40 protein-coding genes, 2 tRNA genes and 1 pseudogene are annotated in these 44,250 nt (G+C 59.1%); 27 read left to right on the top strand and 16 right to left on the bottom strand.

The window, feature by feature from the left end; genetic code table 11:
• The coding region (locus tag NW842_RS06545) for an RNA-guided endonuclease InsQ/TnpB family protein (protein WP_414417707.1) at positions 1-665 on the bottom strand (665 nt) is incomplete at its 3' end.
• Positions 666-824: 159 nt separating this feature from the next.
• Positions 825-2,510, bottom strand: a complete 1,686-nt coding sequence (locus NW842_RS06540; protein WP_414417706.1) for an S-layer homology domain-containing protein — start codon at positions 2,508-2,510, stop codon at positions 825-827.
• Positions 2,511-2,825: 315 nt separating this feature from the next.
• Here NW842_RS06540 and psbE point away from each other — a divergent pair, with 315 nt between their 5' ends.
• The 8 genes from psbE (at position 2,826) to NW842_RS06500 (ending at position 5,368) form a co-directional block, all read left to right on the top strand.
• A complete protein-coding gene (gene psbE / locus NW842_RS06535) occupies positions 2,826-3,071 on the top strand; it encodes a cytochrome b559 subunit alpha (RefSeq protein WP_011433109.1) in 246 nt (81 codons plus the stop codon).
• A 76-nt stretch (positions 3,072-3,147) separates the two neighbouring features.
• Entirely contained in the window at positions 3,148-3,279 is a 132-nt protein-coding gene (psbF, locus tag NW842_RS06530) for a cytochrome b559 subunit beta (protein ID WP_011433110.1), read from the top strand.
• A gap of 5 nt (positions 3,280-3,284) precedes the next feature.
• Complete coding sequence (locus NW842_RS06525) at positions 3,285-3,410, top strand: photosystem II reaction center protein L (protein ID WP_011433111.1); 126 nt, start codon at positions 3,285-3,287, stop codon at positions 3,408-3,410.
• 141 nt (positions 3,411-3,551) lie between these two features.
• Complete coding sequence (locus NW842_RS06520) at positions 3,552-3,671, top strand: photosystem II reaction center protein J (RefSeq protein WP_414356643.1); 120 nt, start codon at positions 3,552-3,554, stop codon at positions 3,669-3,671.
• Between the two features lie 102 nt (positions 3,672-3,773).
• On the top strand, positions 3,774-4,040 hold the full coding sequence (locus tag NW842_RS06515; protein ID WP_414356642.1) for a transposase: 267 nt from the start codon (positions 3,774-3,776) through the stop codon (positions 4,038-4,040).
• 137 nt (positions 4,041-4,177) lie between these two features.
• Positions 4,178-4,648: a photosystem I reaction center protein subunit XI gene (locus NW842_RS06510; RefSeq protein ID WP_011433113.1), complete on the top strand. Its 471-nt coding sequence runs from the start codon at positions 4,178-4,180 to the stop codon at positions 4,646-4,648.
• 38 nt (positions 4,649-4,686) lie between these two features.
• Positions 4,687-4,800 (top strand): photosystem I reaction center subunit VIII, encoded by a 114-nt coding sequence (locus tag NW842_RS06505; protein WP_011433114.1) that lies wholly within the window; start codon positions 4,687-4,689, stop codon positions 4,798-4,800.
• A 301-nt stretch (positions 4,801-5,101) separates the two neighbouring features.
• Positions 5,102-5,368 carry an ARPP-1 family domain-containing protein gene (locus NW842_RS06500; protein WP_414351045.1) on the top strand — a complete coding sequence of 89 codons (267 nt, stop codon included), beginning with the start codon at positions 5,102-5,104 and terminating at the stop codon, positions 5,366-5,368.
• 55 nt (positions 5,369-5,423) lie between these two features.
• On the opposite strand, the gene NW842_RS06495 is transcribed toward NW842_RS06500, so the two are convergent.
• The 5 genes from NW842_RS06495 to NW842_RS06475 all read right to left on the bottom strand — a co-directional run bounded on the left by NW842_RS06495 (position 5,424) and on the right by NW842_RS06475 (position 10,566).
• Entirely contained in the window at positions 5,424-6,878 is a 1,455-nt protein-coding gene (locus tag NW842_RS06495) for a 1-acyl-sn-glycerol-3-phosphate acyltransferase (RefSeq protein WP_414417705.1), read from the bottom strand.
• A 334-nt stretch (positions 6,879-7,212) separates the two neighbouring features.
• Positions 7,213-8,817, bottom strand: a complete 1,605-nt coding sequence (locus tag NW842_RS06490) for an Hsp70 family protein (RefSeq protein WP_414417704.1) — start codon at positions 8,815-8,817, stop codon at positions 7,213-7,215.
• Complete coding sequence (locus NW842_RS06485; RefSeq protein ID WP_414330992.1) at positions 8,817-9,380, bottom strand: helix-turn-helix domain-containing protein; 564 nt, start codon at positions 9,378-9,380, stop codon at positions 8,817-8,819. Before NW842_RS06485 ends, NW842_RS06490 begins: the two co-directional genes overlap by 1 nt.
• A gap of 48 nt (positions 9,381-9,428) precedes the next feature.
• Positions 9,429-9,947 (bottom strand): hypothetical protein, encoded by a 519-nt coding sequence (locus NW842_RS06480; RefSeq protein WP_414344373.1) that lies wholly within the window; start codon positions 9,945-9,947, stop codon positions 9,429-9,431.
• A gap of 259 nt (positions 9,948-10,206) precedes the next feature.
• Positions 10,207-10,566 (bottom strand): hypothetical protein, encoded by a 360-nt coding sequence (locus NW842_RS06475; protein ID WP_011433121.1) that lies wholly within the window; start codon positions 10,564-10,566, stop codon positions 10,207-10,209.
• 180 nt (positions 10,567-10,746) lie between these two features.
• Between NW842_RS06475 and trpB the strand changes: the two genes are divergently transcribed.
• From trpB to lysS, 7 genes are all read left to right on the top strand, one after another.
• On the top strand, positions 10,747-12,000 hold the full coding sequence (gene trpB, locus NW842_RS06470) for a tryptophan synthase subunit beta (protein ID WP_414356648.1): 1,254 nt from the start codon (positions 10,747-10,749) through the stop codon (positions 11,998-12,000).
• A 37-nt stretch (positions 12,001-12,037) separates the two neighbouring features.
• Positions 12,038-12,796 (top strand): AMMECR1 domain-containing protein, encoded by a 759-nt coding sequence (locus tag NW842_RS06465; RefSeq protein ID WP_414356636.1) that lies wholly within the window; start codon positions 12,038-12,040, stop codon positions 12,794-12,796.
• On the top strand, positions 12,786-13,655 hold the full coding sequence (locus NW842_RS06460; protein WP_414356634.1) for a pantothenate kinase: 870 nt from the start codon (positions 12,786-12,788) through the stop codon (positions 13,653-13,655). The genes NW842_RS06465 and NW842_RS06460 overlap by 11 nt, the downstream gene beginning before the upstream one ends.
• A 39-nt stretch (positions 13,656-13,694) precedes the next feature.
• Positions 13,695-14,831, top strand: a complete 1,137-nt coding sequence (gene aroC / locus NW842_RS06455) for a chorismate synthase (RefSeq protein WP_414356631.1) — start codon at positions 13,695-13,697, stop codon at positions 14,829-14,831.
• Between the two features lie 166 nt (positions 14,832-14,997).
• Positions 14,998-16,392, top strand: a complete 1,395-nt coding sequence (radA, locus tag NW842_RS06450; protein WP_414356629.1) for a DNA repair protein RadA — start codon at positions 14,998-15,000, stop codon at positions 16,390-16,392.
• 218 nt (positions 16,393-16,610) lie between these two features.
• Positions 16,611-17,399, top strand: a complete 789-nt coding sequence (locus NW842_RS06445) for a Uma2 family endonuclease (protein ID WP_414417703.1) — start codon at positions 16,611-16,613, stop codon at positions 17,397-17,399.
• 50 nt (positions 17,400-17,449) lie between these two features.
• A complete protein-coding gene (gene lysS / locus NW842_RS06440; protein WP_414356625.1) occupies positions 17,450-18,985 on the top strand; it encodes a lysine--tRNA ligase in 1,536 nt (511 codons plus the stop codon).
• A 93-nt stretch (positions 18,986-19,078) separates the two neighbouring features.
• Here lysS and NW842_RS06435 read toward each other — a convergent pair whose 3' ends face one another.
• The 5 genes from NW842_RS06435 to NW842_RS06415 all read right to left on the bottom strand — a co-directional run bounded on the left by NW842_RS06435 (position 19,079) and on the right by NW842_RS06415 (position 26,012).
• Positions 19,079-22,846, bottom strand: a complete 3,768-nt coding sequence (locus tag NW842_RS06435; protein ID WP_414417702.1) for a tetratricopeptide repeat protein — start codon at positions 22,844-22,846, stop codon at positions 19,079-19,081.
• Between the two features lie 166 nt (positions 22,847-23,012).
• A complete protein-coding gene (locus NW842_RS06430; RefSeq protein ID WP_414417701.1) occupies positions 23,013-24,638 on the bottom strand; it encodes a copper resistance CopC/CopD family protein in 1,626 nt (541 codons plus the stop codon).
• A 17-nt stretch (positions 24,639-24,655) separates the two neighbouring features.
• Positions 24,656-25,249 (bottom strand): YcnI family protein, encoded by a 594-nt coding sequence (locus tag NW842_RS06425; RefSeq protein ID WP_414356620.1) that lies wholly within the window; start codon positions 25,247-25,249, stop codon positions 24,656-24,658.
• A 62-nt stretch (positions 25,250-25,311) separates the two neighbouring features.
• Entirely contained in the window at positions 25,312-25,659 is a 348-nt protein-coding gene (locus NW842_RS06420) for a hypothetical protein (protein ID WP_414417700.1), read from the bottom strand.
• Positions 25,659-26,012 (bottom strand): c-type cytochrome, encoded by a 354-nt coding sequence (locus NW842_RS06415; RefSeq protein WP_041436466.1) that lies wholly within the window; start codon positions 26,010-26,012, stop codon positions 25,659-25,661. Before NW842_RS06415 ends, NW842_RS06420 begins: the two co-directional genes overlap by 1 nt.
• A gap of 123 nt (positions 26,013-26,135) precedes the next feature.
• On the opposite strand from NW842_RS06415, the gene dnaG reads away from it, so the two are divergent.
• On the top strand, positions 26,136-28,076 hold the full coding sequence (dnaG, locus tag NW842_RS06410) for a DNA primase (protein WP_414342270.1): 1,941 nt from the start codon (positions 26,136-26,138) through the stop codon (positions 28,074-28,076).
• A 156-nt stretch (positions 28,077-28,232) separates the two neighbouring features.
• Here the strand turns inward: dnaG and alaS are convergent, their stop codons facing one another.
• Positions 28,233-30,887 carry an alanine--tRNA ligase gene (alaS, locus tag NW842_RS06405; protein WP_414417699.1) on the bottom strand — a complete coding sequence of 885 codons (2,655 nt, stop codon included), beginning with the start codon at positions 30,885-30,887 and terminating at the stop codon, positions 28,233-28,235.
• A 284-nt stretch (positions 30,888-31,171) separates the two neighbouring features.
• On the opposite strand from alaS, the gene NW842_RS06400 reads away from it, so the two are divergent.
• Entirely contained in the window at positions 31,172-32,815 is a 1,644-nt protein-coding gene (locus NW842_RS06400) for a protein kinase domain-containing protein (protein WP_414417698.1), read from the top strand.
• A 274-nt stretch (positions 32,816-33,089) separates the two neighbouring features.
• Here NW842_RS06400 and NW842_RS06395 read toward each other — a convergent pair whose 3' ends face one another.
• Positions 33,090-33,593 carry a hypothetical protein gene (locus NW842_RS06395; RefSeq protein WP_414342275.1) on the bottom strand — a complete coding sequence of 168 codons (504 nt, stop codon included), beginning with the start codon at positions 33,591-33,593 and terminating at the stop codon, positions 33,090-33,092.
• Positions 33,594-33,642: 49 nt separating this feature from the next.
• On the opposite strand from NW842_RS06395, the gene NW842_RS06390 reads away from it, so the two are divergent.
• The 4 genes from NW842_RS06390 (at position 33,643) to NW842_RS06375 (ending at position 35,730) form a co-directional block, all read left to right on the top strand.
• Positions 33,643-33,716, top strand: a tRNA-Asp gene (locus NW842_RS06390).
• A 177-nt stretch (positions 33,717-33,893) separates the two neighbouring features.
• Positions 33,894-35,075: an aldo/keto reductase gene (locus NW842_RS06385; RefSeq protein ID WP_414342276.1), complete on the top strand. Its 1,182-nt coding sequence runs from the start codon at positions 33,894-33,896 to the stop codon at positions 35,073-35,075.
• Between the two features lie 134 nt (positions 35,076-35,209).
• Positions 35,210-35,479, top strand: coding sequence for a DUF4258 domain-containing protein (locus tag NW842_RS06380; protein WP_011433139.1), 270 nt, complete (start codon positions 35,210-35,212; stop codon positions 35,477-35,479).
• Entirely contained in the window at positions 35,476-35,730 is a 255-nt protein-coding gene (locus tag NW842_RS06375) for a DUF2283 domain-containing protein (protein ID WP_011433140.1), read from the top strand. The genes NW842_RS06380 and NW842_RS06375 overlap by 4 nt, the downstream gene beginning before the upstream one ends.
• A gap of 298 nt (positions 35,731-36,028) precedes the next feature.
• On the opposite strand, the gene NW842_RS06370 is transcribed toward NW842_RS06375, so the two are convergent.
• On the bottom strand, positions 36,029-36,487 hold the full coding sequence (locus NW842_RS06370; RefSeq protein WP_414417697.1) for a gamma-glutamylcyclotransferase family protein: 459 nt from the start codon (positions 36,485-36,487) through the stop codon (positions 36,029-36,031).
• An 89-nt stretch (positions 36,488-36,576) separates the two neighbouring features.
• Here NW842_RS06370 and NW842_RS06365 point away from each other — a divergent pair, with 89 nt between their 5' ends.
• A complete protein-coding gene (locus NW842_RS06365) occupies positions 36,577-38,928 on the top strand; it encodes an AAA family ATPase (RefSeq protein ID WP_414417696.1) in 2,352 nt (783 codons plus the stop codon).
• 227 nt (positions 38,929-39,155) lie between these two features.
• Here the strand turns inward: NW842_RS06365 and NW842_RS06360 are convergent.
• Positions 39,156-39,229, bottom strand: a tRNA-Pro gene (locus tag NW842_RS06360).
• A gap of 290 nt (positions 39,230-39,519) precedes the next feature.
• Between NW842_RS06360 and rpsB the strand changes: the two genes are divergently transcribed.
• The 5 genes and pseudogenes from rpsB to NW842_RS06335 all read left to right on the top strand — a co-directional run bounded on the left by rpsB (position 39,520) and on the right by NW842_RS06335 (position 44,110).
• A complete protein-coding gene (rpsB, locus tag NW842_RS06355) occupies positions 39,520-40,314 on the top strand; it encodes a 30S ribosomal protein S2 (RefSeq protein WP_414328871.1) in 795 nt (264 codons plus the stop codon).
• Positions 40,315-40,473: 159 nt separating this feature from the next.
• Positions 40,474-41,118 (top strand): annotated as a pseudogene (gene tsf / locus NW842_RS06350) (translation elongation factor Ts); the annotation flags it as partial.
• Between the two features lie 354 nt (positions 41,119-41,472).
• On the top strand, positions 41,473-42,888 hold the full coding sequence (locus tag NW842_RS06345) for an amidohydrolase (RefSeq protein WP_414417695.1): 1,416 nt from the start codon (positions 41,473-41,475) through the stop codon (positions 42,886-42,888).
• 2 nt (positions 42,889-42,890) lie between these two features.
• Entirely contained in the window at positions 42,891-43,892 is a 1,002-nt protein-coding gene (queG, locus tag NW842_RS06340; protein ID WP_414417694.1) for a tRNA epoxyqueuosine(34) reductase QueG, read from the top strand.
• Between the two features lie 26 nt (positions 43,893-43,918).
• On the top strand, positions 43,919-44,110 hold the full coding sequence (locus tag NW842_RS06335; RefSeq protein WP_414380595.1) for a hypothetical protein: 192 nt from the start codon (positions 43,919-43,921) through the stop codon (positions 44,108-44,110).
• Positions 44,111-44,250 lie beyond the last annotated feature (140 nt).

Genomic DNA, 44,250 nt, shown 5'->3' with positions numbered 1-44,250 from the left:
TCCTCACTCCGCTGGGTAAAGCGGGGATTAGTAATCTCCCGAAACTCCGCCCCGTCAAACAACGTCAGGGCGGTCTCCGTCCCCAAGTCATAGGCAACTATAGATTCGTACTGCAAATCCGACTGTGAACCAAACTTAGGTTCAGGTATCGCCACCTCGACCGTGAACGAGGCAAACCACTGCCGCCGGGACGGCTTGTAGACGATAGTCAGCGTTGTTGGCACGCCCCAATGCTTGGCTTGACCGCGCATTTTCAGCGTAATACCCAAGTCATTGAGTGTGACCGTGCCATGCTTTCCCGTGCTGTTGACCTTCCACCCCGACCGGGCAGGATACGTCCAGCCCGAATACCGGCGAATGGACTTGAATCTTGGCTTCCTATTCAGTCCTTGGAAGAACCGTTGGTAAGCCCAATCCACCCGCTTGACGGTAGCTTGCAGGGCTTGGGAGTTCAGTTGGGCAAACTCCCCCCACACCTGCTTGAATTCGGGGAGTAGGTTCTGCTGTTCCAGGTAGGTCACCGTTCGGCGGTGGAGGTGGTACTCGGTTTCCCGATGGGCAATGCAAGCATTGTAAAGATAACAATGCAGACGACGAGCCTCGAACAAAGCCTTTTCCTGGGCTTTGCTGGGATACAGTCGAAAGGTCTGCCTTCTGGTTGCCATGGGTAGACACACTCTATCCCAGTTCTGAGTGCTTTATCCCCCGAACAACCGATCCGGTGGTGCTATCCATCCCCACTCTACAGAGGGTGGGGAACTCCGCACGTTTTGTTAACAAATCTACAATACCCTGATTTTAGTTGACCCTTTGCAGGGATCCCGCTAGGGGGCAATGGTAATGGGCGAGGGGCTGGTTTGGGTGGTCTTTTGGCCCCCTCTTTGCAAGATCACCTCGATGATGCCGTTGTTGACCGGCTGCATGTTGAAGGGCAGTTGCTGCTGGGTTTCGTATAGGCCCGGCGCCACCTCCCGCATTTCGACTTCCGGCGTTACCCCAACAATCCGAAAAGCAGCCCGCCCCCCCGGATCCCCTCGCATGGTGACTTTGAGAATTTCTCCCATGCGCAGATTGGTGCTGTTGGTGGTGACACTGAAAATCTGGGGCGGCCCCACGGCAACAGGCGCGGAGACCGGCTGAATGGTGGAGCGGGTTCCTCTGGAGCCATCGATAGAAAAAGGAAAAATCTCCCGATGTTCCTGGCTGAGGCCGTCCTTGGTGAGCACAATCCTCAAGGTGGGATTGTTGGCCTGGTGGGTGGGGGCTACCACGTAGGTGCCTTCGTAGTGGTTGGGTCGTACCTCCCGCATCGGCTGGTTCAGGGCCAGATTCCCCAGATCAAACTGGGCGATCCCTCCAGATTCCCCCCAAATGGCAATGGTGAGAATGTCCCCTTCCACCAAGTCGCGCTGGGGATCCAAGCGAATGGCCTCAATGCGCGGATAGCGATTGCTGGCTGCAGTCAGAGGGGCTGGCTGCGGCAGAGGAGCTGGGGGCGGAAATACTGATTCCACTGGCGGAGGAGCAACATTGCCCAAGGCCAGTTGAGGTAGCCGCCGTTGAACGCGGGTACTGACGCCATTGAGGGTCAACTGAATACTGATGTCGGGGCCAAAGACGGCATCCTGAGGACCAAGGCTATAAACTGCGCGGTAGTAGCCGGGCTGCACCTCCTGCATCGGCAGACCCTGAACCACGCCGCCGATATCAACCGTAGCCCTGCCGTTGGGAGTGGCCTGCGCTTCAATGGTCAAGGTTCCCCCTGCAGGAACACTTCCTCCCTCGGGAGTGATCCGCGTTTGGAAGATTTCGGGTTGGACAGTCTCGGCCACCCGGGCTGGGGAGGGACGCAACTGGGCCACAGGGGGTGGCAAGGGCGGAAGCTGACCGCGATACACCAGGGCCTGATGCAACAACACCGCCCCTTCTGCTCGCCTCAGCACGCGATTGGGCTGAAGACGAGCTGGATCCGGCACATTCACCAGCAGCCCCGCTTCGCCTGCCATGGCCACAAAAGCCCGCCCTACCTCCGGCACATCAGCCGCATCGGTGTACAGAGCCATCCAGCGCTCAATGTCGGCCTGGGTGGGAGCAGGCAATTGCAGAGCCCGCACCAAAATGGCCAGGGCTTCCAGGTGGGTGATATCCCCTTGCGGGCGAAACTCGTTGCCCTCGTATAGGCGCATGGCCCCCGCCTGCAGCACGGCTTGGGCAGTCCAATAGTCGGGGGTGTTGGGCTCCAGGTCGCGAATCTCCTGCACCTGGTTGGGATTGGGAATGTAGCCGAAAAACTCCGTCAGCCACTGGGCCAATTCCAGACGGGTCAGGGTGGCCGACAGAGGTTCTCGGGTGATCACCACATCCGTCTGACGCTCCAGAGCCGCCACATAGGCATCGGCCCAGGCCAGCGAGGCTTGCTGCTCCACCCCTTGGGCCCAAGCCGGCAAGCTGACACCCGACCAGCCCAGCGTCCAACACAAGCTCAGAGCCAGGGGCCACGAGCACCGCATAGCTGTCACTCCTGTTCCAACAACATCCCCTCAGGGCCAGCTTATCTCAAACTTCCGCCGTGTCCCCAAGCCCTCGATACCCGTTGGGATTGCGCCCTTTGGCAGTGAGATTCTGAAAACTCGGGTGAGGAGGTTGGTCACAGGAACCCCATAGGAGATTTTACTTATCCAAGACAAGATTGGGATCCGGCTTGGCAGCAAAGGGGCTAAGCGAATGTCTTGCAACTTGTAGTTGTGCATCCAAATCCTTATCATTGTGTTATAGACTCAGAAAGTTCAGAAAGCACTTTTGCCCCTACCCTAGGGAGGAGTTTCATGGCTGGCAGCACCGGAGAGCGACCTTTTGTCGATATCATCACCAGTGTCCGCTACTGGGTTATTCACGCCCTGACCATTCCCGCTTTGTTTTTGGCAGGCTGGCTTTTTGTGAGCACTGGCCTGGCCTATGATATTTTTGGCACCCCGCGCCCCAATGAGTATTTCACGGCAGAGCGCCAGGAGTTGCCGATCGTTAGCGATCGCTTCAATGCTCTGGAGGAGCTGGAGAGGCTGACTCGCTAGGAGTGCCCGTGGGTAAGTGGACTATTCGTTGTTGCAATTTGTAAGTTGATTGAGCTTTTTGCGTAGGGTGATATCTATGGCCACTAAATCTGATGAACCCGTTTTTTACCCTGTTTTTACCGTCCGTTGGCTGGCGGTGCATACCTTGGCGATCCCAACGGTTTTCTTCTTGGGAGCTATTGCTGCAATGCAGTTTATTCAACGGTGAACCCAATGGCTGATCAACCCGAAAGGAATCCCAACTCCCAACCTGTCGAGCTAAACCGCACTTCCCTTTACTTGGGTTTGCTGCTGGTGTTTGTGGTTGGGCTGTTGTTCTCCAGCTATTTTCTCAACTGAGGCCAGGATCACACTCTGCTCTTGGAGTTGGGAAAGAGCGCAGGGGACAATGCTGGCTTTTGGCTAGCCCTTGCTCCCCTTTGCTAAGTTTACTGAGAATGTAATTGCTGCTAGTTCTGTCTTTTTTGGAGACCAGTTGCTATGACCAGTCAAGCAAGGATCCCTTTGTGGATAGTGGCCGTGGTTGCCGGTTTGGGTGTGCTCACGGTAGTTGGGCTTTTCTTCTATGGCTCCTATGTGGGCTTGGGCTCGAGCCTGTAAGTTTGAGGTTTTTAGTCTGTTAGTCTGGTAGTAGCCCGCAATAGGTAGGGGTACAAAGCCGCATGGTTTTTATGGCCTAGCTGAATTCAGTTAGGCTTTTCGATGCTGTTGTATCTACCACTTTTTCCGGGGCTACCCATCACGTTGAAATCCTTTTTGGTGACCAATGCAGGGGAGTCTGTTCCAGTTCCCCAGTATTATCGCCAAGCACAAAAGCGGTTACAGAGATTACAGCGGTCATTATCCCGCAAGAAGCAAGGGTCAAACCGCCGTAAGAAAGCCTTAAGGCGAGTGGCGAAGGCCCATCTCAAAGTAGCCAATCAGCGCAAGGATTTCCACTACAAGACAGCCAACTGGTTGTTAGGGTGAGTGTTGAGAGGATGTCACAAGAGCTATCTCTGTGTTAAGCGAGCATGAACTTTTTTAACGATCCGGGTGGTGGTTGCCGAGAGGGTAACTTAGGCCCCGTAGAATGAATCGCAAAATTCCAGGCAGGACATTCGGACATGGATTACATTCGCACCTTTAACGACGATCCCTGCGAGGGGCATCTTTCGACGCCCATCAGCGATTCTCCTGTCACCCGTCTGTTTATCAACAATCTTCCCATCAACCGTCCTGGCCTGTCGCCGCTATTGCGGGGGCTGGAAATTGGGCTGGCCCATGGATATTTCTTGGTGGGGCCGGAAATTGTGCTGGGGCCGCTGCGGGATTATCCTGAGGCAGCTAACTTGGGCGGGCTGGTCACGGCGATGGCGATTGTGCTGCTGGGAACCGCCTGTATGTCGGCCTATGGCAGCGTTACCTTCGGAAACAAGCCGGAGACGCCGGGGGCCGCTCCTCTGGCTACAGCTCGGGGTTGGGGGGATCTGACGGCAGGATTTTTCTTGGGAGGTATGGGTGGCGTGTTCGCTGCCTATTTCCTGCTGGAGAACTTTGCCGGGATCGACGCCATCTTTCGAGGGCTGGTGAATTAGTTGTCAAGTTTGTCAAGTCACTTGAGAGGAGCAAAATCATGACCGGTTCTTACGCTGCTGCTTATCTTCCTTGGATTTTTATCCCCATTGTTGGTTGGCTGCTTCCTGCAGTGGGCATGGCAGTGCTTTTTTTGTACATTGAGCGGGACTAGTCCCGGAGTGCTTTGATACTCACTAGTGCTGATTAATTTCAATTATTTCAGGCTAGAGATCAACCCCAGATATTGAGGCAGGGATCCCAAAAAAGGGATCCCTGCCTTTTTGGCAGGATGAAAAGCCTTTGTCCGCGCTGCCAGAATCTCGCAGGGCAAGGGCCGTCCCTCATCTCTTTTTAGGAAGGAGGAGCTTCCAAAAGATTTTAGAGTGGAGCAGGATTCAGCAAGCTGATCCCATGCTAACGAGGAAAAGGGCAGCTTCTGCAACACCCTTTTAAGTTTTAAGAAGGAGGAGTCGATGGCCAGCCTTAACTTTCCAACCCTGCGTATAGGCGATCCCATTCAAGAGGGCAGTTTCCAGGTTTTCCCTCTCTTTTCTCAGGGGGAGCAGGAAGTTGCCTATCGCCTTCCAGATCTGCAAACCAAGGAAGCAACCATCACCGAGGTGAGCGAGGCCGGAGCAGTACCTCACCTGGTTGTGGAAAACCACAGTGAGTTCCTATTGCTGCTGGGAGTACCGAGCAGAGTCCCAGCGGGGCGACCAAGGCTCAGCTCTGTTCCATGACGGGAAGGTGGTTTATCTCTCGGCAGTCTCTCGGCGGTAGTACCGAACTCCTCGCCTAAACCCGTTCCTCCTGCAGGGGATCCCTAGAAATTGGAAAAAGAAATTGGAAAGAAAAAACATCCTGAGTTAGCTCGGTCACCGCCTGTTTGGCTTCCTGGCGGCCTCGGCAATACCGCTCTAACCGCTCGCTAACGGAGATGGGATCCCCAACGGTTACATGAACCCCCCGCCAACCTAGGCGGGGGCGGGCCGGGTAGGATTCCCCTCGGAGGCGGGCCAGCACATCAAATAGGATGAGGGCGGTTTCCGCCAGCCGCTCAAAGGAGGGTTTGCTCAGCAGATACTCTTCCTCCACCGCCACGCAGCTTTCCACCAAGCGCATGTGCTGTAGGTAGAGCATTGCCTGGTGGGCCTTCCAGTCCAACAAACCCCGCTGCAGGGGAGACAGGGATCCAGGATGCCGCAATTCTTCTCGGTAAATCTGGATCCAGGCGACTTCTTCAATGCGGCGGCAGCGGCTGTTCCAATCCCCCTGGGGAGATAGGCCAAAGTAGGTCTCTGCGGTTTCCAGGGCTCTGTGGAGCAGCCGCTCCAGGCGAGCGTTAAAGTGGCCAGGGGCTAGCCTCTGCTCTATCCGTGGTTCTTCTTCATCTCTCCCAGAGATGAAGGGAGGTAGGTCGTAGAAAGCTTCTAGTTGTCCCAGGAGATGCTGGGCTAGGCGGCAGATCCGCTGGGTGTAGCGAAGGTTGGGGCTCCTGGAGGATCTTGGCTCTGGCTTCGGAGGCGTCAACCCACTCAGGTGCTCAAGGCGCGCCAGCAGGCGCTCCAGCTTCGTCCAGGAGGGATCCGTGTAGTAGTACCGAATGCCAATGGGCAGCAAAATGACGGTCTCTGAGCGACCAGCTTTGGCCAGGTCCTCGGCGCACCAAAAGCACAGCTGAGCCATTCCCGGTTCCAGGGGATTGATCCGTTCGCTGTGGCCGTTGGTGGCTCCTTCTGGGGCGATTGCAAAGGGAAATTGCCCATCCAGGAGCAGTTGCCGGGCCGCCTTTAGCGCCACCCGATCCACCCTCCGACCGCGGCGTATAGGGATCCCGCCCAGGCGAGACAACAGCCACCCCAGCCATTCCCCTCCCCAGAGGGGCATGCCCCGGTCGTAGAGAAAATGGGCGTGAAGGGGTTCTCGAAGGCGGATCCCTTGTCGACGGGCGGCTTCGGGCACCAGGCGAGATAGAACGTACAGGCCCACCAGCGGGTCATCCACCTCCACATGTCGGAAAGCCAGGACTAGGCGAATTTGACCCTCCTGGAACTGGTGGTAGAGCCGCGCCAAGATCTCCGCCCCTGTGGCCTCGATTTTGGCAATGCCGGAAGGAAGCCAGCGCCGCACCCTCACCCGCAAGAGCAGGGGCAGGATCCCGTGGACGAGCCGTAGCACCCAGGCGCTATAGGCGGGCGGAATAAAGTCGAGGGGAGGACGGGCAAAATGGGGCGGTGGTGACAAGAGCAAGATTTGTTCCCAAGGTAGCTCAAGAGAAGAAGTGTAGTTAAACGCAAATCAGATTCATATCCCATCGCTCAGATTATTCATCAAGTCGCTACAGAGATCACTGGATATGCAGCCATTCTCAATCAATAATCAATATCAACAATATCAATGATTGAGATCCTTCCCCTGAGACCCCACGCCGTCGGCGCAACCGCTCTCTACTCTCCTCAAGCCCCCGACCCCTCTCTCACAAGGGGAGATGAGAGTTGGGAATCGTGGCCATGTCGTGCCCTTTACATTGCTTTCTTTGTCTTCCGTTGCAGTGAAGACGCTCTCTTCTCTCTACTTTCGTCTCTTAACTCAAGGTGGCTACAGGCTGGGCCTCTGCCAAGAGCGCCTGAGTTTGCAGGTCGGTGATGGTGACCAACAAGCGCCGCGAGCTATCAATGGCAAATTCGACGCGAAGGCGATCCTCTCCCACGCGGCCAGGGGGCTGCAAACGGGCCAGACAAACCGGTAAGGACTCCGTCTCGCTGAGGCGAATGGGCAGGGATCCAAGAGGAGCTAGGGATCGGAAATCGGTTTGCCGGGTGAGCTGCCGGCTGCTCATCCGCCCCAGCTCGTCGTAAACCACTTCCGACTGGACTACCTGGGCCACTTCTCCCACCTCTAGGCGAATCTCCGTTTGTCCGTCGTTGGCCACTTGCAGGATCAAGGGCTCAGCCCGTCGGCAGGGATAGGGGCTGCCCTGTTCGAAGAGGGGGTAGTAGATGTAGCTTTTCTGCAAGGGATCCCAGAGGCGGAGGGCATAGCTGTGGTGCAGGCGATCCTCCAGCTTCACCTGGCGGCCCACCTGCAGGGCGCCCAGGGCCACAGCATCGAAGGGGCGTTCGCAGCGCACTTTCTTTTTGCCGAAGTAGGAGCGCAGCAGCTCTTGAACTGCTGGCAGTTGGGAGCTGCCTCCTACCAAGAGCACCTGCTCAATTTGGTTCTTGCCCAATCCCCTCGCCTGGGCGGTGAGAAGAACGTCGTCTAGGCACTGGCGGATTTGATCCAAAAGCTGACGAGCTTCCAGGATCTCTTCCAGCTCCTGCCGGCTTAACTTCAACTCATGGGCAGTGAGGGCTTCGTCGTCAAACCAACTGCCCACCGCTTCCATCTGAGTGGAAAGGGCGATCTTGAGCTGTTCCGCCTGCTCCAGGAGGTTGAGCCAGCCCAGAGCTCCAATTTGCTGTCGGCTTAGCCCCAGTTGCTGCAGTAGGTAGTCGGCAATCCAAATGTCGATGTCCACCCCGCCCACATAGGCATCGGCCTTGGCGATCACCTCCGCTTTGAGGACAGGGCTACCCGCTTGGGGAGCGAGGGTGCGCACCAAGCTGAGATCCAAGGTACCGCCGCCGAAATCCACCACCAGCACTAGGGATCCCGGCTGGCCAACCGCATAGCCCAGGGCTGCTGCCGTGGCTTCATCGACAATTTGAACGGGATCCCAGCCACAGGCACTGGCCACTCCCCGCAGCCAATTGAGGTAGCGCTCAAAAGAGCCGACAGGGGCGGTGAACACCAGCTGTTGCGGCTGCAGGTGTTCTTTCGGGACAGCTTCCATCACCGTCTGCAAAAAAGCTTGGGCCACCCTCTCGGCGTCGTAGCGCTCTCCATCTAGAACTCGCGGCGGAGGGACAAACTCCGCCACCAAGTCCCGCTTAAACCCCTGAAACAGCCGTTGCGGATCCACTGCCCCCCACCGACCGGCGCGCACGGTTTCCCCCACCAGGAGCTGGCCTTTTCCCTTCACGTAGACCAAGCTGGGAATAGCCGAGTGGTCTGGGCGAGAGAGGCCGGGAAGAGTGAGGAGACGGGGCACTGCTTGGGCGGGATCCCAAACTGCCACCACCGTGTTGCTGGTGCCAAAATCAATGGCCAGCGTTGTAACCAGGAGCTTTGGAGGTGGGGATGCCATCAGCTCAATCCTCCAGGCAGGGAACGGCTGACTTTGGCTGGGCAGAGGATGTGGTCACCGCGGCGGTAGCCGACAAAGCGAATGTAAACGGGATCCCCCTTTTGAATATCCGGCTGATCCGGTTGATGCAGTTGCGGATCAAAGGGGACGGACTCCAGGGGGTTGCCGATGGGCTCATACCCCCAGCGCTGCAGCAGAGCGTCTAAGGAGCGAAACAGAGCTGTCACGTTTTGGGCCGGCCAATCGGGCTTGCGCTGGGCAATCTGGCGGACAGTGGGGTAGCTGGTCAGCAGCGGCTGCAGCAGAGAGAAGAGGACTTCTGAGGAATCGGTGGCTCCCATTTTGTCATTCCCGTTGAGGCGCAGTAGGGATCCCAAATCCCACTGCAGAGCGGCAGCCAACTTTTGCAGTTGCTCCAGGCGCAGGGATCCCCACTTCCCCTGGCGCACCTGATCAAGGGCGCGGCGGCTGATCCCGGCCTGGGCCTGTAAAGCCCGCCAAGAAGACAGGCCAACAACCCGCATGCGTTCCTGCAGCCAACTATCCAGCGGTCTCTCGGCCATTGGGTTTTGCCAGGGATCCCTACGATCATGCCCCAACTTGGGTCTAGCTCAGGGATCGGCAAGGCGCAGGGAACGGGCTATAGCTTCCACATCTCGGTCATAGCGCTCGCGCCGGCTGGCCGGGTACACGAATTCAAAGCCAGCCTGCAGGGAAGGACGGACGATTTTTTTGAGATAGAAAATCCGCTGGCCAAAGTCCTCGTAGCCGGAGACCACGAAGAAATCCCGGCCAACGGTTTGGTAAGTAACCTGGCGCTGGTTTTCCCGGCTGCGGCGAAGTTCTTCCTGCAGGGCGCTGGCGGGCGTTGCTTGAAAAATGTTGTACCCACCCCAAACGCGCAGCTCAGCCCCGTCTTGACCGAGAAACACTTGGCCATCGCCGTTGTCCGATTCCCCTTGCGGAATGAAGTCTGCCGGGTAGTCGATGCGGTAGCCGAAACGGGCATTGAGATAGGGCCGGAAACCGGCTTGGGCAACGGGAAGGGCAGGGGCGGGAGCAATGACGGGGATCCCCGCTCCTAGGATCAGTCCGGCAAGCAGACAAGCTAGGCGAGCAGCAGACTTCATGGTTTTGATTGCTCTAATCTGTAGCTATCCTAAGCTCTCTCACCTCCAGCCCCTCTCCTAGGGGGACAGAATTTGGTTTGTCCAAGCTCTTTCCCAAAAGACAAAGGGAATAGGAATCCAAGTTTCACTGCCGTTGAGAATGGGTCGGTTGCGCCGCTTGTATCTGGGTGCCACTTGAAATAGTAGGTATAGCATCTTTTTCGAGAGTTTGAAATAAAATACCGATTTTTGGGCCACTATTTTGTTTTGTCGACCAAGTTTAAGTTTGCCGATCAACATCAGGGTTTTGGCCGGAGCGCAGCCGTTCAATTTCTTCTCTTGCCCGCTGGATAGCGCTGCAATTGTCTACCGCTGCCCAGGTGGAGGCCAGAAACAGTCCGGGTAGGGAAACCTCTCCCTCGTCGTCGCTAAACAACACGCCAAGGAAGAAACACCAGCCCAGAAAAACCATCAAAGCTTTCCACCGCCGCGTGTAGAGGTAGGCTCCGAAGGCAAGCAGAATAGACAGAAGGATCACCATCCCCTCGGACTTTTGAGAAAGGGCATAGGTGCGCCGCACCTCTTCATCTCTGCGCTTTTGATCTTCTTGCTGGAGCAACTCTTGCAGATGCTTGTCCATAAGGCCGCCTCAAAATCGGACGGCCTTATCTTAAAAATCCTGGGAAGACCCTTGTTCAAAACAACTTTTCGGGATCCCACGGCAGAAGAAGAGAGGCGAGACTGGTCATCGCCCCTTCCTTCTGTAGAATGGGAAAGCCTCTCTCTAGTTGCAGGCTACAAGGCCCGGACGGACTCTGCCATGACCTCAGCTTCTTTTGCTTTTTCCCCTCGTGTTTTGGATCCCCTTGACCCGCAGGTGCGTCCGGATCCCCAGGGGCGGTTTGGGCCGTTTGGGGGCAGGTTTGTGCCGGAAACCCTGATGAGCGCCCTAACGGAGCTGGAGGAAGCCTTTGAGCATCACTGGCGGGATCCCGATTTTCGCGCTGAGTTTCACAGCCTGCTGCGGGATTTTGTCGGGCGGCCCAGCCCTCTCTACTTTGCCCAGCGGCTCACAGAACACTACGGTGGCCCGCAGATCTACCTGAAGCGGGAAGATCTCAACCACACCGGCGCCCACAAAATTAACAACGCCCTTGGCCAGGCCCTGCTGGCAGTGCGTATGGGCAAGCGACGGGTGATCGCCGAGACCGGCGCCGGGCAACATGGGGTGGCCACGGCAACCGTGTGTGCTCGTTTTGGGCTGGAATGCGTTATCTACATGGGGGCACTGGATATGGAGCGGCAGGCCCCCAACGTGCAGCGAATGCGCCTGCTGGGTGCTGAGGTGCGGGGGGTGGAGGCGGGCACGCGTACCCTCAAAGATGCTCTGTCGGAGGCGATCCGCGACTGGGTGACGAATGTGGAGACCACCCACTATGTGATCGGTACGGTGGCAGGGCCCCACCCTTACCCGAAGCTGGTGCGGGCCTTTCACGATGTCATCGGCCAGGAGACGCGGCAGCAATGCCAGGAGAAGTGGGGAGGGCTGCCGGATGTGCTGCTGGCCTGTGTGGGAGGCGGATCCAATGCCCTGGGCCTGTTTAACGAGTTTGTCCGGGATCCAGGGGTGCGACTGATCGGCATCGAAGCCGCCGGAGAAGGGCTGCACACGCCCCGCCACGCTGCCACCCTCAACCGCGGTCGGATTGGAGTCCTGCATGGAGCCATGAGCTACCTACTGCAGGATGAAGAAGGGCAGGTGCAGGAGGCCCACTCCATCAGCGCCGGCTTGGATTACCCCGGTGTAGGGCCCGAGCACAGCTATCTGAAAGAAATTGGACGAGCCGAGTACTACGCTGCCACCGATGATGAGGCCGTAGAGGCGTTGCTGCTGCTGTCGCGGCTGGAAGGGATCATCCCCGCGCTGGAGACGGCCCATGCGCTGGCCTACCTGAAAACTTTGGCCCCACAGCTTGGATCCCAGCAACGGGTAGTGGTCAACTGTTCTGGGCGCGGCGACAAGGATTTGAACACCGTTTTCAAGTATTTGCAGCAGAGAGGGCGTAGCTTTTAGAGTACGGTTGTTGTGACCACCAACGGGATTCTCTTGGGTGTTCACCTGCCGAGTTCACTTCACGGTTCGATTGCTGGGTCTTCTCGGCCTGCTCCTGGCTGCGGGGCTGGGCTTGTGGACGGGATCCCTGCCGCAGCCTTCTGAGACAACTGCCCCTGTTCCTCCGCCGGAGTCCATGGGTGCCTCGCACCGCTTACGGGATCGCACTGGCGGGACGGAGTCCGATTCAGAAGGGATCCCCTCCCCCACCCGGCGACCACCTCTCCCTGACACCCTGCCGGCACTGGCGCGTCAGGCCATTGCCCACTACTTCGCCACCGGCCAGGTGCTGCCACCTCCAGACGAGATCCCACCGCACTGGCAGCGCTCAGCGGGGGTTTTTGTAACAGTGAGTACAGAAGGTCGGCCCCGCGGCTGCTGGGGCAGCTTGGATCCCAGCGGTGAGGATCTGGCCAGGGCCACCATCCGGGCGGCGGTGGGGGCTGTGACCCGCGACTGGCGCTACGTGCCTCTGCGACCTGGGGAGCTGGAGTCAGCAGCCATTCAGGTGGCCATTGTGCGGCGGGTGGTGCCCATCGCGCTACTCGGACGGAGTCCTTTCGCCGCCGTGGAGCAGGTGGATCCAACCCGCACGGGCTTGTTTATCCGCTCCGGAACACGGGGGGCGGTGTTGCTGCCGGGAGAAGCTTTGACGACGGAATGGCAGCTCGCCACTGCCAAGAGGTTGGCCGGGATCCCTGTCGACCAGCCGGTGGAGCTGTTTCGCGTGGAGGCAGAGCTGCTGCATGAGTTTTGAGGAGGGGGCAGATCTCAGCGCTTCGCACCGCTGTCGTGAATGGCTGGCAGCCGTGCTGGGCAACACTCACGTGCGCTGGGGCTGGTTTGTGGGGGAGACCCTGGTGAAGGTGGAGCAGTTTCCTGCCCACCAGCCCTTGTCCTGGCCGCAGCAGACAGAGCTGTGGCTGGCTCCTGTGGGCTCTGCTCCCCTGCCGCCGGAATCCCCTTGGGTGCATCGATTGGAGCTATCGCAGGTGCCGCTGCGGGATCCCTACCCAGGGCTGGGGCTGGATCGGGCCTTGGCCTTGTGGGCTGCCGGGATCCACTACGGCTGGCCTTGTTTGGTGATCGACGCGGGTACTGCCCTGACCTTGACGGGAGCAGATTGCGACGGATCCCTGGTGGGGGGGGCGATCTTGCCCGGCCTAGGGCTGCAGGCGCAAGCGTTGGCCGACTACACTGCTCGGCTGCCCAAAATCCACTGGGATCCCTGCTCTCCCTTACCCCCCCGCTGGGCCACTGACACCGTGGCTGCCATCCGCAGCGGCATTCTCCACACTCTGCTGGCGGGGTTGCGGGAGTTTATTGCCGACTGGCGTCGCCGCTTTCCCCAAGGCCCTTTGCTGCTGACCGGCGGGGATGGGGAGTGGCTCTACTCCCACCTGCAAAGTTACCGGCAAAACCCCGTTAGCGACAGCGGGACGGAGTCCTTGAGCAGAGAGCAGAGAGGAAAGAGCGGAGAGAAGAGAGCCTCACTCCTCACTCCTCACTCCTCACTTCTCACTCCACTACATTGGGATCCTCACCTGGTGTTGCGGGGGATCGCCTGCTGCCGTCAGTGGCACCGCGCCGCCGGGCAGCCCCCTGTTGCAGAATAGTTGCAAGACAAAGTTGCAAACCCAAAAGTTCGGGATCCCATGGCCAACGGCAACTCCTTCGGCGTCCTGTTTTCGGTTACTACCTACGGCGAGTCCCACGGTGGGGCAGTGGGGGTGGTGGTAGATGGCTGTCCGCCCCGCCTGCCGTTGACCGAGGCCGACATTCAAGCGGAGCTGGATCGGCGTCGCCCTGGCCAGAGCTCCATCACCACGCCGCGCCAGGAAGCCGATCGCTGCGAGATCACTTCGGGAGTCTTCCAGGGCCTCACCCTTGGCACCCCCATCCACATCCTGGTACGCAACCAGGATGCCCGCCCCCAGGATTACAGCGAAATGGCCACCACCTTCCGCCCCTCCCATGCCGATGCCACCTATCAAGCCAAGTACGGCATCCGCAACTGGCAGGGGGGAGGACGGGCCTCAGCGCGAGAGACCATTGGCCGGGTGGCGGCAGGGGCCATTGCCAAGAAGATCCTGCGCCTAGCGGCAGGGGTGGAGATCCTGGCCTACGTGCAGCGGGTAAAAGACGTGGAAGCCCAGGTGGATCCCAGCTCGGTAACTGCAGAGCAGGTGGAGGCCAACATCGTCCGTTGCCCCGATCCAGAAGCGGCAGCAGCGATGATCCAAAAAATCGAAGAGGCGGCGCGGGAGGGGGATTCCCTAGGGGGTGTGGTGGAATGTGTGGCCCGCAACGTGCCCCGCGGACTGGGATCCCCGGTGTTCGACAAGCTGGAGGCCGATTTGGCCAAGGCGGTGATGTCCCTGCCGGCCAGCAGAGGGTTTGAGATCGGCTCTGGGTTTGCCGGCACCTACTTGACGGGTAAGCAGCACAACGACGAGTTTTACATGACCCCTGCCGGCTGGCGTACCCGCAGCAACCGCTCCGGCGGCATCCAGGGGGGCATCAGCAACGGAGAAGATATCCTCCTAAGGGTGGCCTTTAAACCCACCGCCACCATTCGCCAGGCCCAAAACACCGTCACCCTCGATGGGCAAGAGACGGTTTTGGCGGCGCGGGGACGCCACGATCCCTGTGTGCTGCCGCGGGCGGTGCCGATGGTGGAGGCGATGGTGGCCCTGGTGCTCTGCGACCACCTGCTGCGCCACCACGCCCAGTGTGGATCCCTGGCCTTGCCGGAGCTGCCCATTCCTGCTGTTCCTGTGTCCCACACCTAGCAGCAGCCGGTCGCGATACTCGGACGGAGTCCTTGGCGGATATCCTGAGTAGGAAGAGGAGAGAGCAGAGAGAAGAGAGCAAAGAGAGTGGATCCTCACTCCTCACTTCTCACTCCTTCCTTCTCACTTCTCCCTTCTCACTCCTCAAAGAGCGGGATCCCCATTCATGGCCAAGGCCAAAACCGTCTGGGAGTGCAGCCAGTGCGGCGAGCGCTATGCCAAGTTTTTGGGCCGCTGCGACCATTGCGGCGCCTGGAACACCCTGACGGAAGTGGTCGTCGCCCCAGCGGCCAAGTCCCCACGGGCCCAAGCCCTCGCTCCTAGGTCCAACCGCGCCAATGGGATCCCCCGGTCGGCCCTCCCCCTCTCCCAGGTCTCCTCAGATCGCCACCCTCGCCTCTCCTCCGGCTATGGCGAGTTTGACCGGGTGTTGGGAGGTGGCATTGTGCCGGGATCCCTGGTGTTGATTGGCGGGGATCCGGGCATTGGCAAGAGCACCCTGCTGCTGCAGAGCGCTGCCCACCTGGCCAAGAGCGGGCCCATCTTATACGTGTCGGGGGAGGAATCGGCTCAACAGATCAAGCTGCGCGCCGAACGGCTAGGGGTAGAAAGCGAGCAGCTCTACCTGTTGGCAGAAACCGATCTGGAGGCCATTGTGGCGGAGATTCAAGCTCTGCAACCGCGGGTGGCAGTGATCGACAGCATCCAAGCCATCTTCTGGGGGCAACTCACCTCGGCGCCGGGATCCGTTTCCCAGGTGCGGGAATGCACCGGCCTGTTAATGCGGCTGGCCAAAAAACTGGGGGTGGCTCTGCTGATTGTAGGCCATGTTACCAAAGACGGATCCCTGGCCGGGCCGAAGGTGCTGGAGCATTTGGTGGACACGGTCTTGTACTTTGAGGGGGATCGCTTCCAAAGCCACCGCCTATTGCGCGCCGTCAAAAACCGCTTTGGGGCAGCCCAGGAAATGGGTGTTTTTGAGATGACCGCCTCTGGCTTGGTGGAGGTGGAGAACCCCTCGCAGCTTTTTTTGAGTAGCCGGGATCAGGCCATGCCCGGAACAGCCACCATCGTTGCCTGCGAGGGCACCCGCCCCTTGGTGGTGGAAGTGCAGGCCCTAGTCAGCCCCACCAGCTACAGCTCCCCCCGCCGCACCTCCACCGGCATTGAAATCAACCGCTTTTTGCAGATCTTGGCTGTGCTGGAAAAACGGGTGGGGATCCCGCTTTCCAAATACGATGCTTACATCGCCTCTGCCGGCGGCATTCAGGTAGCCGAGCCAGCTGCCGACTTGGGGGTAGCAGTGGCCGTGGCCGCCAGCTTCCGGGATCGCCAAGTGGATCCTTTTACAGTCCTGATTGGCGAGGTGGGACTGGGGGGGCAGGTGCGCCCGGTGGCCCAGTTGGAGCAGCGCTTGAAAGAAGCCAGCAAACTGGGGTTTCGCCACGCCATCATCCCCAACAGCCCTGTGTTGTCGGATCACGGCCTGCGCCTGAGTCGGGTGCAGCGGGTGTTGGAAGCCCTGCTGGTGGCTGTGCCCGGTTCCCAGAGCGCAGAGTGAACATCCCCTTGCCTTCCACCCGTCGCCGGCTGCTGGGCTCTGCTGCGCCTATCTCCAAAGGCCAAGCTCGGCATCCGCTGCTTCGGTGGCATGTCCATCATGTTCCCGAAAACTTTTGTTACCCTCGAAAAAGGCTACGCCTGCTGGGCAAACAGCTCAGCAGCCTTAGCTGAGCCCTAGTCCGTAGTTAGCAACACCAGCAACGGATCCCGGTGAGCATGGTTTCTGCACTCTCCAGCCCAGTCCAGCCCTCGATGCCGGAGGCGGCATTTCCTCTGCCAGAGCCACCGGATATTAGTGACCTGGTCATCGAGGACGATGAGCCTGTGGACAGCATTCACTCGGAGAAGCTGCAGCGCCTGCTCACCGGTGCCCTCTACACCTCATTCCAGCCCAAGGCCAAAGACACCGGGGAACCGATCCCCTTTTTGGCCACGGCCAATGTCGGTCTGTTCTATGCCCTCAAACTGCCTCCCCTGGTGCCCGATGTGATGCTCAGCCTGGAGGTGGCTCCCCCCGCCAGCTTTGAGCGCAAGGAAGATCGCACCTACCTGGTCTGGGAGATGGGTAAGCCGCCGGATGTGGTCATTGAGATTGTCTCCAAGCGCAAAGGGGAAGAGCTGGGCCGCAAACGCAAAGACTATGCCCGCGCCGGCGTCAGCTACTACGCGGTCTACGATCGCACAGCGGGCGTAGCCTCTCCCTTGCGGCAACTAAGGGAACTGCAGGGATCCCCTCTGGCCCTTTTTCAGCGGCGGGGAGGTGAGTTTGTCCCCTTCGCGTCCACATGGCTGGAGGACATCGGGCTGGGCTTAACCCTCTGGCAGCGATCCTTTGAGGTCGTGAATACCGAATGGCTACGCTGGTGTGATCGGGAGGGGCAGGTTTTGCCCACCGGCGAAGAAAAGGCTGCTCTGGAACAACAGCGCGCTGAGGCAGAACGCCAACGGGCCGAAGCCCTTTTGGAGCTGCTGCGTTCCCACGGCATCGCACCGCCGGCAGCCTGAAAAATCCCGTCCCTAACGGGGCTTCCATTGTCCATTGCCTATCCACCGCCATGTCTACCCTCCCCAGCAGCAGCGAAGCCGCCCAACGGGCCGCCCGCCTGGAAAAAGCCCAACACCTGCGGGAACAAGGGATCCCGCCCTATGCCTATTCTTTTCCTGTTACCCATCTGGCTGCCGAGCTGCAGGAGCAGTTTGCCGACCTAGAGCCCGGTGCCGAGCGGGAGGATGTGCAGGTGGCCGTGGCCGGTCGGATCCGGGCGCGGCGGGTCATGGGCAAGCTGGCTTTCTTTACCCTTCAGGATCGCTCCGGCACCATCCAGCTTTACCTGGAGAAGCAACGGCTGACGGAGCATATGGGGGAGTTGGCCTTCAAGAACTTGGACAAGCTCATCGACGTGGGCGATTGGCTGGGGGCCAAGGGCTGCCTCAAGCGCACCGAAAAAGGGGAATTGTCGGTGCGGGTGGACGAGTACCAGGTGCTAACCAAGGCGCTGTTGCCGCTGCCGGACAAGTGGCACGGCCTGCGGGATGTGGAGAAACGCTACCGCCAGCGCTACGTCGATCTCATCGTCAACCCTGAGGTCAAGCAGACCTTGCTCGACCGCGCCCAGATCATCCGCTCCCTGCGGCAGACTCTGGAAGAGCGAGGTTTTGTGGAAATTGAGACGCCAGTGTTGCAGGTGATCCCCGGCGGGGCGGAGGCGCGACCCTTCATCACCCACCACAACGCCCTGGATCTGGATCTCTACTTGCGCATTGCCACCGAGCTGCACCTGAAGCGGCTGGTGGTGGGCGGGATCGAGCGAGTCTATGAAATTGGGCGGGTCTTTCGCAACGAAGGCATCTCCACCCGCCACAACCCGGAGTTCACCTCGCTGGAGGCCTATCAAGCCTTCGCCGACTACCACACCATGATGGAGCTGACGGAAACCCTGGTCTGCAACGCCGCCCTGGCGGTGCGGGGATCCCTGCAGTTGACTTATCAGGGGGAAACCATTGACCTCACGCCCCCCTGGCGGCGGGTGACCCTGCAGGAGTTGGTGGAGGAGACAACCGGGATCTCCATCGATGTGGAAACGGGATCCACCGCCGAGCTGTTGCCCGCCTTGGCAGAACGGGGGATCCCCAATCTCTCACCCCAGGACTCCCCTGGCAAGTTGCTGGTCAAAGCCTTTGAGCACTGCTGCGAGAGCCGCCTGCGCCAGCCCACCTTTGTTCTGGACTACCCCCTGGATGTGTGTCCCCTCACCAAGCCCCACCGCAGCAAACCGGGGTTGGCCGAGCGCTTCGAGCTGTTCATCGTTGGGCGGGAGACGGCCAACGCCTACTCCGAGCTCACCGATCCGGTGGATCAGCGGCAGCGGCTGGAGGCCCAGGCAGCCCTGAAGGCAGCCGGAGATGAGGAGGCCCACTTTCTGGATGAAGACTTCCTCACGGCCTTGGAATATGGCCTGCCCCCCACCGGCGGCCTGGGCGTGGGGATCGACCGCTTGGTGATGCTGCTGTGCGACGCTCCCAGCATTCGCGATGTCATTGCCTTTCCGCTGCTGCGGCCCGAGACGGGAGAAGTGGCGGAGGAGGCTTGAGCCGATCCCTCTAACTGTCCATTCAAATCCCATCGATTTCTAAGAGAGGTTGGAGGTGGCCGCGGCGACGGCGCGGAGCCTTTGGGAAGTGTCTCAACCTATTTTGAAATAACTAGCGATAACGTCTTCCAAAAGCCGACCTTCGTACCCTTGCATCTGGAGGGCAGCCTGGAAATCCTGGCAGGCTCTCTGCCAATCCCCAAGGGCAGTCCGGGCCAGGGCGCGGTTGAGGTGGGCCTTGAGGTGGCAGGGATCCCTATCGCTCGCGTCAGCAGTGCAGAGTGTTATGGCTTGGTCGTAGTCGCGGATGGCCGCCGAAAAATCCCCCTGTTGGGCGTAGGCCCAGCCGCGGTTGTTCAAAACCCAGACCCGCTCCTGGGGATCCAGCTCCAGTTGCAGCAGTCGGGTGTAGTCTTCTATCGCTTTGTCCGTCTGTCCCTCGCCATCCCACAGGAGAGCTCGGTGGAGCAAAGCAGGGCGCTCCTGAGGGTTCAAGGCTAGGGCCCGCGTGTAGTCGGCAATGGCCAGCTCAGGGCAATTGGCCTGCCGGTGTAGATCCCCCCGTTGACGGTAGGCCAGGGCAGCATCGGCCACCCCCCAGTTCTGGTCGAGGCTCAGAGCTTGGTTGAGATCCGCCAATGCCGCCTCTTGATCCCCCAAAGCCAGATGCACCCTTGCCCGCAAAGCAAAAGCCTGAGAAGCCTGCGGTTGCTGCTGGATCAACGCCGTGAAATCGGCCAACGCCCCAGCCAGATCCCCCCTCTCTTGGCGACACAAGCCCCGATACAACAGGGCTTCGGTGACCAGCACTTCTGGATCCCCTGGGCTGGCCAGCTCCAAGACCCGATCCCAATCGGCTATTGCCCCCTCCAGGTTGTGGCGCAGGCGGCGGACTTGGGCCCGCTTCAGGTGGGCCTCCAGATAGAGCTGCCGGGACTGTTCCCCGTCTTGGGCTTGTTCTTGGATGACTTGGTCGAAGTCGGATTCGGCCTGCTCCAAGGCTACGCCCGCTGCAGGAACGGTGCCGCGCACTGCCAACGTCAACAACAGAGAGCCGCGGGCCAAGCGGGCCATCCTGTGTTGGGGATCCTGCTGCAGCAGACGGTTTAGATCTTGCAAGGCCGCTTCGGTCTGACCCAACTGCTGCAGGGCTTGTCCTCGGTGCCACAGCGCTTCCCTGTGGTCAGGATCCTGCTGCAAAACCCGGCTGAGATCCTGAAGGGCGGCAGCCCAGTTGCCCACCTGTCCATGGGCCATGCCCCGTCCCAGCCAAGCCGTCCAGTCCTGAGGATCCTGCCGCAACACCTCGTCGTAGTCGGCAATTGCTTCTTGCCACCGGCCTAGCCGTCGGCACAACTCAGCTCGCTCTTGGCGCAGATCCCGCCGTTCCGGCTGCAAGCGCACCGCCTCGTTCAACTGCTCTAAGGCCGCCTGCAGATCCCCTGCCTGGATTTGGGCCCGCGCCAGATCTCGGCGGATATCCGCCTGGGCCACTGCCGCCCCCAGGGCCAAAGCCTGGTGGTAGTCCTGGATGGCCCCCGGCCCATCTCCCAGAGCAGCCCGCACTTGGCCGCGATGGAAATAAGCCAAGCCCGACTGAGGATCCCCTTGCAGAGCTTGGTCGAAATCGGCCAGCGCTCCCTGCCAATCCCCCAACCGTTGCCGTGCCATACCGCGGCGCAGATGGGCATTAACCAGCAGCTCCGGCCCGCGTGGGATCCCAGGCCTCGCCGCCCACTGCAACACCTGCGAGAAGTCCTCACAGGCTGCCGGCCAATCTTCCCGCTCAACATGGAGTTGGCCGCGGTTGAAGTAGAGCTGAGGGTTCTGCGGATCCCGCTCCAGGGCAGCCGTGTAATCCTGCAGAGCCGCTAGGGGATCCCCCAACAGCCAATGGATTCGCCCGCGGCTGCTGTAGGCACTGGCATCTTGGGGATCCAAAGCAATGGCCTGGTTCAAGTCGGACAAAGCCGCTTCAATGTTGCCCAAGTCCAGGTGGGCAATGCCTCGGTTGAGGTAGGCTTTGGCCATCTGGGGATCCAGCTCCAGGGCGCGGTTGAAGTCTGCCAGAGCGCCGCCGGGATCCCCCAGCCCCTGGCGAGCCAAGCCCCGGCAGAGATAGGCCCGCGACAGGTTGGGATCCAGACGGAGAGCCTGTTCACAATCGGCCAGCGCCGGCTCCAGGGTGTTGCTGCTCAGGTAGGCCATGGCCCGCTGCAAGTAGAGATCCGCCTGGGCTGCCGCCTCTGCCTCAGGTAGCTCAGTGGCCTCAGCAGACCGTAGGGATAGGGCCTGAGAAAAGTCTTCAACAGCCCCCTGGGGATCCCCCAACGCTTGCCGGGCCAGGCCCCGGTGGTAATAGGCTTTGCCGTGGCGAGGATCCAACTGCAGCGCTTGGGTGTAGTCCTCGACGGCCCCTTGCAAATCTGACAACTGGACCCGCGCCACTCCCCGGTTGAAGTAGGCTTCCCCGTCCTGAGGATCCCGTTTGATCACCTCTGAGAAGTCGGCGACGGCCCCTTGGGCATCTCCCAAGCTGCCCCGCACCACACCCCGGTTGAAATAGGCCCGCACATCCTCTGGGTTGAGCTCAATGGCCCGCGAATAATCCTCGATGGCTTGCTGCTGCTGATTCAGTTGCCGGTGGGCATTGCCACGGTTGTAGTAGGCCACCGCCCATTGTGGGTTGAGGCCGAGAGCCTGGGTGTAGTCGGCAACAGCTCCCTCGTAGTCCTCCAGCCGGTAGCGGGCAATGCCGCGGTTGAAATAGGCGCGGGCGTCCCCTGCCAGTTGAATGACTTGGGTGTAATCTGCGATGGCCCCTGCCAAGTCCCCACTTTTGTAGCGGGCGCTGCCCCGCTGGCTGTAGGCGCGGCTATTTTGGGGATCCAATTGAATGGCCAACGTGCAGTCGGCAATCGCCCCCTGGAAATCCCCTTGGCGAGCTTTCTCCTGTGCGCGGGCCAACAGGCGCGTCACCAAAACCTGATCCACCGAAACATCGCCGAGCGTCGCCTCTTGGGGAAAAGGCAACAGGGGCCGCAGCGCCTCCAACACTTCAGCAGCGGACTGGAAGCGCTCTTGCCAGTGGGGGCAGATCAGGCGATCCAAAATCTCGGCCAGCTCCTCGCTGACCTGAACCAAATCCCGCCAGAGCAGTTGGCCGGTGCGGGGATCATCCCGGATCTTATGGGGAGGACGACCGGTGAGGGCTTGGATGGCCAGCACCCCTACGGAGTACAGGTCGCTGCAGGGCTGGGGCTTGCCGTTGAGCTGTTCGGGCGCCATGTAGCCAACCGAGCCAATCACCGTCGCCAACTGAGTTTGGCCGGGGGCATGGCTGACCAACCGCCCCACTTCCTTGACTGCCCCAAAGTCGATCAACACCAACTTGCCATCGGCATCGCGGCGCATCAGGTTGGCCGGCTTGATATCCCGATGGACGATCTGGTGGGCGTGTACATGGCGCAGGATCTCCAAAATATCCCACAACAGTTTCAAAACCTCGGCCTCGCTCAGCGGCTTGCCCGGGATCAGCTCCTGGCTGAGATCATGCCCGGCAACAAACTCTTGCACCAAGTAAAAATCCTGATCCTGCTCGAAGTGGGCCAAAAGGCGGGGCACCTGGTCGAAGTGGTTGAGCCGGTTGAGAACCTTGGCTTCCCGTTCAAAGAGCTTGCGAGCCGTGGCCAGTGTATAAGGATCCGTGGAGAGGGGGCGAAGGCGCTTGACGACGCAGGGGCTATCGAAGGTGTCTTGATCCACCGCCTTGTAGGTTATGCCAAATCCCCCTTCCCCGAGGGGATGGAGAATGCGATAGCGTCCCCTGAGCACACTTCCCGCTCTGATCTTGTCTTCCATAGCCAAGCCGGTCGCCTGAGAGTGCAGCCTTTTGCTACTACAGGCTGGCTCGATTCTGCCACAGGCCGACACCCTTGGGCGGAGCAGCCCCTAGCTCCTAGGCAGGGCCTTTTTCAGCTTTTTCTTTTGCGATCTTCAAGGGTTGTGATGATCCTGAACGATTCCGTCAGAGGGAAACCGCGATCTGACCTCGCCGCTCTTCAAAATCGCTGACCAACAGTCTCACCTCGATCTGCCATTCCCCCGCCAGGGCCAGGGGCACATTTTCCACCACAAATTGGCCGGATCCATCTGGGGCTACAGTGCGGCGTAGAGGGGGGATCCCGCGTTCTGGCAGGGAAAACCCAAGGGTCAATTCCTGAGCCGGGACTCCCTTCACCTCAGCCCGAATTTGATTTTCCCCAGGACGACAGGGCAGAATCTTCAGGTGCAGGCTGCCTTCCGGCCAGTTCAAGCGCTCTTCACAACTGGTCTGCAAGCCCGACTCCAGTGGGGCTCCCATGCCGTGCCTTCCATGACTGGGAGGAGCCTGGGCCACCAGGAAGCTGGTCAAGGCCAGCACCAGAATCAGCCCCACCAACTCCAGGCGGACGATCCGGCGCAGCGACCGGCCCACAGCCTGCCCACCCTGTTGCAATGCCGGCACCAGCCGAAACTTGTTGTGGGCGCCCAACCCCACCATCATCAGCACCAGCAGCAGCTTGGCCCAGAGATACTGCCCATACGGATGATCCCAGTCCCAGCCGCGGTGGATCCCGCCCATTCCCACCCCGGCCAGGATAAGCCCCGGCACGGCCCAGGTGGCCACGTCAGAAAACCGTTGGATGATGCCCACAGAGGGGTAGGGGGCAGATTCCTTGCCCAGCAGGCGCTCCAGCCCCCACAACCCTCCCAACCAGAAAGCTGAACCGGCCAGATGCAGCCCCAGCAGCGCCATTGTCCCCATCGGATGCTCACTGGTGAGAGCATGGCCAATGGGCAAAAAGGAGCCGAGCACCAACACCGACCCCATACCGCTGGCCCAGACGGCACCTCCCTCACAGGCCCAGATCAGGATCCCTAGCCCCACCAGCCGCAGCCCTGTACCCCAACCGTAGGGAGAAAGCATCACACGCAGCAGCTCTCGCCCATTAAAGTAAGGGTAGAGCTGGGCCAAATGCAGACTGAAGGCCACCACGGTCAAGCTGAGGGTGATCCAAGCTGTCGCAAAAGCCCAAGATAAGGGCTCCGCCCCGCTGACGCGATCAAAATCGGCGAAACTGCTCCGCTGCCCCCGCAACAGTCGCCACCAGCCCAGCACCCCCACCACAAAGAGGCTGCCCAAGTAGATCCCCCAGCGTACCCCCACCAGCGGCCAGTACAAGGGATCCCTTCCTTGGGCGTGAGCTGTCCTCGCCGCCTGCAATTGCCCAGGATCGGCTGCCCCCACCTGGAAGGCAAACGATCCACTCACCGGATGGGAATCGGCAGAAATGGCCCGCCAACTGACGATGTAAACTCCCTCTGGGATCTCCTGGGGCAGATCCCCCTGCGGCGCGTTGCCGGTGCTCACCACGTTTTCCAAAGCTAGCGCCCGTCCGCTGCTACCCAAAACCTGGAGTTGCGTGATCCGCACCGGCTCATTGAAGACCAGCCGCACCTGTGTCGGCGCTTCCTGCAGCACCGCCCCATCCTCTGGGAAGGTGGAGAGCAAGCTGGCATGGGCAAAAGCGGGCTGGATCCCGGCCACCCACAGCAAGGCGCAGAGGATCCCAGACCAAATCCAAGCAAAACCCCTTTTGGGATGAAACATGCTCCTAAGCAGACCGCTTAGCGGGTACCGTGACCATGCCCATGTCCATGCCCGTGGCCGTGCCCATGTCCACTGTCTCCACCTGTCAGCTTCAGCAGCGGAGCCGGCTCCGGCAAACTGTTGGGATCCTCGCCAGGCTGAGCCACCTGAATCCAGCGGTACATGCCCTGCTCGCACTCCTGAATCACTGGGATGGGGATGACCTCACCGGGGCGATTCGGCAGCTTGAGGCTGATGCTGAACTCATCCATGAACTCATCGGGCAGCGAGCCGCCGCTCCAGATCACCTCGGCAACCGTTTCGGTAATCATCTTCCCATGCGACTCATAGGGGGTCTCCAGCGGCTTTTTGACCGTCTCGATTTTCCACAGGGGATGCACCATCGGCTTCACAGAGACGAATCCCTCCGGGATCTGCACCCGCAGGCGCACGGTCGGGGATCCATCGCAGCCATGGGGCACCCGAAAGGTGAGCTTGGCAAAGCTGCCCGCCGGGGCCTCTTTGGGATGGACGGTGACATGGGCCCAGGCAGAGGAAAGGGGTAAAAAACTCATTCCCAGGGCCAGCAGAGATTTCTTGGCCAGGGTCAAGTAACTTTGCAGACTGAACATTCGCAGATGCTCCTTACAAGCCTGTAGAGAAAGAGAAAAATGCAGTGTTTGTTGGTCAAAACCTAGGGATGGTGATGGGATCCGTGGGATTCCGTTATGCTCATGCTGTGCTGTCCCCAACTGGAGAGGCCCATCGACACCAGGCCGGCACTGGCCAAGCCCATCGACACCAGCCCGAACGAGAGCGCTCCCATAGCCACCAGGCCGATAGAGAGGATGCCGTGAGTCACCACGCCGATGGCCACCACCCCATGGGCGGAAATGCCCACCGCCACCAAGCCATGGGCTCCCACGCCAACCGACAAGATTTTGCGGCGGGATCCCTGTCCTTCACATCCCTGCTCGTGAGGCAGCCGCTCCGCCGGGCTTTCCTGCAGCAAGGCTGGATCTTGAGTCTTCTCTTTGGACACTAGCCTCTACTCCAGTTGTGCTCAGCGCGATCCAAAACGTAGGCCGCCACCGCCTCGATCTCCTCCGGCTTGAGAATCTTGGCAAAAGCCGGCATGGCCCCTTTGCCGTTTCTCACTTGGGCCTGGATCAGCTCAGGGGTGTCTACGTGGTACTCATGAAGAGCCGCCAGAGAAAGGTTTTTCGCTGCCACCAAAGTGTTGCGCCCGTTTAAGTGACAACCCACACATTTGGCCTGAAAGACCTTGGCTCCCAAGGCCAAATCCGGCTCAGCAGAAGCCATTTGCGGGCCTAAAAAGAGGGCAAATACTGCCACCAAAAGCCCGATAAAAAGGTTGATCATTCGCATTTTCATCTCAGGGACTGACCGAAAACTAGCCTTTAAGGCCCGCCCATTATCCCAAGCCCGTTGGGCCAGGTCAAAAGACAGCCTGTCGAGTTTCCCCCGGCTACTATAAGGTCAGGATCCCCCGAAGCCATGAGCGGTCTGCCCCCCGATTTCATTCAGTTGGTGCGCCAAAAGGCCGACCTCGTGGAAGTGGTGGCCGAAAAAGTGGTGTTGCGCAAGCAGGGGAAGAACTTTGTTGGGCTTTGCCCTTTCCACAACGACCACAAACCCAGTTTTCAGGTCAGCCCCAGCAAGCAGATCTACAAGTGCTTCTCCTGCGGGGCAGGGGGAGATGTGCTGCGCTTTGTCATGCAGACCGAGCATCTCTCCTTTGCTGAGGCCGTGCGCCACTTGGCGCGGCGATACCACATCCCTCTGCCCACCCGCAATCCCGAGGCGCAGCCCTTGGGATCCCTTGATGAGCGGGAGCTCTCCCACCGGGAAAAGCTGCTGGAGATTTTGGCCATGGCTGCCGATTTTTATCGGCATGCCCTCCGATCCCAGCTAGGATCCGCCGCCCGCCAGTACCTGCACAGCCGCCACCTGAGCGAAGAAACTTTGCAAAAATTTCAAATCGGCTTTGCTCCCCCCGGCTGGCAATCTCTCTACGAATACTTGGTCAACCACAAGCGCCAACCGGTCAAACTTTTAGAAGAGGCTGGATTACTGGTTCCCCGCCAGCAGGGATCCGGCCACTACGACCGCTTTCGCAACCGGATCATGCTGCCCATTTTCGATGTGCAGGGGCGGGTGATCGGGTTTGCCGGCAGAGCCTTGGGGGAGTCAGGACAGCCCAAGTACCTCAACTCTCCAGAAACAGAGCTCTTCAACAAAAGCCAGGTGGTCTATGGCCTCAACTTTGCCCGCGATGCCATTGCCAAGGCCGATCAAGTCCTGGTGGTGGAAGGCTACTTCGATGTCATCGCCCTGCATCAGGCGGGGGTTGCCTATGCCGTAGCCGCTATGGGCACCGCTTTGACGCCCCACCAGGTGAAGATCCTGCTGCGCTACACCCAATCGAAGCGACTGATTCTCAATTTTGATGCGGATCGGGCCGGTTTGAACGCCGCCAACCGAGCCATTGAAGCCGTTGAAGAACAAGCGCGGCGCGGAGAAATTGAGCTGCGCATTCTCACCCTTCCTGAGGGCAAAGATGCCGACGAGTTTTTGCGGGAGTACAAGAGCTCGGCCCCGCCGACGCGAGCGGTTTCTGAACTGCAAACCCTGATCGAGCAAGCTCCCCTGTGGCTGGATTGGCGAATTGAACAGGTGTTGGCCGGTCGGGATCTGAGCCGGGCCGCCGATTTTCAACAGGCCCGTCAAGCCCTTGTGCAACTGCTGGCCGGTTTGGGTGGACAGTGGCGCTCTTTGTATTTGCACAAAGTGGCAGAACTGCTCAGTCGGGGCAATGGTCGCCTCAGTCGAGACTTGGAAGAAGACCTGCGCCGAGCGGTGCGGCAGTACCGCTGGGCCAAACCCCGGCAACCTTCCCTCAATAAGGGATCCAAACTCTTGCAGTCGGAGTCCCATCTTTTGCAGATCTTTCTGCATTTTGGCGAGTATCGCCGCGAAATTCGGCAAACTTTGCTGGAGCGGGAGCTGCAATTTAGTTTTCGCCCCCACCGGGAGCTGTGGCAGCGGATCTTGGAACTGATCTCGGCTCAGCCGGAGCTGGAAGAGCAAGAAGAGACGTTGCTGACGGCTTTGCGCACCCTCTGTGCCCAAGATGAGCAGCTCAACGAGCGCCTCAGCCATCTGCTTTGGCTGGACGAAAACACCCGCGTAGCTCTGATGCGTCCGCAGATGGTGGTGCGGGCCGCCATTGCCAACATGGAGCTGGAAATTCGCCAGAAGCGCTACCGCTACTGGACCCAACTGTGGGATCAAGCCTTTTCCGAAGGCAACACTGCCCTGGCCGCCCAGTACCAGGCCAGCATCCAGCAGGAATACCAAGCGATTCAGGCGCTGCAGCGGCAGGTGCAACTGAGCCTGGAAGACATGTCGGAAACCCCACTGGCCGAAGATCTATAGTCATTTCGATTTAAACCTAAACCCATAACCCAATACGGGGCCAGAAGGCTTCCCTCAATAGCCCAGGCGTCTCACCCTAAACTGAACAGCACTCTAAACTGAACGACTGTAGTGGCTGATGGACGGCCTGTTGCTGCTCAAAAGGGCTTCGCTCCCCTAGCGCGAGATCAGCTCCGCTTGCAACCGCTCCCGGGCCACCTGCAAAGCCTCTGCCAATTTCTCCGGCTGTTTGCCCCCAGCTTGGGCCAAGTTGGGCCGTCCGCCACCACCGCCCCCAGTCAGTTTGGCGATCTCGCCGATGAAGGATCCCGCCTTCAGGCCAAGTTGCTGCACCGCAGGGCTAAAGGCAGCCACCAGGCTGACCTTACCGGCTTCCGGCACCGATCCCAGCACCACTGCCCCTTCCCCCAGCTTGGAGAGCAGATGCTCGGCAGCGGTTTTGAGGGCCTCAGGGGTGGTGGATCCCAGCTCGGCCACCAGCACCTTGAGATCTCCGACGGCAACCGCCTGGGCCAGCAGACCTTCGGCCTGTAGCAAGGCCAACTGGCTGCGCACCTCTTCCAGTTCCTTCTGGGCAGCTTTCAGCTCCGCCTGTAGAGCGGCAACCCGCTCCGGCAGTTCCTGGGGCTTGGCTTTAAATTGAGCGCTCAGCTCCCGCACCACCCTGTCCCGCTCGTTCAGGTATTCCAGTACAGCCGGCCCGGCCACGGCCTCGATGCGACGGATCCCGGCAGCCACTCCAGTCTCGGCGATGATCTTGAACAGGCCAATCTCAGCGGTGTTGTTGACGTGGGTGCCGCCACACAGCTCCATCGACACCCCCGGAAAGTCGATTACCCGCACCTCGGCGCCGTATTTTTCCCCGAACATGGCCACGGCACCTCTGGCTTTGGCTTCGGCCAGGGGCATGATCGCCACCTGAGCAGCATGGGCCTCGGCGATCCAGGTGTTCACCAAGTTCTCGATCTGTTCCAGCTCCTCAGGGGTGACTGGCCGGGATAGGGTGAAATCAAAGCGCAGCCGGTCAAAAGCCACCAGGGATCCCGCCTGACCAATCGAGGGATCGACAATTCTTTTCAGGGCTGCCTGCAGCAGGTGGGTGGCGGTGTGGTGGGCTTGGGCGCGCCGCCGACAGGCCAGGTCGATTTGGGCTTGGACGGGATCCCCCACCCGCAGGATCCCGCGTTCCACATGGCCAAAGTGAACGAACAGATCCCCTTGCTTTTGCACATCTTCAATCCGCACCAGCAGGCCATCCCCGGAGAGGTAGCCCCGGTCGCCAATTTGCCCGCCGGACTCGGCGTAGAAGGGCGTGCGATCCAAAACGACCTGCACTGCCTGCCCTGCCTCCACTTGGGGCACCGATTTCCCCTCGACCAACAGGGCCTCGACCACGCCGCGGGCGGAAGATTGGCTGTATCCCAAAAACTCCGTTTGGCTGAGGAAATCCGCCAGCTCGTCCAGGGATCCCTGGGCTGTGAGGTCGATGGTTTGGTGGGCGGCGCGGGCCCGCTGCCGCTGTTTCTCCATCTCTTGCTCAAAGCCCTCCAGATCCACGCTGAAGCCGTGTTCCTGGGCAATTTCTTGGGTTAGCTCCAGCGGAAAACCGTAGGTATCGAAGAGCTTGAAGGCGTCGGCGCCGGAGATCTGCTTTGGCGAGCTGCTGTCACGGCGGGAAGATTCGACGGCAGTAAACAAATCCAGCAGTAGCCGTTCCCCCCGCTCCAGGGTTTTGAGAAACTGCTCTTCCTCCCGTTGCAGCTCGGTCTTGATCAGGGTTTCTCGCTCCCGCACCTGAGGATAGGCAGCCTCGGCCAACTGAATCGCGGTCTCGATTACCGGGATGGTGAAGGGCTCGCCAATCCCCAGCAATCGCCCGTGGCGCACCATTCGCCGGATCAGCCGCCGCAGCACATAGCCCCGATCCACATTGGAAGGAAGCACCCCATCGGCAATCAAATGCATCACTGCCCGCGCGTGATCCCCGATCACCTTCAGAGAGATCTGCTGCTCCGGGTCGGCCTTGGAGTAGTTCAGCCCGGCGATCCCAGCCGCCGTTTGAATGATGGGAAAGATCAAGTCCGTCTCGTAGTTGTTGGGCACCCCCTGCAACACCTGGGCCAACCGCTCCAACCCCAGGCCGGTGTCGATGTTTTGCTTGGCCAGCGGCATCAGGTGACCTTCGCTATCCCGGTTCAGCTCCATGAACACCAGGTTGTAGATCTCCAGAAAGCGGGAGTCATCCTCCAAATCGATCCGCTCATCCCCCAGCTCTGGCTTGAAGTCGTAGTAAATCTCAGAACAAGGGCCACAGGGGCCAGTGGGGCCGGCAGCCCAGAAATTATCCGCCTCTCCCATGCGCTGGATGCGGTGGGCCGGGATCCCTATCTCATCTCGCCAGAGGGCAAAAGCCTCCTCATCTTCGCGAAAGACGCTCACCACCAGCCGTTCCGGGGGCAGGCCGAACACCTCCGTCACCAGCTCCCAGGCCCAGGCGATGGCCTCCTTTTTGAAGTAGTCGCCAAAGCTGAAGTTGCCCAGCATCTCGAAGAAGGTGTGGTGGCGCGCCGTTCGGCCCACGTTCTCGATGTCGTTGGTGCGCACACATTTCTGGGCCGTTGTAACCCGTGGGTACTCCGGATCCCGTTGCCCCAGGAAAATGGGCTTAAAGGGCAACATGCCGGCAATGGTCAGCAGCACCGTCGGATCTTCCGGCACCAAGGAGGCGCTGGGCAACACCTGGTGGCCCCGCTGAGCGTAGAAGTCCAGAAAAGTTTGCCGAATGGCGGCACCGGAAAGCGCTGGAAACATGACAGGCGAAGATGGCTGTATTCATCAATTCTAAGTTTTCCCTCTGCAGGGCAGTCCAGCCCTTGTTGTTCTCCTCTGTTCCACCAAACCCCATCCGCCGAAAACCTAAGCGATTTGTCCGATGAACCTCAGGGCGGGCAGACGCTAATATCAGCTTATTTGAGGCGGTTGTGCAAGATTTGTTTCTGTGTGGTTTAACCTGTATGTATCTCTCGCAACTCGCCTGCCGATTTCTTGGCTTGGTCTCGGTTGTCCGGGTCGCCAGCCGGTAACCCCAAACTGGTATGCCCACTTGCTACTGCCTTAACCCTGCCTGTTTGCAACCGGAAAACCCGGCGGACGCTTCTACCTGTGCCTCTTGTGGCCATCCCCTCCTGCTGCGCAATCGCTACCGGGCCTTCAAGCGCATCGGCCAGGGGGGATTTGGCTCTACCTTTTTGGCGCGGGATGAGGACATGCCCTCCAAACCTTGGCGGGTGATCAAGCAGTTGCGCCCGGTCGAGGGATCCCCGCAACTGGCCAAGCTGGCGGAGGAGCTCTTCAATCGCGAGGCCCAAGTGCTGGAGCGCCTGGGGGAACATTCGCAGATCCCCAAGCTCTACGCCCACTTCCAGGAAGGCGGCAAGTTCTACCTGGTGCAGGAATTTATCCAGGGCATCACCCTCTCCCAAGAAATGCGTCGCAATGGGCCCTTTTCCGAAGAACAAACCCGGCAGGTGATGCAGGAGGTGCTGCTGATCCTCAGCTATGTCCACAGCCAAAACACGGTTCACCGAGACATTAAACCCGCCAACCTGATTCGTCGCAAAGAAGATGGTCGATTGGTGCTGATCGACTTTGGGGCCGTCAAGCAGCTCGGCCCGGGCCAGGATTCGGCAGAAGAGGCGACGGCCATTCGCTCGCTGGGCTTTTCTCCCCCAGAGCAAGTAGCCGGCCAGGCGGTCGGTCCCTCTAGCGATCTCTATGCTTTGGCTGCCACCTGCATCAACTTGATGACGTTGGAATCTCCGGCCAAGTTTTATAACCATGAAACGGGGCAGTGGGATTGGTCGGATGAACTGCAGCTTAGCCCTGAATTCGACGCCATTTTGCACCGCATGTTGCAGCCGGCCATCAATCAGCGCTTTGCCACCGCCACCGAGGTCTTGCGGGCGCTGCAAGGGATCCCGGTGGAAGAAGCACCGATTGTGTTGCCCAACTCCCCCCTGTCTGCCAATCCCAGCACATCGGTGATCTCCGGCTACTGGGCCAAGCGCCGCTCGGGTGGTTTCGTGCCCACACCCCTCCCTCCGTCCACCGCAGGGGGAATGACAGCCAGCAGCCCGCTATCCATCCCCTCTGAGTGGGGGAGCACCACCGGTTTTACCCAACTGGGCCGAGCCAGCAGCATCACAGGCAGCGGACGGATCAAGCCGGCTACCCCACCGCGGATCCCTTCCATGGCGGGGGCCGATCTACGGGGCAAGTCCTTTGCCAACCAAAACTTGGCCGGCTATGATTTGCGCCGGGCCGATCTGCGGGGGGCCGATTTCTCAGGGGCCAACTTGCAGGGGGCGGATCTGCGCGGGATCCTCTTCAACACCCCTCAACCCTACTGGCTGCGGGTTTTGATCCAACTGTCTGGATCGGCCAAGACGTTGGGAGGGATCCTGACAGGCTTGGGGGGGCTGCTGGGCTCGGGGATCCTGGCCTTTTTGCTTGTCCGCCTGACCACGGGCAATTTGGTTTATGCGTTGGGAGCGGCCACGCTCGCTTTGGTGGTGGCCAGCTCAGTGCTCTGGTCTATGGCCGGCAGGGTTCGTCTGGCTCGATCCCCAGAAGAAAAGAGCAAGCGCTTCACCAACTTTTGCAAAGCAGATCTGCGGGGGGCACGGATGGACGAGAAGCTGCGGAAGTTTGCCCGCCGACAGGGGGCCATCTTGAGTTGACGCAGGGCGGATTGCGGATCTGGCGGATCTGGAATTTTGCGTTGCGATCTTTAACTTTATAGATCTTTAATAGTTTTATAGTTGTTTCAGGTTAGGATGAGACGTCTGGGCTACTGCTCGCGCCAGCGGGACGGAGTCCTTAGAAAAGCCTTCTGGCCCTCCGCATTATTGCCCCGCAATGCCATTGCTCCGCAACGCTGACGCGAAGACGCGACCGACGTCTTAGTGTGGGCACAGTGTCCTGGTTTGAATCGAGATGACTATAAACAAGAGATCAAGCCATCGAAGGGGGTGGAGAGGCCCATCTGCGAAGCGATTGATTGACCTGTTCCATCAAAGCTCGGCAGGCTACGGTTTTGCCCTGTTGCCGATCCCCAGCTTGGTCGTAAAAGACAATACCATCGGCCCGAGAAAGGCCCAACGCCAAGAACAACAGCTCCAAGACCCCAAAAGAAGCGGTCTCCAGCTCCGGCGCTCGATCCTTAAGCTCTGCCAACGTGGTGTGCGCATCTTCCAGGTGGCCGAAGGCCGGGATCCACAGATGGGTCGTCGGCTGGGATCCCTCTGAGGATGAGTCGCCAGCAGCAGGATCCTCGACCACCCGCACCGTCAGCCAGCCGCCATCGGGGTAGCGCAAGGTGGTGTATTGCAGGTGATCCAGGTGTTGAGCCACCTGGGTGAGCACATCCGCCACCTGTTGCATCGCCGCCGTCGGGATCCCGTTTTGGGGAGCGGTATCCACAAGGGTTGCGGCCTGTGCTGCCAGACTAACCACCATGATTGACAACAATCCTCGTCCACATCCAGAATAGATATTCGCAGCGATTGGGGCTGTAGTTCAATTGGTTAGAGCACCGCCCTGTCACGGCGGAAGTTGCGGGTTCGAGCCCCGTCAGCCCCGTACTCCTAAAACACTCTAGCTTAGTCGCTCCCCTGCAGCCCTCACATTTCCAGACTGATCTGATTTCTTGATTTCTGACGGTGACTGCTGCACAATGCGGCCGGCTCAGGGTTCAAGTTTCGGCGGTGGGGTATGGAAAGCCCGCCCTAAAATGGGGCTTAGTCCAGGGGAAAAACCATGCAGTATCGCAGATTTGGGCGTACCGAGCTGTCTATGCCCGTGCTGAGCTGTGGTGGCATGCGCTATCAACACAGTTGGCAAGATACTCCTTGGTCAGGGATCCCAGCGGCAAGCCAGCAGAACCTGGAGGCGACGATTCGCCGGGCCTTGGAGGTGGGCATCAACCACATCGAAACTGCCCGCGGCTATGGCACTTCTGAAATGCAGTTGGGCCGCATTTTGCCGCTCTTTCCCCGGCAAGATCTGATTGTGCAGACGAAAATTGGCCCCAGCGCCGACCCGCAGCAGTTCCTGGCCAAGTTCGAGCAATCGATGAGCTACTTGAACCTCGATTATGTGGATCTGCTGGCCATCCACGGGTTGAATACCTGGGAAGACTTGGAGCACAGCCTGCGTCCAGGGGGGTGTCTGGAGGTGTGTCAGCGCCTGGTACGGCAGGGGCGGGTGCGTTTTGTCGGCTTCTCCACCCATGGGCCGACGGAGTTGATCGTGGAAGCCATACGGTCAGGGGGCTTCGATTACGTCAACCTGCACTGGTATTTTGTCAACCAGACCAACTGGCCTGCCATTGAGGCCGCCGCTCAGCAGGATATGGGGGTATTCATCATCAGTCCCTCGGATAAGGGGGGCAAGCTTTACGATCCGCCCGCCAAGCTGGTGCAGTTGTGCCAACCCCTCAGCCCGATGGTCTTCAACGACCTGTTCTGTCTGTCCCATCCCCAGGTTCACACCCTCAGCATTGGGGCGGCCCGACCCAGCGATTTTGATGAGCACCTGCAGGCGGTGGAGTTATTGGATCGGGCTGATGAGCTGTTGCCGCCGATCCTGGCCCGCCTAGAGCAAGCTTTGATCGAGCAGGTGGGAGAGCACTACGCCAAAACTTGGCACCAGGGCCTGCCTCGCTACGACCAAACCCCCGGACAGGTGAATATCCCGTTTATTCTGCTGCTGCGCAATTTGGTCTTGGCCTATGACTTGGTGGACTATGCCAAGAGCCGTTACAACCTGTTGGGCAATGCCGGCAGTTGGCTCCCCGGCCAGCGGGCAGACAAAGTGGATGCCGAAGCCCTGCGACCTTATCTTATCCACAGCCCCCACCGCGACCGGATCCCGGCTTTGTTGCAAGAAGCCCATCGCCTGCTCTCTGGAGCTGAGGTGAAGCGCCTATCTCAGAGCTAGCTTGCTCAGGGATCCCCCCGTTTGACGGTCGAGATCCGGTGGAGAAGATGATATGGCAAGGTTTACTCTTTAACCGCAGGAAAAAAAGAGTTGTCAGCTCCCGCCAGCGGCTCCTTATCTCATTTGGGTAGCTCGTGTTAGAGTCTGAGCACTTTCGGCTATCTGAGCATGCGTTGAGACGGCTGCAGCAGCGACAAGAGATCGCAAGCCAGTGGATCGAGAGAGTTCTGAGCTGCCCTGACTACGTACAAGTGGATCCCAAAGATCCTCAGCTCAAGCAAGCCTATGGTCGAATTCCGGAGTACGGCAATCGCCTCCTGAAGATTGTTTACGATGAATCAACGGATCCTTGGACAGTGGTGACTATCTTTTTTGATCGAACAATGGGGAAAAAGCTGCCATGAGACCTTTCATCGAGTTTGATCCTGATGTGGATGCTGGATATATTCGTTTGACAACAGCTCAAGTCCAAAGCTCAGAGGAGATTGCCCCTGGGGTTGTTTTGGATTTCGACAAGGAAAATCAACTGGTTGGAGTTGAGGTTCTCTCTGTTCATCGACAAATGGATAGCGACATTAAAATGCTTCCGCAAGAGATTCAAGACTACATCGTTTTATTGAGAAACTCCGTGTTGCAAGAACAGTTACTGAGTTAGATGAGAGTCTGGCAACACTAGCCCCACCGCATCTGTAGACGCAAGAGGAGTACCATTGCGATGGCCAGCCTTTTACTGTGGCCTGTTTGGCATGGTTGTAGGTGATTGAGATAACAGTCGCCGACCTTTCGGATTGCCAACGGATGTGCCGTCACTTTTATCGGATAGGCCGCACTCTCTTGGATCTGGACGCTGCCAAAACCGTTCGGGATCAACCCACCTGGTTTGAGGCTCCATCTTAAGGTCAGGGGCAGGAACCTGTTTGCCAGCAGCCTCAATCCCCTTGGACAGAGTGCTCTCAGCCACCCAACCCCATCGCTTCAATTTGATGAATGTAGTCGGGGGGAAGCCCATGCTCTCGTGCCCCCTTCAAGATTCCTTGAAGATATCCCTCGCTTGGGATCAATGAATCATCAATGAATGAATCTCCCGCCACGTAAGTCATTGCTTCGATCACTTCACCCTCATCGCTTCGAACCTGAACCTGCTGGCGACGGTAATGACCTCCCGGAATTCCTTCATACCGATCCATCCTCTCCAGCCTGTCCGAGCTGCACAGATAGGCAACTCCCCACACAACCCCAGAGGGATCCCGGACAATGTTGGCCTTGCCGGTTCCATCGTTGCCGCGCTTGTTGAACGTCAGGCGGTATCCCTGCAAACGAGCACGCCTAGCTTCCTTGAAATCAACAGCACGGTGTCTCATCTGCTGGGCATCTAGGTTACTTCCGTATGCAAAATACCACTGCTCACTCATCTCTAGTTCCCTTGGTGTCGGGTGAACCCGCCTACCCAGAGTTACACTGAGATATTGAGCACATTAGCATCACGGGATCCCGCCCCTCCATGAGCTACTTGGTTATCGACACCGAGGGCAACCCCAACCTCAAAGAAATCGCCCTTATCGACAGCAGCGGCCAGCTTATCTACCACGCCTACACCCAAGAATACTCGCCCCACCACCCCCAGCCCAAACCTTTGGCCCAAATCGTTGCTGACCTGCGGCGCTTGGCACAAGGCAAGACTCTTGTTTTCCACCATGCAGATCACGACCTAAAAACCCTTAAACAAGCCTTTGACCAAGTTAACCAAGATTGGCTTCCTAACCCCATCTTCTGTACTTGGTCAGCCGCCAAGCAATGTTTTCCCAACCTTGCCGGTTACAGCCTAGAGTATCTCAGCAAACATCTCGGGATCCAACTGGAGAGCGGTTACTTCAACTCCAAACTGGCCCACGACGCCAGCTACGATGCCCTCTTTACCTACCACCTCTATCGCCACCTCACCCACGCTCAGCTCAAAGCCCAGAATGTTCCCAATCCTTTCGCCAACAGCAGAGTTGACAATCCCTTTCAGCATTATCCCGACGAGACCACCATCTATCAGCCTCAGTACCAGCAGCTCACTGCCACCCTACAGGACATCCAACGGGATCCCAACCACCAGAGCCGAGGGGTTGTCTTACTGGGTGAACCTGGATCCGGCAAGACCCACCTGATCATGCGGGTGGCCCAAAACCTCCTGCGCCACAACCGTCTCCTGTTTATCCCTCAGCCCACCCATCCCGACAACATCTACCACCACATCTACAGCCACACCCTAGAATCCCTGCGCGAACGGGTAGATGCCCATCACCACACCCAGCTCGACTACTTGATTGCCAAGAGCTTTGTGGAAATCTTGAAAACCTTCCCCCAAACCTCAAAAACTGAAGAGCTTCTCTCCCTTCTCACGGCGGATCCCCTTAATCTCTTTCATCGCCTAGGAGCAGAAGGCAGCGAGCGTCGTCGTCAGCAATGGCAAGCCATTGAAAAACTGGTTCTGCGCTGGTGGGCAGAGCAAAACTTCCTTACCGGTTCCACCGAAAACATTCTCAAGGGCATCATCAAATACTGCAGCTACAGGGATCCCAACCGCCGTCACCAGATCATCCGCTGGCTCAGCGGTACCGACCTGGATCCTGAAGAAACCAACTTGATTGGGTTGCCTCCTTGGAGTGCAGATCTGGATCGCAACACCTTTGCCCTAGAAGGGATGAAAGTCATCGGCAGGCTTTCGCTGCTTGACCGACCTCTCATTATTGTCTTTGACCAATTGGAAGCTTTGGGCCGAGAAGAAAATCGAGATATCCTTCTCAACTTTGGCGATGCCCTGAAAGAGCTTTTTACCCGTATCCCCAACAGTCTGTTTATCCTCAATCTGTTCCCCGACCGTTGGCAACATTTCCAAACCCAATTTGACCGGGCCACCGTTGATCGTCTCTCCCAAACCGTTCTCTCTCTGGATCCCCCACCTGCTCCCCAGCTTCAAACCCTTCTGCAAACCCGTCTGCCTTCAGGGATCCACCTCCAAGCTCTCTTTACCGCCGATGACCTAAGCGATATTCTTGGTCAACCCTCCATCCGCGCCATTCTCAACCGAGCCTCAGCCTACTATCGCCACTACATCAACGGGATCCCTCTCCCTCCCCAGGTGCAAGTTGTACCCACTGCCAGCAATCTAGCCGCCCGTGTCCAGCGGCTCGAAACTGAGCTGCAAACCCTCAAACAACTGCTCATCCCCCTTCTGCCTGCCCACGGCCCCTCCATCGTTCTATCTCCACCCCTTCGGGATCCCAGCCGATCTGCCGATCTTGTTGAGACGCTGGATCCCTATCTCCGCACCACTGAGGCTCAGCTCCGCGCCGCCTATCCCCAAGAGGCGATCATCGACAGCACAGCCGATATCGGCAAATTGCGCACCATCGGCAATGCCCTACAAGGGATCCATCCTGTCCCCATGAGCACCCTGAAGCTGGGCAAACGCAAACTTCTAGATCACCTCTATTTCTCCGCCCAGAAGCGGGTGATCGCCTTTATCCAAGTGGGTCCCAGCAGCATGTATGGACAGCTCAATAACTTCAACCAATTGGTGATTGCTCACCCTGAGCTTCAGTTTCTCTTGCTGCGGGATGCCCGCCTCAAGCCTCCTTCCAAAAAGGCTACCGCCACCAAAGAGGCCTTGGCTGCCCTCAACAACAGCCCTAATGGCAAGTATAAGCTGCTCACCAAAGAGGATCGCATTCACCTGGAGCTGATGTACAGAATGATCACCGACATCCAAAACCGCGACTTGGAGCTAGACCTGACCTCAGCCGTTCGGTACTATCTTGAGCATAGGGATCCCCCCCTTATTGCCTGGATCCTGGGCCGTGATTAAGCGCTCCAGATCCGTCGAAACCCCATGTTGTTCAAGGTCGGCTCCGCATCGGGATCCAGCACCGTAAAACCGGGATCCCATATTGTCCGGCCAAGCTTGTGACCTGATTCTTAAGGCTGCCGATCAACGGAGCCAATGGCAAGGGATTGACAGCGGAGCCAAAGTACCTCAAAGTTTCCGGCATAGTGGGCTTTGTCCGGCTCAAGCCCTCCCCTGATTACTCAGTATCGGAGCGGCGGGATTTGAACCCACGACCCCCACTACCCCAAAGTGGTGCGCTACCAAGCTGCGCTACGCCCCGACGCACTTACGGGTAGAAGCCCATGAAGTGCCTAGCTAGTATAGCATCGGATCGCGGCCAGAGTTAACCCCAAGCTGCGGGATCCCGTGGAAAACATGCTAGCTTAGTTAAGCCGTTAAGAAATCGCACGCCTGAACCACCGGGTGTCCTTACAGCCCTTTCGCGGTTTGCTGCAACAGCTCCTGAGTTCCTTGCCAATGGGGGTAGAGCGCTCTGTGCAGGTAACCGGCGGGAAGGCCGTAACTGGGATCCGTTCGGGCGGAGGCTAACCCGTAGGAGAGGAAAAACTCATGAGCGTAGTCAGTTTGCCTCAACTGTTGGAGGCAGGGGTTCACTTCGGCCACAAGGCCAGCCGCTGGAACCCGAAAATGCGGCCCTACATCTTTACCGAGCGGAACGGCATCCACATCATCGATTTGGTGCAGACGGCCCGCTATCTGAACGAAGCCTACGAGTATGTGCGGGATGCTGCTGACAGGGGTTGGCGCTTCCTGTTTGTGGGCACCAAACGGCAAGCTGCCGGGATCATCGCTCAAGAGGCTCGTCGCTGTGGCAGCTACTATGTCAACCAGCGCTGGTTGGGGGGTATGCTCACCAACTGGGCCACCATCAAAACCCGCATCGACCGCCTCAAAGAAATTGAGGAGATGGAGAGCAGTGGTCTTCTGGATCGCCTGCCCAAACAAGAGGCCAGCCGTCTGCGGCGAGAGTTGGCCAGGCTGGAAAAGTACTTGGGCGGCATTAAAACGATGCGCAAGCTCCCCGATGCGGTGATCATCGTCGATCAGCGGCGGGAGGCCAACGCCGTTCAGGAATGTATCAAGCTGAACATCCCGATCATCTCACTGCTGGACACCAACTGCGACCCCGATCTCAGCGATATCTTCATTCCCTCTAACGACGATGCCATTCGAGCGATTAAGCTGATTGTAGGCAAGTTGGCGGATGCCATCTACGAAGGGCGGCATGGGCAGCTCGACACCGTTGAAGAGGATGAGTACGACTACGAAGGGGCCATGGATCTGGACGACGACATGCTGGAGGATATGGAGGACGAAGAAGAAGGAGAAGCCGAGGAAGGCTAGACCGAGGGCAGGGATCCCGTGCAATCCGGGCACTTCCCTGCCTGTTCCCTATCCAAAGGCGTGTATTCTTGAAATCTAGGTTTACAATTCTACCGAAGCCCGCTCATTCTCACTCATATCCCGCCACATTCTTCCCGTTCTTTCATTCGAGGAGCCCTCATGAGCATTGATGCCAAACTGGTCAAAGAGCTGCGCGAAAAGACGGGCGCAGGCATGATGGACTGCAAAAAAGCCCTGGAAGATTCCGGTGGCGATATGGAGAAAGCCATCACCTGGCTGCGACAGAAAGGGTTGGCAGGGGCAGCCAAAAAGGCCAGTCGCGTCGCGGCAGAGGGGGCAGTTGACAGCTACATCCACTTCGGCAATCGAATTGGGGTGTTGGTGGAAGTGAACTGCGAGACGGACTTCGTGGCCCGCAACGAAGATTTCAAGAAATTGGTGCAAGACATCGCCAAGCAGATTGCCGCCTGCCAAAACGTAGAATACGTCAGCGTTGACCAGATCCCTGCTGAAGTGGTGGAGCGGGAAAAAGCCATTGAAATGGGCAAAGAAGATCTGGCCAATAAGCCGGAGAACATACGCGAGAAGATCGTGCAAGGTCGCATCGAAAAGCGCCTGAAAGAGTTATCCCTGTTGGATCAACCCTTTATTAAAGATTCCTCGATCACGGTGGAGGAATTGGTCAAGCAGCACATTGCCAAACTGGGGGAAAACATTCGGGTGCGGCGGTTTGTGCGCTTTGTCCTGGGAGAGGGGATCGAGAAAGAAGAAGTGGATTTTGCTGCTGAGGTTGCCGCTCAAGCCGGTCTCAAGCCGGCAGAGGCCCCCAAAGTGGAAGAGACTCCACCCGCTCCTCCTGAAGAACCTGCCCCAGAACCGGCCCCTGCTGCCGAGAGCAAGCCGGCCAAAAAAGGCTCCGCCAAGAAAAAGAAATAGCCGGTCAAGGCTGAGCTGTAGGGCCATGTCGGCGGTGCAGAGGCGTTGAAACTGCGTTATGGAGAGTGTGGGCACCTCTATGTCGGCAGTTCTATAACCACTACGCTTGGGTATCCCTTGGGGGAAAGGCTAGGTTATGCATGCAAATGTTCTGATCCTCCCGCCTTGGCAGGGTTAACTCCAGCACGCTAAGGTAGCAGACGGCCTTTTTGGATCCCGGGCATGAGTTTTATCTTGCGCAATGCGTTAATTCCCACCGCCACCGGCTACGAAACCGCAGATGTGCGAATCGAGGGGGAACGGATTGCTGCCATAGGCAGAGGGTTACCCGCAACGGGCGCAGACAGCCTGGAACTGGATGCCAGTAACCAACTCTTGCTGCCGGGCTTTGTCAATGCCCACACCCATTCTTCCGAAATGTGGCAACGAGGGATCATACCGCCCTATCCGCTGGAGCTGTGGCTGGCACAACTGCACGAGTATGCGCCGCCGGATCCGGAAAAAATCTATCTCAGCGCGCTGGGGACGGCGGTGGAAACCCTGCTGACGGGGGGCACCTCGGTGGTGGATCATCTGGTGTTGATCCCAGGCCAAGAGTTGGCCACCATTGAGGCGGCGGTACGGGCCTACCGAGAAGTCGGGATCCGCGCCTTCGTGGGCCCCTTGATCCAGGATCAGGCTCTCTCTCGGGGGTTGCCCAGCAGCTCCTCTTGGGATCGGGAGCCGGAAACCTATCCCCTCTCCACAGCAGAGGTGCTGGCCATTGTGGAAGAGGCGGTGCAGCGCTTTCACCGGCCAGAAGAGGGCATTACCCTCATGGTGGCTCCCACAGGGATCCAACTGTGCTCAGACGAGCTGTTCAAGGGCTGTGCGGAGTTGAGCCAGAAGTATGACCTACCCCGCCACGCCCACCTGTTGGAAACCCGCGCCCAGCAGATGTTGGCCCAGGAAAAGTACGGCTGTAGTGCTGTGGAGCATCTGGAGCGCTTGGGCTACCTAGACCGGAAAACTTCCTTGGCCCACTGCGTCTGGCTCAGCGATGCCGATATTGAAATCCTGGCCCGTACCGGCTCTACGGTTGTTCACAACCCCTTGAGCAACCTGCGCCTAGGCAGCGGCATTGCCCCCATCTTGAAATACCGCCGGGCAGGGGTGAACGTGGCCTTTGGCTGCGATGGATCCGCCAGCAACGATTCGCAGGATTTGCTAGAGGCCATCAAAATCGGCACCATCCTTCACAACATCACGGATCCCGACTACCGCCACTGGATTTCTCCCCGCGAGAGCATCGAGATGGCAGCCCGAGGTGGGGCCATTGGCCTGGGGCTAGGGGAGGAGCTGGGATCCCTGGAAGTGGGCAAGCAAGCGGATCTGGTGCTGTACGATCTCACCCAACTGTCGCTGTTGCCCCGTACCGATCCCATTGGGCTGCTGGTGTTGGGTCGGCCCACCCAGGCAGTGCATAGCGTTTGGGTGCGAGGAAAACAGGTGGTGTCCGGCGGAGCCGTGACGACGGTGGATGTGGCCAAGCTGCGGCAGGATCTGTTTGCCCACAGCACCTGGGATCCCTTCCGCCGATCCCAGCAGGTGGCACAGCTGGAGGCCCGCTACCGCCGCGTGATGGGTTTGCCGGCATAGCCATGGCAGGGATCCCTGCGGGTTCAGAGGTCGACTGGGCCAGAGCCACTGCGCAGGTGAAACGACAGGCCCTGGCCCTGGGTTTTGACAAAGTCGGCATTGCCAGCATAGAGGATCCCCCCGACTTGCGGGGCCTGCAAGCTTGGCTGGCTGCGGGCATGGCCGCCGACATGGCCTGGATGGAGGATCCTAGGCGAATGGATCCAAAGCAGGTGCTGCCGGGGGTGCAGTCGTTGGTCTGTGTGGCTTTGAATTACTACACCCCCATCCGCCACAGCCAGGATCCCGGCAAAGGCAAGATCTCCCGCTACGCTTGGGGTCGAGATTATCACCGCGTGTTGGGGCGGCGGCTGAAGCAGCTCCACCTCTGGATGCAAGCGCAATTTCCGAACTACCGCGGTCGATGCTATGTCGATACCGGCCCGGTGGCGGAAAAGCCCTGGGCCATGCAGGCGGGCTTGGGTTGGATCGGCAAAAACAGCCTGTTGCTCACCCGCGAGTACGGCTCCTGGGTGTTTCTGGGAGTGATCCTGACCACCCTGCCGTTGCTCCCTGACCAGCCCCACACCGCTCACTGCGGCACCTGTACCCGCTGCCTAGAGGCTTGCCCCACGCAGGCCATCGTCAGCCCAGGGGTGGTGGATTCCCGCCGCTGCGTTGCCTACCACACTCTAGAAAGCCACGCCGAGCGGATCCCTGCCAAGATTGCCCAGAACCTGCACAACTGGGTGGCCGGCTGTGACATCTGCCAGGAGGTCTGCCCTTGGAACCAACGCTTTGCCCAACCCAGCCGGATCCCGGATTTTCAGCCCTACTCTTGGAATGTTGCCCCTGATCTCCAGGAGCTGGCCCGGATCGATGATCGGGAATTCGACCACAAGTTTCCGGCCTCTGCCCTGCGCCGGCTCAAGGCCCACCGCCTGCGCCGCAACGCCCAAGCAGCCCTGGAAGGCAATTCCAGCTCTGCAGCTGGCAGCAACGATTTGGAAGCCCCCTCTACTTAACTTGGATACGCTTTCCTAGCAGGATCTTGCGGCCTCGAGGCCGGCGCCAGAAAATGGTGGGGCTATTGTCTCTGGGCCAGGGACGCAAGCTAACATACATGCCCTACCCTCTTTCTGAGGCCACAGTGCTGGGCCGCCATGGTCTTGCTCTCGTGGGAGCGGTTTTGCGCAAAGGACGTGTGGACTTGGTGCAGGAGTTTACCCACCGCTTTGTTTGAGCTGGATCGACTCAAACACAGTAGCCCCACCTAAAACACGGTCACTTCAAGCTAGATTAGGACACTGATACATTCACGCTGAACTCTCCTGAACATGGTTCAGGAAAGAAGCGATCGCATCCTGCCTATCTCTGAGCAGG

This window comes from Synechococcus sp. R55.4 (genome assembly GCF_047461935.1).
In the GTDB taxonomy this organism is placed as follows: domain Bacteria; phylum Cyanobacteriota; class Cyanobacteriia; order Thermostichales; family Thermostichaceae; genus Thermostichus.
Note: the sequence above shows the minus strand (reverse complement) of the source record. Positions and strands in the feature narration are given on the sequence as shown.

What these genes read in the sequence shown, in the direction of transcription:
- NW842_RS06445 (WP_414417703.1), top strand. Translation starts at nt 16,611, where the DNA reads ATGGTTTCTGCACTCTCCAGCCCAGTCCAGCCCTCGATGCCGGAGGCG.
- NW842_RS06345 (WP_414417695.1), top strand. Translation starts at nt 41,473, where the DNA reads ATGAGTTTTATCTTGCGCAATGCGTTAATTCCCACCGCCACCGGCTAC.
- lysS (WP_414356625.1), top strand. Translation starts at nt 17,450, where the DNA reads ATGTCTACCCTCCCCAGCAGCAGCGAAGCCGCCCAACGGGCCGCCCGC.
- NW842_RS06375 (WP_011433140.1), top strand. Translation starts at nt 35,476, where the DNA reads ATGAGACCTTTCATCGAGTTTGATCCTGATGTGGATGCTGGATATATT.
- NW842_RS06435 (WP_414417702.1), bottom strand. Translation starts at nt 22,846, where the DNA reads ATGGAAGACAAGATCAGAGCGGGAAGTGTGCTCAGGGGACGCTATCGC.
- psbE (WP_011433109.1), top strand. Translation starts at nt 2,826, where the DNA reads ATGGCTGGCAGCACCGGAGAGCGACCTTTTGTCGATATCATCACCAGT.
- NW842_RS06500 (WP_414351045.1), top strand. Translation starts at nt 5,102, where the DNA reads ATGGCCAGCCTTAACTTTCCAACCCTGCGTATAGGCGATCCCATTCAA.
- NW842_RS06400 (WP_414417698.1), top strand. Translation starts at nt 31,172, where the DNA reads ATGCCCACTTGCTACTGCCTTAACCCTGCCTGTTTGCAACCGGAAAAC.
- trpB (WP_414356648.1), top strand. Translation starts at nt 10,747, where the DNA reads ATGACCTCAGCTTCTTTTGCTTTTTCCCCTCGTGTTTTGGATCCCCTT.
- NW842_RS06485 (WP_414330992.1), bottom strand. Translation starts at nt 9,380, where the DNA reads ATGGCCGAGAGACCGCTGGATAGTTGGCTGCAGGAACGCATGCGGGTT.
- NW842_RS06365 (WP_414417696.1), top strand. Translation starts at nt 36,577, where the DNA reads ATGAGCTACTTGGTTATCGACACCGAGGGCAACCCCAACCTCAAAGAA.
- NW842_RS06370 (WP_414417697.1), bottom strand. Translation starts at nt 36,487, where the DNA reads ATGAGTGAGCAGTGGTATTTTGCATACGGAAGTAACCTAGATGCCCAG.
- alaS (WP_414417699.1), bottom strand. Translation starts at nt 30,887, where the DNA reads ATGTTTCCAGCGCTTTCCGGTGCCGCCATTCGGCAAACTTTTCTGGAC.
- NW842_RS06425 (WP_414356620.1), bottom strand. Translation starts at nt 25,249, where the DNA reads ATGTTCAGTCTGCAAAGTTACTTGACCCTGGCCAAGAAATCTCTGCTG.
- NW842_RS06460 (WP_414356634.1), top strand. Translation starts at nt 12,786, where the DNA reads ATGAGTTTTGAGGAGGGGGCAGATCTCAGCGCTTCGCACCGCTGTCGT.
- NW842_RS06430 (WP_414417701.1), bottom strand. Translation starts at nt 24,638, where the DNA reads ATGTTTCATCCCAAAAGGGGTTTTGCTTGGATTTGGTCTGGGATCCTC.
- dnaG (WP_414342270.1), top strand. Translation starts at nt 26,136, where the DNA reads ATGAGCGGTCTGCCCCCCGATTTCATTCAGTTGGTGCGCCAAAAGGCC.
- NW842_RS06510 (WP_011433113.1), top strand. Translation starts at nt 4,178, where the DNA reads ATGGATTACATTCGCACCTTTAACGACGATCCCTGCGAGGGGCATCTT.
- NW842_RS06385 (WP_414342276.1), top strand. Translation starts at nt 33,894, where the DNA reads ATGCAGTATCGCAGATTTGGGCGTACCGAGCTGTCTATGCCCGTGCTG.
- rpsB (WP_414328871.1), top strand. Translation starts at nt 39,520, where the DNA reads ATGAGCGTAGTCAGTTTGCCTCAACTGTTGGAGGCAGGGGTTCACTTC.
- NW842_RS06525 (WP_011433111.1), top strand. Translation starts at nt 3,285, where the DNA reads ATGGCTGATCAACCCGAAAGGAATCCCAACTCCCAACCTGTCGAGCTA.
- NW842_RS06505 (WP_011433114.1), top strand. Translation starts at nt 4,687, where the DNA reads ATGACCGGTTCTTACGCTGCTGCTTATCTTCCTTGGATTTTTATCCCC.
- radA (WP_414356629.1), top strand. Translation starts at nt 14,998, where the DNA reads ATGGCCAAGGCCAAAACCGTCTGGGAGTGCAGCCAGTGCGGCGAGCGC.
- NW842_RS06540 (WP_414417706.1), bottom strand. Translation starts at nt 2,510, where the DNA reads ATGCGGTGCTCGTGGCCCCTGGCTCTGAGCTTGTGTTGGACGCTGGGC.
- NW842_RS06415 (WP_041436466.1), bottom strand. Translation starts at nt 26,012, where the DNA reads ATGAAAATGCGAATGATCAACCTTTTTATCGGGCTTTTGGTGGCAGTA.
- NW842_RS06480 (WP_414344373.1), bottom strand. Translation starts at nt 9,947, where the DNA reads ATGAAGTCTGCTGCTCGCCTAGCTTGTCTGCTTGCCGGACTGATCCTA.
- NW842_RS06490 (WP_414417704.1), bottom strand. Translation starts at nt 8,817, where the DNA reads ATGGCATCCCCACCTCCAAAGCTCCTGGTTACAACGCTGGCCATTGAT.
- psbF (WP_011433110.1), top strand. Translation starts at nt 3,148, where the DNA reads ATGGCCACTAAATCTGATGAACCCGTTTTTTACCCTGTTTTTACCGTC.
- NW842_RS06520 (WP_414356643.1), top strand. Translation starts at nt 3,552, where the DNA reads ATGACCAGTCAAGCAAGGATCCCTTTGTGGATAGTGGCCGTGGTTGCC.
- queG (WP_414417694.1), top strand. Translation starts at nt 42,891, where the DNA reads ATGGCAGGGATCCCTGCGGGTTCAGAGGTCGACTGGGCCAGAGCCACT.
- NW842_RS06515 (WP_414356642.1), top strand. Translation starts at nt 3,774, where the DNA reads ATGCTGTTGTATCTACCACTTTTTCCGGGGCTACCCATCACGTTGAAA.
- aroC (WP_414356631.1), top strand. Translation starts at nt 13,695, where the DNA reads ATGGCCAACGGCAACTCCTTCGGCGTCCTGTTTTCGGTTACTACCTAC.
- NW842_RS06475 (WP_011433121.1), bottom strand. Translation starts at nt 10,566, where the DNA reads ATGGACAAGCATCTGCAAGAGTTGCTCCAGCAAGAAGATCAAAAGCGC.
- NW842_RS06395 (WP_414342275.1), bottom strand. Translation starts at nt 33,593, where the DNA reads ATGGTGGTTAGTCTGGCAGCACAGGCCGCAACCCTTGTGGATACCGCT.